Raw genomic sequence first — 57,671 nt, 5'->3', positions numbered from 1 at the left:
CGTGGCCGTGATCTGGGTTGCCGCACGCACGCGCATGGTGCCCGCCGTCATCACCGCCCTGCTCTGCTTTCTGGCTTATGATTTTTTCTTTATCGAACCTCGATTCACGCTGTTGATCGGCGCACATCGCGGTGTGGCGACCGTCATGCTGTTCCTCGCCGCGGCACTCATAGCGGGTCGCCTCGCATCCCGATTGAGGGCCCAGGTTATCGCACTGCGCGCCGCCAACATCCATGCCACAGCCATGCAAATGCTGGGACGCCGGCTCACCAAAGCAGCCGATCTCGGAGAAGTGATCACCGCAGGCACGGCAGCACTGCAATCGACATTACGAGCCGACATATGGATGCAAATCAACGGAGAGACGGGCCCTGCCTCTCCCGCCAGTCAACTGACGGAAAAGGATAGGATCGCCGCCGACTGGGCTCGGCAACATGGGCAACCTAGCGGCCGCTACACCGACACGCTGAGCCACTGCCCATGGTGGTTTCTGCCGATACGCTCTGACCAGGAAACTTTCGGCGTGGTGGGCCTGAGATTTCCCTCGAATGAAAAACGCCTTTCTTTCGAACAACGGCGACTCGTCGAAAGCATGGTGGAAGACATCGGCCAGGCAGCTCTGCGTACGAATCTGGTATCCGCACTGGAATCCGCGCGCGTCACCGGAGAAACCGAGCGGTTACGATCAGCATTGTTATCGTCGGTATCACACGATCTGAGATCACCGCTGTCGTCCATGATTGGCGCCGCAGACAGCCTGATGCGCTATGGCAGCAATATGGATCAGAACGATCAAAAGGCCTTGCTCGAGACCATACAGGTGGAAGGCGAACGCCTGGACCGCTATATCCAGAACCTGCTCGACATGACCCGATTGGGACACCAGGGCCTGAGTCTGAAAAGAGACTGGATCGGCATTGACGAGCTGGTGGGCTCAGCCTGTCAGCGTTTACAACGATATAGCCCGGCAGTACGCATCGAGCACGACATCCCGTCCGATTTGCCTCCTATCCACGTACACCCGGCACTCATTGAACAAGCCCTATTTAATGTCATGGAGAACGCGGCCAAATTCTCCCCTCCCGGAGAACCGATACGGGTTCACGTCCAACGCCTGGATAATGATCACGCGCAGATCGACATCTCTGATCGGGGTCCCGGCATTCCGGAAGCAGAGCGAAAATCCATTTTCGACATGTTTTATAGCGTCGAACGCGGGGATCGAGGCAAACAGGGCACGGGCTTGGGGTTGACGATCGTTCAGGGTATCGTAGGCGCACACATGGGCAGCGTTCAGGCTCTGCCGGGTCCGCAACATCGCGGCACAACGATCCGATTGATCTTGCCTTGGGGTGAGCCCCCTGGCCAGGAAGCCAAAGAAAATGCAACAACCTAATGAAGGGAACACAGGAGCCTCCCCCGCCCGCATTCTCGTCATCGACGATGAGCCGCAAATTCGCAAGTTTGTCGATATCAGTCTGCGGGCCCAGGGCTACCAGACATTATTGGCAGAGGCCGGCCATGAAGGATTGACATTACTGGCCAGCAAAGGTGCAGACCTCATTGTCCTAGACCTGGGCCTGCCCGACATGGACGGCAGCGAAGTGCTCAGAGAACTGCGCCAATGGTCCAAAGTCCCCGTCATCGTGCTGACAGTACGATCCAGCGAAGACCAGAAAGTATCCCTGCTGGATGCAGGCGCCAACGACTACGTCACCAAGCCCTTTGGCATCGAAGAACTGATGGCTCGCATTCGCGCGTTTCTGCGCATGGCGGGAACAAACACGGATGACAGCACGGCATACGACGATGGCCATCTGCGCATCGATTGGGCCCGACGGGAAGTCCATCTCAACGAGCAAAGTGTCACCCTCACACGCAAGGAATTTTCACTCCTGTCCCTGCTCGCCCAGCAGCCCGGGCGGCTAATCACCCAGACCCAAATCCTGCGAGAAATATGGGGCCCGACGCACACCGACGACACCCACTACCTGCGCATCCTCGTCGGCAAACTCCGGCACAAACTTGGCGACAACGCCCTGGCCCCCCGCTACATCATCACCGAGCCCGGCGTAGGCCTGAGATTCATCGATCAGCAAAAATCATAATCATGGCGGCAAACCAGCGCCCCTGCTTCGCCCTCACCATGCCCTGCTTTTTTCTCGCCGCATGCCACGATTGCGAGTCCTGGTTGCGCGCTGGACGGGTCGCGCCGGCCTTTTGAGGAACGGGCAGTCCGCGCAGCGGACCTCGGCGCCTGGTCTTGCGCCGAGCCGTTCCGATTAGGCCGGTGCGGCCCGTCCAGCGCGCAACCAGGACGCCTAAACAGAGACAATCCCCACCAGCCAAACGCCCCAAACCCATAAAAAAAGCCCCCACGCTGCGCCTTCGGCTTGCTGCCCCCCAAGGGGGCATTTTTGTTTTGGGACGGCCCGGCAACAAAAAAAGCCAAGCATCCAAAGACGCATGGCTTTCCCTCATCACCAGCAAACCGCCCCAAAAAGAGGCGGCGCCACATGACGAATTAACGCTTGTCCATCGACGGCACGTCGCGCGTGACCGAACCGGTGAACAGCTGACGCGGACGGCCGATCTTGTAATCGGGATCCGACAACATTTCGTTCCACTGAGCGATCCAGCCCACCGTACGTGCCAACGCAAAGATGGCCGTGAACAGCGAAGTCGGAATGCCGATGGCGCGTTGCACGATACCCGAGTAGAAGTCCACGTTCGGGTAGAGCTTGCGCTGCACGAAGTAGTCGTCTTCCAGAGCGATACGTTCGAGTTCCATGGCCAGCTTGAACAGCGGATCATTTTCCAGACCCAACGACTGCAGCACCTCTTTGCAAGTTTCTTGCATCAGCTTGGCGCGCGGATCGTAGTTCTTGTAGACACGGTGGCCAAAGCCCATCAGGCGCACGCCCGAGTTCTTGTCCTTGACCTTTTCCATGAACTCGCCGACCTTGGCCACGCCACCGTTGGCTTGCAATTCCTCAAGCATTTGCAGGCAAGCTTCGTTGGCGCCGCCGTGAGCCGGGCCCCACAAGCAAGCCACGCCAGCAGAAATGGCAGCGAACGGGTTCGTGCCCGACGAACCGCACAGACGCACGGTCGAGGTCGAAGCATTTTGCTCGTGGTCAGCGTGCAGGATAAAGATACGATCCAGGGCGCGTTCGACAACGTCGTTGACCTTGTACTCTTCGCACGGGGTGGCGAACATCATGCGCAGGAAATTGCCGGTGTACGACAGATTGTTCTGCGGATAGATGAACGGTTGGCCAACCGAGTATTTGTACGCCATCGCGACCAGCGTCGGCATCTTGGCGATCAAGCGGATAGCCGAAATGTGACGGTGCTGGGGATTCGTGATGTCGGTCGAGTCGTGGTAGAACGCCGACAACGCGCCCACCAGGCCGGTCAACACAGCCATCGGGTGTGCATCGCGACGGAAACCGCGCAGGAAGAAATGCAGCTGTTCGTTTACCAGCGTGTGGTTCGTGACCTGCGAATCAAAATCGGTTTTTTGGCCCTGGTTGGGCAGCTCGCCGTTCAAGATCAGATAGCAAATGTCGAGGAAATCGCAATTCACCGCCAACTGTTCGATGGGATAACCGCGATACAGCAATTCGCCCTTGTCACCGTCGATATAGGTGATACCGGACTCGCACGCCGCCGTCGACATAAAGCCGGGGTCGAACGTGAACATGCCCGTTTGGCCGTACAGCTTGCGGATGTCGATGACGTCCGGGCCAACCGTGCCCTTGTAGACAGGGAACTCGATCGGCGCGGCGCCGTCCGAGAACGATAGAGTGGCTTTTTTGTCAGACAGATTCATCGCTAATTTCCTCACAATTAATCAAAGCTCACGCATCTTCGCGACGATGGTGCGTAATCTCGGCGTGTCCAGGGCTCCTTCGAGCTCTTTGCGTGCCAGCAGCAGATCGAGCAGGTCGTTGTCGCCCATCTCGAACAGCTGCGTCAACGCACCGACGTCCTCGTCCGTGAGCTGCGTTTCGTACGCATCCAGATAACGGGTAATGATCAAGTCATTTTCGAGCAGCCCGCGGCGTGCCCGCCACCGCAGGCGTGCCCTTTCAAGTTCAGTCAGGGTGCTCATATCGATCTCTATACCGTGTTAACTAGACCGTGCGGCGAACCATCAGTTCCTTGATCTTGCCGATTGCCTTGGTCGGGTTCAGACCCTTGGGACAGACATCGACACAGTTCATGATGGTGTGGCAACGGAACAGGCGGTACGGATCCTCGAGGTTGTCCAGACGGGAACCCGTGGCTTCGTCGCGGCTATCGGCGATAAAGCGGTAGGCTTGCAGCAGGCCGGCGGGACCGACGAACTTGTCGGGGTTCCACCAGAACGACGGGCAGGACGTCGAGCAGCAAGCGCACAGAATGCACTCGTACAGGCCGTCGAGCTCTTCGCGCGCCTCGGGCGACTGCAGGCGCTCGCGCTCGGGCGGCGGCGTATCGTTGATCAGATACGGACGCACCGAGTGGTACTGATTGAAGAAGTGCGTCATGTCCACGATCAGGTCGCGGATCACGGGCAGGCCTGGCAGCGGCTTCAGAACGATGGGTTCCTTTAGCTCGAGCAGGTTGGTCGTGCAGGACAGGCCGTTCTTGCCATTGATGTTCATGGCGTCGGAACCGCACACGCCTTCGCGGCACGAGCGGCGCAGCGACAGGCTGTCGTCCACGTCGTTCTTGATGCGCACGAGTGCATCGAGCAGCATCTTGTCGGTGGGCTGGAGCTCGACTTCCAGCTTTTGCATGTACGGGCGCTCGTCCTTGTCCGGATCGTAGCGGTAAATCTCGAATTTGACGATTCTCTTGGTGCTCATCACAGCATCCTGCTTAGAAAGTACGCGCTTTGGGCGGGAAGGACTCGACGGTCATGGGCTTCATCTGGACGGGTTTGTAGTCCAGGCGGCTGCCTTCGGAGTACCAAAGGGTATGCTTCAGCCAGTTTTCGTCGTCGCGGGTCGGGTGGTCGTCCAGCGCATGTGCGCCACGGCTTTCGGTACGATTGGCCGCCGACTTGATGGTGGCGCGTGCCACCTCGGTCATGTTCGCGACCTCGAGGGCCTCGACGCGAGCCATGTTGAAGACCTTGGACTTGTCCTTGTAGTAGATGTGCTCGGCTTGCTTGGCGAGGTCTTCGATCTGACCCACACCCTCGTTGAGCAATTCCAGCGTACGGAACACGCCGCAGTGACGCTGCATCGACACGCGGATGGCGTTGGCGACGTCTTGCGTCTTTTCGCCGGAGGTACGGCTCTCGAGCTTGGCCAGACGGTCCATCGAGAAATCGACGGCTTCTTTGGGCACAGGCTGGTGCGCGTGCTGGCGCTCGGGATGCGAATTCACGATGTGATTACCCGTGGCGCGGCCGAACACGATCAGGTCGAGCAGCGAGTTGGTGCCCAGGCGGTTGGCGCCGTGCACCGACACGGCAGCGCATTCACCGATGGCGTACAGGCCGTTGATGACCTTGTTTTCACCATTGACGCGGCTCAGCACCTGGCCGTGGTAGTTGGCCGGAATACCGCCCATCTGATAGTGGATGGTCGGCACGACCGGGATCGGTTCTTTGATCGGATCGACGTTGCCGAACTTGATCGCGATTTCGCGGATCGAGGGCAGACGCTTGTTGATGACGTCGGCGCCGAGGTGATCGAGCTTGAGCACCACGTAGCTGCCGTCGGGACCGCAACCACGGCCTTCTTTGATTTCCTGGTCCATCGAGCGCGACACGAAGTCACGCGGGGCCAAGTCTTTCAGCGTGGGCGCGTAGCGCTCCATGAAGCGCTCGCCATCCTTGTTCAAGAGGATGCCGCCTTCGCCGCGTACGCCTTCGGTAATCAGCACGCCCGCGCCAGCCACGCCGGTCGGGTGGAATTGCCAGAATTCCATGTCTTGCAGCGGGATGCCGGCACGAGCCGCCATGCCCAGGCCGTCACCGGTGTTGATGAAGGCGTTGGTGGAAGCCGCCCAGATACGGCCAGCGCCACCGGTGGCCAGCACCGTGGTCTTGGCTTCGAGGATGTAGACCTCGCCCGTTTCCATTTCGAGCGCGGTCACACCGACGACATCGCCCGCCTCGTTACGCAGCAGGTCCAGCGCCATCCATTCGACGAAGAACTGCGTACGGGCCGCCACGTTGCGCTGATACAGCGTGTGCAACAAGGCGTGGCCGGTACGGTCGGCAGCGGCACAGGCGCGCTGCACGGGTTTTTCACCAAAATTCGCAGTGTGTCCACCGAATGGACGTTGGTAGATCGTACCGTCGGCATTCCGGTCAAACGGCATGCCGAAATGCTCGAGTTCGTAGACCGCGTTGGGGGCTTCGCGGCACATGAATTCGATGGCGTCCTGGTCACCCAGCCAGTCCGAACCTTTGACGGTGTCGTACATGTGCCAGTACCAGTTGTCTTCGCTCATGTTGCCCAGCGAGGCGCTCACGCCGCCTTGGGCTGCCACGGTGTGCGAACGGGTCGGGAATACTTTGGACAGAACAGCTACGGACAGGCCAGCCTGGGCCAGTTGCAGCGAACAACGCATGCCGGCTCCGCCGGCGCCGACGACCACCACATCAAATTGGCGGCGTGGCAGGGAATTCATGACAGAGACCACGGCTTAGATACTCCAGAGGATTTTCGCGAAATAGACGACCGAGGCAACCAGCCAGAGGATCGTCAGCACTTGCAACAGCAGGCGCACGCCCGTGGGCTTGACGTAGTCCATCCAGATGTCGCGCACGCCGATCCAGGCGTGCCAGGCCAACGCAAAGAAGAACAAGCTGGCCAGCATCTGACCAGCCGGAATCGGGCCTGCGTGGAAGGTAAACAGGGCCTTCCAGTTTTCGTAGGAGAACGACGGCATCACCAGGAAGCCGACGATCAATACCAGGGTGTACACGGCCATGATGACAGCCGTGATGCGTTGTGCGATGAAATCGATGACGCCGTAGTGGGCTCCCACAACCAGGCGCTTGGGGCCGTAGTTTTTGGTATCAGCCATTACAGAACTCCGAACAATTTGAGAGCGAAGACCAGCGTCAGCGCCAGGCTGACACCAAAAGCCACACCGGCGCTTTTCTGGGCCGAGACTTTATCCAGACCGATGTGCAGGTCCAGCATCAGGTAGCGGATACCGGCGCAGAAATGGTGCAGATACCCCCACACCAACACCAGGAACACCAGTTTCACCAACGGGTTACCCGCGTATTCGGCAATCTGAGCGTAGCTTTCGGGCGAGGCCACGCTGGCCGCGAAGAGCGGCAGAATGACCAAGGGAAGACAGACAAACAGCAGCGCGCCGCTAACGCGGTGCAAGATGGACAGTTTTCCTGCCAGGGGCAGGCGGTATTTGGCGATTTGTGCAATGCCAATATTGCGAAACTGCGGACGTGGCTTGGCAGCGGTGTCGGACATGACGGCCTCGGTGTTACGGTGCTAGGGATTCGTGACAACGAAATTTGGAGTTGCCCTTGCGGACAAACACGCTATTTTCGCCTAGAGAACGGTTGGTATCAAATGGTGGGAAAAAAGCTCATCAATTCAAACTATTGCGGTAATGGTAGTGATCAGTCAGATAGAGACCGCGGCGGATTTCCACCGGACGGTCTCCGTAGGTATATGACACGCGGTCGACTTGTAACAACGGCGCGCCGGGCTCGACGCCCAGCAAGCCCGCAATTTCAGCCGGCGCCGCGACGGCGCGTAATTTTTCATCGGCACGCACCATGCTGACCCCGAACTCGGTTTCAAACAGGCCGTAGAGCGGGGCCTTGTTTGCCGTCAGCAACTCCAGGCTCAGGCCACGGAATACCGAGCCTGGCAACCAGATGTCGTCGATGACGGTGGGACGGAGGTTCATGGACAATTGGCGGCGAATCATCACGACGGTCTCGCCGGCGCGTAACTCAAGCGCGCGGGCAACCTCGGCAGGCGCACGCAGGCGCCGGCATTCGAGGATACAGCTCTCGGCGCGACCGCCCTCGCCTTCCTCGTCGGCAGCGAGCCGCAGAAAGCGATAGCGCACGCGCGCCTCGTGATGTGTCGCGACAAAGGTGCCTTTGCCTTGGCGTCGTAATAGGAGATGTTCGGCAGCCAGCTCGTCAACGGCCTTGCGTACCGTGCCCTGGCTGACCTGAAAGCGCGAAGCCAGATCGATCTCGCTGGGGATCAACTCGCCGGGCTTCCATTCGCCGCGTTCGAGGCTCTGCACCAGTAATTCTTTGATCTGGCGATATAGCGGACTGAAAGCGGCCCCCTCGCTCGCCGGACGAGCGGTGCGATGTCGTAGCGGAGGTTCGGGCCTAGGGTCTGCCATAGTGGTTTTATCAGCGTTGTCTGTCGGCCTGTCGACCCCTGCGAAGGCAGGATCAAAGTGCCGGGCAAACGCAGTATTGTGGCATAACAGGCGCGGCACTGTCCAACGTCTTATGTCTTATATAAGATATAAGAGCAATTGACGCAAACGTAAATTCGATCTAGGATTTGCAGTTACCTGAGACATAGATGGCGACGCACGCAGCGGCGCCCAGCGATTACACTGATTGCGAGATTTTTTCTCGTCGAACTCATCACGGAGAACGTTCATGTCCAAGCCCGCCTTGCGTGTCGCCGTCACCGGCGCCGCCGGCCAAATCGGCTACGCCCTGCTATTTCGCATCGCCTCGGGCGAAATGCTGGGAAAAGACCAACCGGTCATTCTGCAACTGCTGGAAATCCCTGACGAAAAAGCGCAAAAGGCCCTGAAGGGCGTCATCATGGAATTGGATGACTGCGCCTTCCCGTTGCTGCAGGAAATCACCGCTCACAGCGACCCCCGCACCGCCTTCAAAGACGCTGACGTGGCCCTGCTGGTCGGCGCCCGCCCCCGCGGCCCCGGCATGGAGCGCAAAGACCTGCTGAGCGTCAACGCCCAGATCTTCACGGCACAGGGCAAGGCCCTGAACGATGTCGCCAGCCGCAACGTCAAGGTCCTGGTCGTGGGCAACCCGGCCAACACCAACGCCTACATCGCCATGAAGTCCGCGCCGGATCTGCCCGCAAAGAACTTCACCGCCATGCTGCGCCTGGACCACAACCGTGCCCTGTCGCAACTGGCCGCCAAGTCGGGCAAAGCCGTCGCCGATATCGAAAAACTGGTCGTGTGGGGCAACCACTCGCCCACCATGTACCCCGACTTCCGCTTTGCCACCGTTGGCGGCGAGAGCCTGACCAAGCTGATCAATGACGACGCTTGGAATCGTGACACCTTCATCCCCACCGTGGGCAAGCGTGGCGCCGCCATCATCGATGCGCGCGGCCTGTCGTCGGCAGCGTCGGCTGCCAACGCCGCCATCGATCACGTGCGTGACTGGGTGCTGGGCAGCAACGGCAAATGGGTCACCATGGGTGTTCCGTCCGATGGTTCCTATGGCATCCCCGAAGGCATCATCTACGGCGTGCCGGTCACGACCGAAAACGGCGAATACAAGCGTGTCGAAGGCCTGGAAATCGACGCCTTCTCGCGCGAGCGCATGGACTTCACGCTGAAAGAGTTGCTCGAAGAGCGCGACGGCGTGAAAGACTTGCTGAAGTAATCTCCGCAAGCTGCCAGGCCGCAGGCCTGGCGGGCGGCGCGGCGACACTGCCGCGCCGTAATAAATCTGTTGCTTCCCCGTCCACGCAGTGGTCACTCGTCCGAAAAAAATGACTTTCCTCACCGGAAGCCATCCGCGACTGTCGGACAAAAAGACCCGCTGGAACACCCGATCAGGCCTCGATGCAGCCTGGCACGAGGAAACAGATTTATTGCGCAGCCCATTGCTGCTCATTTGATCCGTATGCGGTATGCGCCGCCGGCCTTTCATTGGCATCAGACCACGGACGGCGTTTCTGCATCATCAATCAGGCCCTGGCGCCAGACTGAGCGCCCAGCCATTCACGGAGACTCGCTCATGACCCGTCCTACCTCTCCTGGCGCCCTCTTTCGCCAGGCGCTGGCAGAAGAAAGCCCGCTGCAAATCATCGGCGCCATCAACGCCAATCACGCATTACTGGCCAAGCGTGCCGGATACCGCGCCATTTATCTGTCTGGCGGCGGCGTCGCTGCCGGTTCGCTCGGCCTGCCCGACCTGGGCATCAACACGCTGGACGATGTGCTGACGGATGTACGGCGCATCACCGATGTGTGCGACGTGCCATTGCTGGTCGACATCGACACGGGCTTCGGTCCGTCCGCATTCAACATTGCCCGTACCGTCAAGAGCCTGATCAAATTCGGCGCTGCAGCCTGCCATATCGAAGACCAGGTCGGCGCCAAACGCTGCGGCCATCGTCCCGGCAAGGAAATCGTCAGCACCGAGGAAATGGCCGATCGCGTCAAAGCCGCTGCCGACGCTCGCACGGATTCGGATTTTTATCTGATCGCTCGCACCGATGCGATTGCCTCGCACGGCGTAGATGCAGCGATCGAACGCGCATTGGCATGTGTCGAAGCAGGCGCTGACGCGATCTTTGCCGAAGCCGCCTACGATCTGCCGACCTATGATCGATTCGTCAAAGCCGTCAACGTACCGGTGTTGGCCAACATCACCGAGTTCGGCAAGACACCGTTATTCACCGTGGAAGAGCTCGCCAGCGTCAATGTGGCTATGGTGCTGTACCCCTTGTCCGCCTTCCGCGCCATGAACAAGGCTGCTGAAAACGTGTACCAGGCGATCCGCCGCGACGGCCACCAAAAGAACGTGCTGGACACGATGCAGACGCGCGACGAGTTGTACGATCGCATCGGCTATCACGCATTCGAATCGCAATTGGACGCGCTATTCCAGCAAGGCAAAAACAAGTAATTCCCGTACTGGCCGGCCTGGATTTTCCACCGGCCAGTACTGCAAGTCCTACTTTCGCCCCATTTGACGCCAACAAAGGAAAGGAGTCAGAGACATGAGCACATCGAAGAAACAAGCCGCTACGGCCGAGACCACCAAAACGGGGGCTCCGACAGAAGAAAAGGCGGGCTTCAAACCTAAAAAATCCGTCGCGTTGTCGGGTGTCGTGGCCGGTAATACGGCGCTGTGTACTGTCGGCCGCACGGGTAACGATTTGCACTATCGCGGCTACGACATCCTGGATTTTGCCGGCGAGGCCGAGTTCGAAGAAATCGCGCATTTGCTGGTGCATGGCAAACTGCCGAACAAGGCTGAGCTAAAAGCCTACAAGGAAAAACTGCGTGCGCTGCGTGGCCTGCCGGTGCAACTGCAAAACGTGCTGGAAAGCCTGCCCGCCGCTAGCCATCCGATGGACGTAATGCGTACCGCCGTCTCAGTGCTGGGCTGCGTATTGCCTGAAAAGGACGATCACAACATCCCCGATGCGCGTGACATCGCCGATCGTTTGATGGCTAATCTGGGTTCCTCGTTGCTGTACTGGTATCACTACAGCCACAACGGCCGCGTCATCGATGTGCAAACGGATGATGACAGCATCGGCGGCCATTTCCTGCATCTGCTGCATGGCAAGAAGCCGTCCGACGAATGGGTCCGCGCCATGCATACGTCGCTGATCCTGTACGCCGAGCATGAGTTCAACGCCTCGACGTTCACCAGCCGCGTCATTGCCGGCACCGGCTCGGATATTTATTCGGCGATTACCGGCGGGATCGGCGCGCTGCGCGGCCCGAAACACGGTGGCGCCAACGAGGTGGCTTTCGAAATCCAGAAGCGCTATGACAGCCCGGAGGAGGCAGAGGCCGACATCCGCCGCCGCGTCGAAGCCAAGGAAGTCGTCATCGGTTTTGGTCACCCTGTCTATACGGTTTCGGATCCGCGCAACAAGGTCATCAAGGAAGTGGCACACAAGCTTTCCAAGAAGGCCGGCAGCACCAAGATGTTCGACATCGCCGAGCGTCTGGAAACGGTGATGTGGGAAGTCAAAAAGATGTTCCCGAACCTGGATTGGTTCTCGGCGGTCAGCTATCACATGATGGGCGTGCCTACGGCCATGTTCACGCCGCTGTTCGTGATTGCGCGTACGGCGGGGTGGTCGGCTCACATCATTGAGCAGCGGGTCGATAACAAGATCATTCGTCCTACGGCTAACTATATCGGGCCGGATGATCTGAAGTATGTGCCGTTGGAAAAGCGTAAATAACGGGTAGGTGTTGATCATGCGAGCGTTGGGGTAGTAGTTGCTCGCGGATCGATGAGTTCTTTAGACGCCGGGGGCCGTCGCCTATAAGCCCCACCGGCCCTATCACCGCGGCTCGGCCCATTAGCAGGGGCCGAGGTCCCCTTCGGGGACTGCCCGCGGTTCAACGGGCCGGTGGGGCTTATAGGCGACGGCCCCCGGCTTGCAACTGCATTTATTGACGAGAGTTATCGCGCGACGCCCTCCTGCTTGCGGTTGCTCTGATTGAGAACGGCGATGCGCGTTAATTTTGGTTTGAGGCGTACTGGGCGTGGCCGTGGCCGAAGGACCAGTTTTCTTTGACGACTTCGACGAGGTTGATGAATACGTCCTCAGGACGGATGCCTGGATCCTCGCCAAGTAATTTCACGAGTCGCTGGAACAGCGCTTTTTTCTGGTCCAGGTCTCGTGTATTGCTGACAGTCATCTGGATGTAGACCAGGTCGTCGCTGCGGGCGACATTCATATACGAGGGACTGTAGCGAAAGTTCGCCGCCTCGTGCTCGGTCAAGATCATGAATTGATCGTCTTCAGGGACGTTGAACGTCTCTCGCAATGCGCGGTACACATTGTTGAAAATTGCCTGCCGATAGGCTTCTGGCTTTCCCGTGCGCAATGAAACATGAACGAATGGCATAGCAGTGCTCCTGGTGATGGACGCACTCATCGTATCTATTCTGATAAGCTATTTATACTTATTTCATTAATAAATATTTGAAATGATAGCGACCTCTCTAGACCTAGACGCAGTGCGGGCGTTCGTGCAAATCGTCGAGCTGGGCAGCTTCACGCGTGCCGCCGAAGCGCTGCAGATAACTCAGGCTGCGGTCAGCCTGAAACTCAAGCGGCTTGAGGACAGAGTGGGATTCCGACTGGTGGAGCGCACGCCCCGATATGTGGAGCTATCTGCACAAGGCAATGCGTTCTTGGAGCATGCACGCGCATTGCTGGACGCCCACGATCGCGCGCTATCGGTTTTTTCTGGAACCCGGCAACGTCTGACCATCGGCATCAGCGACCATGTCGCCGGGCCGGAGCTGCCTGCCTTGATCTCGCGCATGAATGCGCAAGACCCCGATTTGGTGATCGAAATTCGCATCGGTTCATCCGGCGATTTGATTCAGCGGTACGAACGACGAGAGTTTGATACCGTGATCGTCCGGCAACATTTGGGACGCACTGACGGGCAGGTGCTCGCGGAAGAAACGCTAGGCTGGTTTGCAGCACCTGGTTGGCAGCCGCGAGCAAATGAGCCACTACCGCTAGCCACCCTCGCCGAGCCGTGCGGCGTAAGAGCGCTAGCCGGCAAGCTGCTGGATGAAGCCGCAGTGCCCTGGACCGAAGTGTTTGTTGGCGGTGGCGTAGCGGCCGTCGCCGCAGCGGTCATGGCGGGGTTAGGCATCGCGGCATTGGCCCCCCGGATGTTGCCTTTCGGCGCTGTCGACATAGGTTCCAAACTGGGCCTGCCTGCACTGCCCAGCCTGCCGATCTTGTTGCATACCCGAGTCAAATCGCCGCGAGCGACCGATACGCTGATTGCGCTGTCCGCAGCATTCAAGGCCGCGGCGCGGGGATAAGCTGTCGCGAGCTTATTTCAGGCGTATTCCCAACTCTTTAATGAGAGGCGCCATCTCGGCACGATCCGTCTTGATCGTTGACGCGAGCACCTCCGGCGTACTGCCGATGGGGATCATTCCGAGTGTTTGCATTTGCGCTTTCATCGCCGGCTCTTGCAGGATGGTGGAGACCGCGAGCTGAATCGCAGTGACGCGCTCGGCAGGAATACCCGTTGGCGCCATCAGGCCGATCCAGGGTTGCGGCGCATAACCGCTCATACCGGACTCTTGCAACGTCGGCGTATCAGGCATACCGGCAAAACGCTGCGGGCTAGTGATGGCCAAACCACGCAATCTCCCGCTGTCCACTAAACCTTTGGCGCTCGAAGGGGCATCCAACGCCACATCCAACTGCCCTCCGATCAAGTCGTTGAGAGTAGTACCGGACGAGGAGGATGGCGCATAAAGTGCTTTGATGCCCGCCCTGCGCGCCGTTTGCTCCCAAACCAAATGAAAGGCAGTGCCGATGGAAAACGAACCGACATTGAGTTCGCGTTTTTTGCTCTCACGGACGAAATCGTCCCATGTTTTTAATGGACTGTCTGCGGCGACGACAAAAAGAAACGGCGTGCGCGCAACCAGCGAGATAGGCTGTAGGTCATCGATGGGATCGAAATCGTCAACCGCAAAGGGAACGATAGTGATGGCCGATGCCACCACCATGCCCAAGGTATAACCGTCGGGTGGCGCCTTCAGTAGCGCGCCTGTACTGATGATGCCCGATGCGCCCGGACGATTCTCGACAATAACGGGTTGTCTCCATGTTTCGGACAGCCTGGTGGCCAACACCCGCAGCATGACGTCTACTGGGCCGCCTGCCGGGTTGGACACGATGATACGTACAGGACGATCAGGATATTCCGCATGGGCTGCGTTCGCCAACAGCACGGCAGCCAACATGACTAAGACACGTCGCAACATGAGTTCCCCTTTGAAGTTTTCGTCATCGTTTTAGTGCGCAGTCAACGCTTGTTGATGCGGCGCTGGCGGCCAGCCGGGCGACTGGCCTCGGATAAAAGCAATCCAGGCGCGCTGCGTTTGTTGCGAGAGTGATGCGGCTGCGCCGGCGCTGAGTCCCTGCAACATAGGCGCATGGGCGAACACATCCAGATTGCCGAAGACGAACGGCAACTCGATACAATGGCACGCGCCGAAACGAGCCGTCGGTGCAACGTCAAAGCGAGCCAGCCAGGACTGTCGGCCATGCCTGGCCGCATTGGCAGCCCAGGCCCGAGCGGGTTGATCAAAAAATTCGTCACCCAGCGCAGCACTCGCTGCATTGACACCCTGCCCCGGAAACGCTGCCATTTCGTCTCGGGTATAAGAGACCAGGACGTCTGCGCGCGCTACCGCACGCGCCAACGCGGCGTCCATGTCCTCGGGCAGAATGGCGCCGTCGCGCACTGGAGCAAACAGCGAGCGGCCACTGCCCTCGTCTTGCAATGCCTGTAATACGACAGGATGCTGCTGTGCGGCCAACAATGTGCTGACAGGTAATTCCCGGGCCTCGTCCAGTGAACGCACGCCACAAGCATTCATGTAGGCTTGCGCCAGTCTCTCGCCTTGAGCGGCACTGCGCCAACCTCGGCCCAACGCCGCGCTTTGCAAGATCGCGCGAGAAAACCGCGGTTGCCGAGCAAGCATCGCGCAAATAGACGAAGCCCCTGCCGACTGCCCCATCAATGTCAATGCCGCAGGATCTCCACCAAATGCTGCGATGTGCTTAATGACCCAATCCACGGCCAATTCCTGGTCAAGCAAACCGGCGTTGGGCATCCCTCCCGGCAACGCCAACCATCCCAACGCAGCGAGGCGATAGCTGACAGCCACGACCACCACATCCCCTTGCGCCGCCAATCGCGCGCCGTCATACCAAGGCAAGATGCCTCCGCTTTGCCATGCACCGCCATGCAGCCAAATCACGACCGGACGGCGCGCGGCATCAGTGCCGGGCGTCCATATCGTCAAGCGTAGACAGTCTTCGTCTTGCGTGGCGATGAAGTCGCCCATTGCATCGCGCAATCGAGATGGCAACTGCGGGGCAATCGGCGCGGGGCCTGTCACATTCAGCTGTCCGCTCCAACACGCGGGCTCAGGGGCGGCAAAGCGCAATGGGCCAATGGGCGCTTGGCCATAAGGGATTCCGCAAAAACGACTGATACCCGCTGCGCGCAAGCCGCGCAGCGTACCTTGAGGCAAACCAACTTCGACTGCGTCACTCATCGCCCGCTCTCTTCATCAACGAGAGACTATGGTAGGGGCGATTCGTCTAGCTAAGACATGCAACTTTCGACAAATGTCATGCGTATTACGCATGCCCTAGAACACTTCGTATTGCTGGCGCTGCAGAACATCCCTGTCTGCGCGGATGGCTTGCGCCAGCACAGAAGAAAACGCGCGCACAGGCCTGGTGCTAGGGCGATCCCGCCGCCAGATAGCCGATAGCGGCGAACGCTGTACGGGCGGCAGCACCGGCAGCATGATGAGCTCACCCCGCGCCTGCCTGATCGCCGCCACACTGCCTGGCATGAGCCACAGATAATGACCACCTTGCAGCATTTCCATACTGAACTCTGGTGACAGCGCGCCCACCATGTCCGGCACCGAAAATCCATCTTGGATCAAACGGCGCTCAAGTTCGCCCCGAATGCGGCTGCCAGGCAATGCCGTAATCCATGGATAGCGGACATAGTCCTCAAGCGTACTTTGTGGTTGATCGACCAGAGGGTGCCGATTCGAACACGCCAATATCACGGCATCATGCACGAGCGCTATCGAACGATAGATCTGAGGATTCACGGCGGCGCTATATCGGCTGATCAGTACGTCAATGGCACCGGCATCCAACTGTTCTATGAGTTGCTCATGTGACCCAACTTCAATCGTCAGCATGACACGTGGATACTTTGCTTGAAAACGACGAGCTGCAGGCGCAATAGGCCAGCCAGCAAACATCGAAAAGCCCCCAACGGTCAAGCTGCCTTCATCGCCACGGGATATCGCAGCCAACTCGATCTCTGCGCGCCGGAAGTCCACGAGCAGTTGCCGCGCGTGACGGCACATCGCCATTCCCAAGGGCGTACATGACGTTCCTTTTGCAGCCCGTTCAAACAGCCTGGCGCCGACGAGCTCTTCGATCTCCGCGATTGCCCGGGACAGGCCCGATTGCGTCGTGTTGAGTTGCGCGGCCGCTTTGGACAAATTGCCCAACTCGGCGACTATCAACACAATTTCCAAATGGCGTACCCGCAATTTGCCTTTGAAGGGAATCATACGAGACCTTAGAAAACAGTGGCCTGATTATTCCCTTGGAACGACGTGCTGACAATGAGGGCTGATACTGGTCAATGTCTTTCGATTATCATGACTTTCACAGCCTCGACAGGGGGCGTCAGACTTGAGTCATCGTAACGTCCGGCACCGCGGCGGTAACGATGATTTCGACGAGTACATCTTCGGCCCCCATCAGACATTGCGCCGTGGCACGTGTAGGAGCAGCATCCGGCGCGGTCCAACTGTCCCAGACTTCATTCATGCCTTGAAAGTCGTTTTTGATATCTTTGAGCCATATTTGTGCTGTGAGAAGGTGATGCTTGCTTGTCCCAGCCCTTGCGAGAAATGAGTCTATCTTCGCCAGAGTCTGCTGCGTCTGCCCTCGGATATCCTGGCTGCGATCATCGGCAGCCTGGCCGCTCACAAACGCTATACCGTTGTAGATCACGACTCGACTGCGACGTTTGTCCGTTGCAATGCGCACGATGTTTGACATTTGAATCCTTCGTTAAGCGCTCAGTTCGCCAAGCGTCACGGGTTTGATGGGAGGACGTATACGGTAATAGCCCACTGTTTCTGGAGAGACTCCCCGTACACTCGCAATAAGCTCAGACACCGTCAACCCACACAAGCGTCCCTGACACGGCCCCATCCCACAACGTCCGAACGCTTTGGTCTGGTTCGGGCCCACGCAACCCAGTGCGGCGTACTGCTTGATCTGTCCTGCTGTGATCTCTTCACAGCGACAGACGACCACGGAATCGTCCTCAGGTATTCGATGCGAATCCGGTGGTCTGTATAGTGCATCAAGGAACGGCCTGATATGAAGTTGACGGCGCATTTCCTTGCGTATTTCTGCCTCCTTCAGGCGGTAATCCGTCATGCTTACCCCATGCCGCTTCGCGGCAATAGCGATGGCGGCTATACGCCCCTGACAAGCCGACGCCTTCGCGCCAACGATTCCACGACTGTCGCCAGCGATATAAATGCCGGAATCTTCGATCTGTCCATAAGCGTCCGTCTCAGGCACCCAGCAAAGCTGCCGGGCGTTCCAGGAGTGTTTGGCTCGAAGCGCCCAACTGAACTGCGTGTTGGGCACAACTCCCTGATGCAATAGCACCAACGGCGTATCGATGCGATGTTCACGATTGTCGTGAGTGAAGCAGAATGCCTCCGCTCGCGCCGAGCCAACAATCGAGAAGTCTTGCGCACCGGCATAAACGGGAATGCGATGGTGACGCAAGTTGGCCAGCATACGTAGTCCCTTGCTTAGATCACGCCATCCCTTGAACGCGCTGGACAGATGGCGTGCCGATCTCATATAGTCGCCGTGTTGCGTGCAATGCACGACAGCCTTCAGCGTCACACCGGCACGCAAATATTGATCGGCTAACAAGTACAGCAATGGTCCGCACCCTGCGAGCACAACTGGTTCGCGAGGGACAGCACCCGCTGTCTTATATAAAATCTGTGCTGCGCCCGCGCCCATCACCCCAGGCAGCGTCCAGCCCGGCACAGGGAATGGGCGCTCCATAGCACCGGTGGCTAGCACAATATTGCGCGCCTGCAGCGCCATACTGGCCCCCTGCCGAAGATAGTTGACCCGCAGGTCCCGCCCAATATTCCAAACGGAAGCGCCAGCAATGTGGTCCGCGCCACTGCGGGCGAATGCCTCGGCAAGTGCAGCCCCTGCCGCGTAGTCATCACCCAGTACTGTGCGACGCCCTGCACCGGCCGATTCGACACTACGGTAAATCTGCCCTCCCACTGCCGGTTGCTCGTCAAGCAATGCAACGCTAAGCCCTTCTTTTCGTGCTTGAATCGCTGCAGCGAGGCCTGCAGGACCAGCGCCTACGATCACCACGTCCATGACATTAATCTCCATGCCGTACGTCCTCTTGCAGAGTGGGGAGTGCCGAGGCACCGTGCTGACGCCTAATGATCATTCCGTCACGAACCAATGTCAGGCAGGCCTGGCGACTGGGTTTACCGTCGATCTCGACCAAACAGTCGAAGCAGACACCCATCATGCAATACGGCGCGCGCGAGGCGGCGGAAATCGAAGTCGTTCGAAAATGATCCACGCCGCTCATGAGCAGCGCTGCCGCTACCGTAATGCCCGCGGGTACCACGAGGACCTCGTGGTCGAATCGCAATGTGACAGTGCCCAACTCATCAGAAGGAGTGGAAGTAAACAGCGCATGCGTGAGCAAGGACGTATCAATGCGCATTTGCATGGCTCCTGCTGCTATCGAGATATCGATCTCCCGCAAACGCATTGATGTCATCCGGCGCGGTTATGCGACCTGCCATCCACGGCCCCACCACGTAGGCATGCATACCTGCTAACGAGATGCCACTGTGGCTGGTGGCAACGAACACACCGGGGTACATCGCAGACTCCTGATAGATAGGCGTGCCGTCAGGGGTCATTACGCGCAACGCGCCCCAGGCCCGAACGAGACGAGCATCACCAAGAATGGGAAAGGTAGTCACAGCCCGCTTGGCGATGGCTTCAGTGGCCAATACTGTCGTGCCATCATCCAATCCGACGTCCTCCACCGAGAAACCCAGTTGCACCGTACCTTCGCTGGTCTGCCTTGCCTTGTTCGTGGGATAGGACAGGAATGGCTTGAGCCGTTCGGTAATAAGCACCTGTCCCCGATTCGGGGTTACCGGAGCATGCAGACCCACCTGTCTTGCGAGTTCGCAGTTTCCCAGTCCGGCCGCCAGCACCACACGCGATGCATGCCAGGTTCTGCCACAGGCACTCTCGACTTCAAAGCGTCCAACATCCTGATGTCTTATCCGAGCGACGTCGACATTGGATATGACGCGCGCGTGCAGAGCGTGCAGTCCCGCGTGTAGTGCATGCAGAAGCTTGAGTGGATTGACGTGGCCATCCAATGGGCAGTAACTACCGCCTGCGACTTTCGAGCCAATCGCCGGCAGGCGATTTTTAAGTTCTGCATGGCTTAGCATTTCATATGGGACATCCGTACCGGCATCCTTGATTCTTGCCAACATGCTCGCGCGTGCCTGCAATTCGGCATCGTTAAAGCCGATCCAGAAACCACCTGGTTGCTTGAGATCCACATCAACGCCCGTGAGTTCGCGCAGATCATTGGCCAGCGCGGGCCATAAATCAACGGCATCACGGCACCAGCGTGCATATCGCGGAAACCCATCCCCTTTACTGTGTACCCAGACCAACCCGAAGTTGCCCCTCGATGCGCGATGGGCGATGTCACCCTGGTCAAGGAGGGTGATAGACATACCAGCTCGGGCGGCGCCAAAGGCTATTGCAGCGCCGACCACACCACCACCCACAACAATCATTTCTTCTTTGCTCATGTGTGTGCCGTTATTCCAGAACGATGTTGTTATCTTTGATAACCTTGCCCCACTTGGCGTTATCCGCGCTGATCCGCTGGGCAAACTGCTTCGCCGATCCTGGTGCTACAGCGACGCCGAGGTCTTCATGCTGTTTCACGACACTCGCGTCTGCCAAGACGGCGTTGATTTCACGATTGAGCTTATCCACCACGCTGGCAGGCAAACCGGCAGGGCCGATCACTCCGCTCCACGTCTCCATCTCCACAATGGGAAAGCCCGCTTCGGCGATCGTCGGCACATCGGGTAAAACGGCTGAGCGCTTTGGACCCGTGATGGCCAGCGCACGAAGGCGCCCTGCTTTGACTTGAGGCTGCATGGACGTGAGATTGCCGATCATCATTTGGATCTGTCCTCCGGCTAAATCAGACTCAGCAGCTGGCGCGCTTTTATAGGGAACGTGTTCGATTTGTATGTCGGCGCTAGTCCGAAACAGCTCTGTCACCACATGCAATGAAGTGCCATAACCGGTCGACCCATAGAAAACCTTTTTAGGGTGAGCCTTGGCGTATTCAACCAGTTCCTTCACAGAGTGAACAGGAAGGCTCGGTGTGACCGCAAGCAGGTTGGGAGCCGTCATTTGCATCGCGATCGGAGTGAAGTCTTCCAAAGGCTTGTAGGGGAGATTCTTGGCAGACAGTGCGGCGACGACGTAGGTGGCGAGATTTGCGCCTCCTATGGTGTAGCCATCGGCGGGCGCCTTGGCGATCTCATTGAGGGCTATAGCGCCCGATGCTCCTGGTTTATTCTCGATAATGATGGACTGACCAAGCCGTTGCGACAGAGACGCCGCGAGAACACGAGCGGTCGAGTCTGCCGCACCGCCCGGTGCAGCGGGCACGATGAATCGAATCGCCCGCTCAGGGTATTCCGCAAGTGCCACCTGTGTGGTGGCTAAGGACGCGAGTAGCGCGAAAAGTGTGGCGCTGCAAGCACTAGGTAGTACATGTGTCATCACCATCCCTTTTTCTAATTGATGTTCAGGAGATGGTATGGAGTCACGCATAATTAATCCATGCGTGAAGTTTGGTCTATCTATTCGGAAATGCTATGTATCTCGGCGTTTTCGATGGCTGCTCGCATGCACTGCACCAGATCGCGTGCAGGTTCACTCAGTCTTGTGTCACTCATCGCCGCCGCATAGACCGTGTAACGCAACGGCGGATGCAATGGCAACGTAATTCCGCCACGGCGTCTGTGGTGTACGCCTGACAGCGGATCAACCACGGAAATACCCATACCTCGAAGGACAAGTTCACTGACAGAGTGTGCCAGTGACGCCTCCACCATGCTGTCTAATTGTTTCCCTTCAGTCGTTAGCCATGCGTCCAGCCGCTTTTCGAAGGTACCGGTGAAACCAATGAATGGTTTATCGAGAAGGTCCTCAGGGCCTACAGAACCTATGTCCGGAGACAGATACTTGGCGCTGCCAATACACACACAGTCGCCCGTGAATGTCGCGACAGTTTCCAGCCCACCCATCGAAAGTGTGTCGGCTGTGAATCCGATATCGGCTTGACGATTTCGCACATTTCGCGCGACTTCCGCGTACGACGCCACAGTCAGGCTGATAATGACATCAGGATATTTCGCATGCAAATGCTCGATAATCTCAGGCATAACAGAATGCCCGATTGACGGAATCGCACAGATGGAAAGTCGCCCCATCTTTTGCTTGCGAAGTTGATCGGAAAATCGCGTGATGTCCTCGAGTCCAACGAACGACTGCTGAACCTTCATCATTATTGCCAGGGCTTCATCCGTCGGCTTCATTGTTCGTCCGACCTTCATGAAAAGCGGAAAGCCCACGACATTTTGAAAGTCGGCCAACAATCGACTCATGGACGGCTGTGAAATCTCCATAGCGTCAGCACCGGCGCTGATGCCACCATGCATGATCGTCGCGCGAAAGGCTTCAATCATTCTATGCGTCATTACTTTTTTTGCCATATTGGAATATTGCAGAGGTAAGTCGTGGCTTGACGCTAGTTCAGCTTGAGTGCGCTACATCACCTCGGCAATCTCAGCGAGCCTCCCAAGGCACGCGCACCCACCCTTCCATCAACACACGAGCACTACGCGACATCACGGCTTTCGTAACGGTCCATTCACCATCAACCGAGCGTGCCTCTGCTCCCACCCGCAATGTCCCGGACGGATGCCCGAACCGCACCGCATCGCGTTCGCCGCCGCCTGCCGCCAAGTTCACCAGCGTCCCTGGCACCGCTGCCGCCGTCGCAATAGCCACCGACGCTGTGCCCATCATCGCATGGTGCAACTTACCCATCGACAAGGCACGCACCAACACATCGATATCCCCGGCACCGATGGATTTGCCGCTGGATGCGGTGTACGCCTTGGGCTTGGACACGAATGCAACTTTGGGCGTGTGTTGACGGCCGGCGGCCTGATCTGGCGACGCAATCAAGCCCATACGTACCGCACCATGAGCGCGGATCGTTTCAAAGCGTGCCAACGCAGCCGGATCGCTATTAATGTCGTCCTGCAGTTCGGTACCGGTGTAGCCCAGCGCCTCGGCATCCAGAAAAATCGTGGGAATACCGGAATTGATGAACGTCGCCTTGAATTTCCCGACACCCGGCACATCCAGCTCGTCGACCACATTCCCCGTCGGGAACATCGAACCGCCATCACCGTCGCCTTCGTCCGCAGGGTCTAAAAACTCGATCTGAACCTCGGCCGCCGGAAACGTGACGCCATCGAGCTCGAAGTCTCCGGTCTCCTGCACCTGACCATTGGTTATCGGCACATGAGCGACGATGGTCTTGCCGATGTTGGCCTGCCAGATCCGCACGATCGCGATTCCGTTCTCGGGCACGCGTGCGGCATCCACCAGACCATTCGCAATCGCAAACGGCCCTACCGCCGCGGACAAATTGCCGCAATTACCGCTCCAGTCCACGAACGGCTGGTCAATCGACACTTGGCCAAACAGGTAGTCCACATCATGCTCAGGACGAGTACTCTTGGACAAGATCACGGTCTTGCTCGTGCTGGACGTGGCGCCTCCCATACCGTCGGTCTGCTTGCCGTAGGGATCGGGGCTGCCAATCACGCGCAGCAACAGCGAATCGCGATTGGGCCCCGGTACCTGAGCCGCTTCGGGCAAATCCGTCAGTTTGAAAAACACGCCTTTGCTGGTGCCTCCGCGCATATATGTCGCGGGTATCTTGATTTGTGGTGCGTGAGTCATCGACCAGTCCTGAAAATAGATAGCGCCATCTGCGCAATAGGATTCAGGCTTGGCCACCACGCTAACGGGCAAACCAAGCCGGTGTTGTGTCTCAAATGCTCTGCTCGATACATGCAGCAGGCACTTTAACCCGCCTTGCTGGCAGCATCCGTGGACGACGCCTCAAGAAAATCTTGTGCAAAGCGTTGCAGCACGCCGCCTGCCTCGTAAATCGAGACCTCCTCTGCCGTATCGAGCCGGCACGTCACGGGCACCTCGATGGTTTCGCCATCGCGACGATGCACGATCAACGTCAAATCAGCGCGCGGCTTGCGTTCGCCCACGACGTCATACGTTTCCGTGCCATCCAACGCGAGTGTCTTGCGATCCGTGCCCGGCTTGAACTCCAGCGGCAACACGCCCATGCCGAGCAGGTTGGTACGGTGGATACGCTCAAAGCCCTCGGCCACGATGGCCTCGACGCCCGCCAGACGCACGCCTTTGGCGGCCCAGTCGCGCGACGAGCCCTGGCCGTAATCAGCGCCAGCCACGATGATGAGCGGCTGCTTGCGCTGCATATAGGTTTCGATGGCTTCCCACATGCGCATCGTCTGGCCTTCGGGCTCGACACGAGCCAGCGAGCCTTGTTTTACGCTGCCATCGTCGTTGCGCACCATCTCGTTGAACAGCTTGGGATTGGCAAACGTCGCGCGTTGCGCCGTCAGGTGGTCGCCGCGGTGAGTCGCATAGGAATTGAAATCTTCCTCGGGCAATCCCATTTTCGCCAGATACTCACCCGCCGCACTATTGAGCAGAATGGCGTTCGAAGGCGACAGGTGATCCGTCGTGATGTTGTCGCCCAGCACGGCCAACGGACGCATGCCGCGCAGGGTACGCTCGCCGGCCAATGCGCCCTCCCAGTACGGCGGACGGCGGATGTACGTGCTTTGCTCGCGCCATGCATACAACGGGCTCACCGCCTCGCGGCGCTGATCGCGAATACCGAACATCGGCGCATAGACCTTGCGGAATTGTTCGGGTTTGACCGCCGCCTGGACCACGGCGTCGATTTCCTCGTCGCTGGGCCAGATGTCCTTCAGGCGAATGTCTTTGCCGTCAGCGTCCTGACCCAACACGTCTTGCTCGATATCAAAGCGGATAGTCCCAGCGACGGCATACGCGACTACCAATGGTGGCGAGGCCAGAAAGGCCTGCTTGGCATAGGGATGGATGCGGCCATCGAAATTGCGGTTGCCTGACAACACGGCGGTGGCGTACAGATCGCGGTCGATGATCTCTTGCTGAATCTTGGGATCCAATGCGCCCGACATGCCATTGCACGTCGTACAGGCAAACGCGACGACGCCAAAACCCAGTTTTTCCAGTTCGGTCGTCAAGCCGGCTTCGTCCAAGTACAACTCGACAGCCTTCGATCCAGGCGCAAGCGACGTTTTGACCCAGGGCTTGCGTGTGAGGCCGGCACGGTTGGCGTTGCGCGCCAACAGCCCCGCCGCGATGACGTTGCGTGGATTGCTGGTGTTGGTACAGCTGGTGATCGCGGCAATGATGACGGCGCCATCCGGCATCAGGCCGGGCTCGTTTTCCACCACGCCGGCAATGCCGCGTTCGGCCAGATCAGACACAGGCAGGCGGCGATGCGGATTCGAGGGACCAGCCAAGGTGCGCACCACGCTCGACAGATCGAAGCGCAGCACACGCTCGTACTGGACCTGTTTCAAGCTGTCTGACCACAGGCCTGCTACCTTGGCGTACGTTTCCACCAAGCGTACCTGCGCGTCTTCTCGGCCCGTGAGCTTCAGATAGTCGATCGTCTGCTGATCAATGGAGAACATGGCCGCCGTCGCGCCATACTCGGGCGCCATATTGGAAATCGTCGCGCGATCGCCCAACGTCAGGCTCGCAGCGCCCTCGCCATAGAACTCCAGATACGCGCCCACGACTTTTTCCTTGCGCAGGAATTCAGTCAAGGTCAGCACGATATCCGTGGCCGTAATGCCGGGCTGACGACGTCCCGTCAACTCTACCCCGACGATATCGGGCAGACGCATCCAGGACGCGCGTCCCAGCATGACGTTCTCGGCCTCCAGGCCGCCGACGCCGATTGCGATCACGCCCAAGGCATCCACATGCGGCGTATGACTGTCCGTACCCACCAGGGTATCCGGATACGCCACGCCATCCTGAGCATGAATTACCGGAGACATGCGCTCCAGGTTGATCTGGTGCATGATCCCGTTGCCCGGCGGCACCACGTCGACGTTGTGAAAGGCCTCGCGCGTCCAGTCGATGAAATGGAAACGGTCTTCGTTGCGACGGTCTTCGACAGCGCGATTCTTTGCAAACGCATCGGGCTCGAAACCGCCGTGCTCGACCGCCAACGAGTGATCCACGATCAACTGCACCGGCACCACGGGATTGACCTTGGCGGGGTCGCCGCCCATATCGGCGATCGCATCACGCAGACCCGCCAGATCGACCAGCGCGGTCTGCCCCAGAATGTCATGACAGACCACGCGAGCCGGAAACCACGGAAAATCCAGATCCCGGCGGCGCTCGATCAATTGGCGCAAGGCATCGTTCAACAAAGCGGGATCACAACGCCGCACCAGGTTTTCCCCCAGCACACGAGAGGTGTACGGCAGTTGATCATAGGCGCCCGGCGCGATCGCCTCGACCGCAGCGCGCACGTCGAAATAGTCGAGATTAGTGCCCGGCAAGGGCTTGCGGAATTGAGTGTTCAAGATGCCTCCGTTTGCGGCAGGTTGCTCTGCGCGATCTGATGTTCGATATTGAGACGGGATGCGCGTATGTGTCTGCGCATCAGCAATTCAGCCAACTCGCCATCGCCGTCAGCGATAGCGTCGAGAATGCGGTGATGCTCGGTAAATGCCTGACGAGGCCGATTGGGCGTCGTCGAATATTGAATACGATACATGCGGGCCAGCTGATAGAGTTCGTCGCAAAGCATGCGAATCAGCATCTGGTTGCCGCTGGCCTGGACGATACGGTAGTGAAAGTCGTAATCGCCCTCTTGTTGATAGTAACCACGGCCTGCCTGGAATGCCTCATCGCGCTCGTGAGCCTCGAGCACGCGACGCAGCTCATCCGCGGCCGCCGGCGTCATCCGCTCGGCAGCCAGGCGACAGGCCATGCCCTCGAGCGACTCGCGGATCTGGTAGAGCTCGCAGAGTTCTTGTTGGCTCAGCGACACGACGCGGGCCCCCACGTGCGGGACGCGCACCAGCAGGCGCTGTCCCTCTAGCCGGTGTATAGCCTCGCGCAGCGGTCCGCGGCTGATGCCATAGGTGCGCGCCAATTCCGGCTCGGAAATCTTGCTGCCGGGAGAGATGTCGCCTTTGACGATGGCGGACTGAATCTTGCGGAACACATGCTCGGAGAGCGTTTCCGATTCGCTCGCGGCAGGTACGGGCAACGTGAGGACTTTTTCCACCATGTCGACAATTCATAGGTTATTTCGGATTAAATTATAGCCATGAGGGGATTTATTGGCTAGATTGTCAACAATCATTGAAATTCGCGCCCGACATTTCCCATCCGCCATGTGCTGGACTCGCCAGTCTTGACGTTGGCGTGTTGACACACTGCCCTGCCACCGTGATTTCATGTGGATTGCCATGCCTTTGATTCGACCCATCGTCTCCTGTCCCCGATAACGGGGCTTCGGCGTACGCCCTGGCCCCACCCGCGCACATAGCGCGGATTGCACAGAAGGAGCCCACATGTCCACTCATATCTCCAATGTCCGCCCCGAACCCGATCAGGTCCTCATAGACATTGTCGATTATGTTCTCGACTATCAAATCCAGAGCAGCCTGGCCTATGAAACGGCCCGCAATTGCCTGATCGATACGCTGGGCTGCGGCTTGGAGGCCCTGGAATACCCGGCGTGCCGCAAACTGCTCGGCCCGATCGTGCCGGGCACGGTCGTCCCGTATGGTGCCAAGGTCCCGGGTACCCAATTCCAGCTCGACCCGGTCCAGGCCGCTTTCAACATCGGCGCCATGATCCGCTGGCTGGACTTCAACGACACCTGGCTCGCAGCGGAATGGGGGCACCCTTCGGACAATCTGGGCGGCATCCTGGCCACCGCGGACTGGCTGTCGCGCAATGCCGTTGCCGTGGGCAAATCCCCGCTCACCATGCGCGATGTGCTGACAGGCATGATCAAGGCCCATGAAATCCAGGGGTGCATTGCCCTGGAGAACTCATTCAACAAAGTCGGCCTCGATCATGTCGTCCTCGTCAAAGTCGCCTCCACTGCCGTCGTCGCGCAAATGCTCGGCCTGAGCCGCGAGGAAACCATCAACGCGGTTTCGCTGGCCTGGGTCGACGGCCAGAGCCTGCGCACCTATCGTCATGCGCCGAATACGGGCAGCCGCAAAAGCTGGGCCGCGGGCGACGCCACCAGCCGCGCAGTACGACTGGCGTTGATCGCAAAGACAGGCGAGATGGGCTACCCCTCGGTGCTCAGCGCAAAAACTTGGGGGTTTTACGACGTCCTATTCAAAGGCCAGCCCTTCAAGTTTCAGCGCCCGTATGGCAGCTACGTCATGGAAAACGTGCTGTTCAAAATCTCGTTTCCAGCCGAGTTTCATGCGCAAACCGCAGTGGAATGCGCCATGACGATTCATGATCAGCTCGGCGCTGCTGGCAAATCAGTGGGCGACATCAAGCAGATCATCATCCGCACCCACGAGGCATGCATTCGCATCATCGACAAGAAGGGCCCGCTCAATAACCCGGCCGACCGCGATCACTGCATCCAATACATGGTGGCGATCCCCATTCTGTTCGGCCGCCTCACCGCCGCGGACTACGAGGATGACATCGCGCACGATCCGCGCATTGACCTCCTGCGCGACAAGATCATCTGCGTGGAGGATCCCGCCTATACCCGCGACTATCACGACCCGGACAAGCGATCGATCGCTAATGCGCTGACGGTGATTTTTAACGACGGCACGCAGTTGGACGAGGTGGTATGCGAATACCCGATCGGGCACAAACGGCGGCGCGGCGATGGGATTCCGTTGCTCGAAGCGAAGTTCAGGACGAATCTGGCTCGGGTCTTTCCAGCGAAACAGCAGACGCGGATTCTGGAGGTCTCGTTAGATCAGAGGGTGTTGGAGGAAATGCCGGTGCATGAATACGTGGATTTGTATGTGATTTAGAGCTCTTGGTCGGTTGCTGCGTTGCTGCGTTGCTGCGCTTTGGGTTGCCGCGAAATTGTGTTCGTGACTTGCCTCGGACTGAGTTCTGCTGTTCGAGGATGCTCCTGCAGGGAAGATCATCTGTGATGGGCATGCCATCACTATCGTAGGCGGCCTGAATGACGGTACTTTCGTATTAATCGTACGATCCGTAATGACCTGAGCGTGACAAATCCTCGGTCGTGCCGAGGCATTCCATACCGCCACGAGCAAGCTCAACACATGGCAATCAGCCTTCGACGCATGCCACCATTGTGAGTCGCTGCTGCGTGCCGGAGTGTTGCGCCGGCCCGTTGAGCGGCGATTTAGCCTCGCGCAGCGAGGCCGAGGCCCCTGCTGACGGGCCGAGTCGCCGCGATAGGGCCGGCGTAACACTCCGGCACGCGGCAGCGACGCCTCCATTGAGACACCCGTTGCATGGCGATACCCACACCCATCCCTGCCCCCAGATCCCCACAGAGACGACTACAATCAAACCATCCACCTATTTCAAGTAGCCACCCACCATGCTGTACCTCTGGGTCAAAGCCTTCCACATCGTATTCATCGCCTCCTGGTTCGCAGGTCTCTTTTACCTGCCCAGGATCTACGTGAATCTGGCCCAGACCTCCGACCCCTCGGTACAAGCCTGTCTGATCGGCATGGCGCGTCGACTGTTCAGATTCACCACCATCCTGGCCATCGTCACCATCGCACTGGGCCTATGGCTGTATATCGGCTTTGGCGTCGGCATGGGCCCCGGCAACGGCTGGATGCACGCCAAATTGCTCTTCGTCCTGCTTATCATCGGCTACCATCACGCCTGTAGCGTCATGTTGCGCAAGTTCGAACAAGGCCGCAACACTCGCTCGCACAAGTTCTACCGCTGGTTCAACGAAGTTCCCGTCTTACTGCTCGTGGTGGTGGTACTACTGGTGGTGCTCAAACCCTTCTGACCACACTGCCCGGCCCTAGGCCAGGATTCGAATGTCTTCTGATGATCAAGACCGCCGTAAAACACTGACGGTCAAAAAAACGGCGCGTGACGCCCATGCCGCCGCTGGCGATACCAAACGCAAGCGCAGCGGCGCGCGTGCACGCACGGCTGCCCTGATTGAACGATCGAAAGATCAAGTACAACGTCTACGGCGAGACGCCGACGACACGCCTGCCGCGCCACGGGGCGACGCGTCGGCCGAACGCGGCAAACCCGCGTCGCGTTCACGTGCGCCCGGCGGATTCGACGCCCCGAGACCTGAATCGTCGCGGACAAATTCTGGCCCGCGACGCGGATCGGCAACGGGCGATCGTGGGGAGTCCCCGCGCCGTTCGCCTGGTGCCTCGCGTGCACCCGGGTATGCTCGCCGTGGTGCGAGTGAATCGGACACGTTCGATGCTCCACGGCGGCCGCGGACACCGCGTGCTCGTGATGAGGACAGATGGTCTGATTCAGCATCGACGGCTTCCGCGCGCGATGAGGCTACCTGGGCCGATTCAACGCCAGCCACCGCTGACGATCATGATGCCTTCCCCTCAGATATCGAGTGGGCGGCAGAACCCGAGGTTCGCCACTACGCACCGCGTGCACTGCGAGACGCAGAAACGTTCGAGGTCTTTGCGCCTTGCCCCCAAGGGCTGGAAGAAGCCCTGACCGCAGAAATGCAGGCGCTGGGGTTCGAGGATGCTCAGGTAGGACGTGCAGGCTGCCATTTCAGCGCCGATTGGCCGGGCATACAGCGCGCCAATTTGTATTCCCGTCTGGCCACGCGCATTCTGGTGCAGGTCGCGCACGAGGAAATCTCGCACGAGGACGATATCCTCGATCTCGCCTACAGCGTGCCCTGGGAACGCTGGTTTGGCGCGGAACACACATTGCGCGTGGACACTTCGGCGATCAAGAGCCCGGTGCAAAGCCTGCAATACTGCAATTTGCGTGCGAAAGACGGGATCTGCGACCGCCTGCGCGATCGCGAGGGCGCGCGTCCCAGCATCGATACGGTGCGGCCTGATGCTCGCGTTCATCTGTTCCTGACGGGACACACCGCGACGCTGTATCTGGACACCTCGGGCGAATCGCTATTCAAGCGCGGTTGGCGCCTGGATAAAGGAGATGCCCCCCTGCGCGAGAACCTCGCTGCCGGGATGTTGGCCCTGGCAGGCTGGGATCCTGCCGCACCGCTGCTGGATCCGTTCTGCGGGAGCGGCACGATTTTGATCGAGGCGGCCTGGATTGCGCTGGGCGTGCCTGCCGGGATTTCGCGGCCACTGGGATTTGAGCGCTTGCGCGGCCACGATCCGCGGCGCTGGCGCGATCTGAAAGAAGACGCGCGCGCTCGGATTTTGCCCAAGCTGGACGCACCCCTGGTCGGCTATGACCTGGACCCTCAGGTGGTGGAGTATGCCCGCAATAACGCCGAACGCGCCTGGCTCACAGCCGACACGATTCGATTCGAGGTCGGCGACGCCCGTGAGGTACCGCCTCCCGCCGAACAGGGCTGGATCGTCACGAACCCTCCCTACGGCGAACGCCTGCCGACGGATGATACCGAGCTATGGCGAGCCTGGTCGGCAAATCTGAAGCGCGCCTATTCGGGCTGGCAGCTACACGTGATCTCCAGCGACCTGGACCTGCCGCAACGCCTGCGGCTCAAACCCCTGCGCCGGATTCCTTTACACAATGGCTCGCTGGATTGCCGCCTGTTCGGGTTTGAACTGGTGGCGGCCGGATACCGGGATCCCAAGTGATAGTTGTTGTAAAAACACCGCAACAATGCGCCATTATTGTGGCAATAGGATCACAAGGCTCAAAACTGGCGCATTATCAGCACCAAGAGCACGCATGATGCACTAGACGCTTGCGTAAATTCAGGGTTAACCCTAAAATAGGGGTTATCCCCAGGTTGCTAGGTAGACACTCACCTCACCGTGATGATGACGCCAGGTAGCCGGGATGCAATGACTGCATACGAATACACGCAAGTTCTGGATTTATCGTGCCCTACATTAACCCTCATATCCGGCTGACTGACGAACTCGAACGCCAGCTGATGTTGCAAGCGATTGAAGAGCAGTTCCGCCCCCGTCCATTTCGCGCTCTGGCTCGTAGCCTGGGCAAACTGGGCAAAGGCGTCAAGACACTGATTACCCGCCAAGCTGAGACAAAGACCGCTCACTCGGCCGCCTGAAGTAAACAGCAGGCAAGCAACGATTTTCCCCTTGGGGGCTGCTACAGCCCCTTTTAAGACCCACCGTTAACTCGGTGGGTTTTTTTTGTCTGGTCGCTGGACTGCCTTCTACTACCATCGACGCAGCTGGAGAATTTTCGCTGCCCTAGCCGGGCTAGCCCGTAATCGGTATCCAAGACGGCATGTTCCCCATTTGGTTTGAATCCGAATTGGGGACATTTCTATAGCCAAGGACCGGGATGCCCGGGATAATAGCGCCCCTTGGCCAGTCCACATTCTGAAGTATGTGGATTCCCTCTTTGTGCAGCCTATGGTGTTGTGCGTACCCGTAGGCTTCCCGGAGTTCTGATGACCGATGCGCTCTCGCTGACGCCCAGCCGGCTACGCCGGTTTGCCTGCATGATGTATGAAGCCGTCCTGTTGTTCGGTGTCGTATTTCTGGCGGGCTATTTGTTTGACACGCTGACGCAGAGTAAACATGCGCTGATGCTCAGACACGCGCGTCAGGCATGGCTGTTCGTCGTCATCGGCATTTATTTTGTGTTGTGCTGGCGCCGCAATGGGCAGACGCTGCCGATGAAAACCTGGAATATCCGGCTGGTGGATCGCGATGGTCGGCCGCCCTCGGTCCCCCGGCTGATGTTGCGCTACATCCTGGCCTGGCCGCTCGTATTGGCCGCCGCAGGACTGGTCGCCGCAGCATCGTCAGCGACGGGCTGGAAATCCGTGGACATGTTCATTGTCGTAGCGCCATTCGCGATTTTCATCTGGTCGTGGTTCGATCCGGACGGGCAGTTCCTGCATGATCGGCTGTTAGGCACACGCTTGCGCAATGCGCCGCCGCGCAACAAGCGGCGATAGAAAAGGCCCGAGACTGGGGCTTTTTTATGGCTGCTGGTGTTGGGCGTTTGCTGTTCTTGATTGTCTCTCTGAAGGCGTCCCTGTCGCGTGCCTGGGCGTGGCGCCGGGCCTATCGCACGGACTCGGCCCGTGACCAGGGGCCTCGGTCCGCTGCGCGGACTAAATCCGTGCTCAACGGCCCGGCACCACGCCCAGGCACGCGACAGGGACTCATGATGAGGGAATGCAACGAGGGCTGATTGCCATCAGCTGTTTTTTGAAGCTGTCTTTGCTAATGCGATAGGCAGGTTCATGTCATGTGCCCAAACTGGACACAAACCAACGGAGTCTACTCAACAACGAGAAGCATACGAACATCCGTCAATGGCAGACATTGCGAGCAGGAGGTCGGCGTGTAAAAGCCCCGCCGGGCCGTTGAGCCGCGATTTAGCCCGCGAAGCGGGCCGAGGCCCCTGCTCATGGGCCGAGTCGCGGCGATAGGCCCGGCGGGGCTTTTACACGCCGACCTCCTGCGCCAAAAGAACTCCACACTACGCATGCCACCGTCACAACTGCGTCATGTTTTGGTCACGTAGGCGTCACGGCGTCATGGTTACATTCTGGGCATCTTCACAGCCAGAGGGATGCTCACGTGAACGAGACCCGACCGACGCATTGGCGCACACTTTGGATTTCCGATCTTCACCTGGGTACGGCCGGGTGCAAGGCGGATTTTCTATTGGATTTCCTCGATCAAAACGAATCCGATACGCTGTATTTGGTAGGTGACATTGTTGACGGCTGGCAATTACGCAAACACTGGCACTGGCCTCGCGCTCACAATGATGTGATTCAACGCATCCTGCGCAAGGCGCGCAATGGTACGCGCGTGGTGTTCGTGCCGGGCAATCATGACGAATTTGCCCGGGAATTCGTGGGCTATGCCTTTGGGGATATCGAAGTCCTGGACGAAGACGTGCATGTCACGGCCAACGGGAAACGGTTGCTGGTACTGCATGGCGACCGATTCGATGGCGTCATTCAGCACGGCAAATGGCTGGCTCGCCTGGGCGACACGCTGTACCAGAGCGCCCTCTGGCTGAATCACCACTTCAATCGCCTGCGTCATCGCATGGGCCTGCATTACTGGTCGCTGTCGCAATACCTGAAGCACAAAGTGAAGAACGCGGTGTCTTTTATTACCGACTTCGAAGAGACGCTCGCAGGCGAAGCCCGGCGCCGGGGACTGGACGGCGTGGTGTGCGGCCACATCCACAAACCGGAAATGCGCGAGGTCGATGGCATCCTGTACTGCAATGACGGCGACTGGGTGGAAAGCCTGTCAGCGTTGGCAGAAAACCACGATGGCAATCTCGTGCTGCTGGACTGGGCAGAACAATACGCACGGCGGGAGTCCGGCTCTCCCCCGACACGCCCCCGTCGCCCCCTGTCTTTGCCTGCCCTGCCCTCGGCCCTGCGCCGGCAAAGTAAGCATCCGTAATAACCCGTATACGTCCCCTTTAGCGACACAGGGATATTGCAGTTCGCGGCCCTCTAGGTCATGCTTGCACCTGTTGGGGGCATTCCGGCCCCCGGGCGGCATCCCTCGGGATGATCGCCAGCGCGCTTACAAAATAGGGCCATGAACGACCAATATCAGTCGCTCTACCAATCATTCCGCTGGCTGGTTCCGACCCAATTCAATATTGCGGAAGCCTGCTGCCACCGCTGGGCGGCGAGTTCGTCGGACGCCCGGCGTATTGCCATTTACTACGAAGACGAAGCGGGCAATCGCGAAGTCTGGACGTATGCACGATTAGGCGAAGCTGCCAATCAGTTGGCAAATGGCCTGATCAAGATGGGTGTCGAGCGCGGCGATCGGGTTGGTGTGGTTTTAGGACAACGGCCGGAAACCGTGGTGGCCCATATGGCCATCTATAGTGTCGGGGCGATCGTCGTACCGCTGTCGCCGTTGTTCGGTCCGGAGGCTCTGGAAACCCGGCTGCGCGATTCCGATGCCCGGGTCGCTATCGTCGACTATGCTTCCAGCGCCAACTTGCTGGCTATTAGCGACAATTGCCCGAATTTGAATCAAATCATCGGGATCGGTTTTGTCGATGAGCGCGTCCTGCCCTGGCGCAGCCTGCTGGCACGCCAGCCAGGTGAATTCAAGCAAGTGATGACCCGTGCCGCCGACCCTGCCATCCTGTTGTACACCTCAGGAACCACGGGTGCCCCAAAGGGCGCATTGCTGCCGCATAGCGTCCTGATCGGCAATCTGCCGGGTTTTGTCGCCTCGCAAAACTGGTTCCCCAAAGCCAACGACGTATTCTGGTCGCCAGCGGACTGGGCCTGGACGGGCGGCATGATGGACGCTCTGTTGCCCACGCTGTATTTCGGCCACCCCATTGTCGGCACGCGCGGACGGTTCTCGCCCGAACGCGCCTTTGAGCTGATGGAGCGCTATCAGGTTACGAACACATTCCTGTTCCCCACCGCGCTCAAAATGATGATGAAGACGGTACCCGAGCCGGCCAGCCAATACCGGCTGGCGTTGCGCGCCATCATGAGTGCTGGGGAAAGCGTGGGCGAAACGGTCTTCGAATGGTGCCAGACCGCGCTGGGTATCACGCCGAACGAGATGTTCGGTCAGACTGAGCTGAATTATGTGGTGGGCAACAGCCATCTGCGCTGGCCGGCCAAACCAGGCAGCATGGGACGCCCCTACCCGGGCCACCAGGTCGCGGTGATCGATGATGACGGTCAACCCGTGGCTGCCGGCGAAACCGGTGAGATCGCGTTGAATCGCTACGATATCAGCGGTTTTCCCGACCCTATCCTGTTTTTGGGCTACTGGCGCAACGAGGCGGCCACCCAGGCAAAATTCACGGGCGACTGGTGCCGCACCGGCGATCTGGCGCGCGTCGATGACGACGGCTACCTCTGGTATGCCGGCCGGGCCGACGATGTGTTCAAGTCAGCTGGCTACCGTATCGGTCCGGGCGAAATCGAGAACTGCCTGCTGGGTCACGACGCCGTGGCGAACGCCGCCGTCGTTCCCAAGCCCGATGCCGAACGAGGGGCGCTGGTGAAAGCCTATGTCGTCCTGACGCCGGAATATGCCGAGCGCGATCCCGCCGAGTTGATTCAGGCTCTGCAAGAACATGTACGGGACCGTTTGGCGCCCTACGAATATCCGAAAGAAATCGAGTTCATTGATGAACTCCCTATGACGACAACAGGCAAGATTCAACGCCGCGTGCTGCGCCTGCGCGAGGAAACCCGCGCCGCCAATCCTGCCTGACACTGCCAGAGACAACTGCTGTATGCCTATTTACCAACTTGATGACCTGATCCCGACCATTGATCCGAGTGTTTATGTTGCAGAGAGCGCCGATATCATCGGCAACGTCACGCTGCAAGCCGGTGTCAGTATCTGGTCGCACGTCTCGATCCGCGGCGACAATGCCCCCATCGTGATCGAGACCGGCAGCAACATCCAGGAATCCTCCGTCTTGCACGTCGACGAGGGCTGCCCGATGACGATAGGCCCAGGCGTGACCGTAGGCCACCAGGCCATGTTGCACGGCTGTACCATCCACGAGGGTGCTCTGATCGGCATGCAGGCCATTGTGTTGAATAACGCTGTGGTAGGACGTAATTGCCTGATCGGCGCGGGCGCGATCATCCCCGAGGGCAAAATCATTCCCGACAATTCCCTCGTGATCGGCGTGGGCAAGGTCGTCCGAGAGCTGTCCGCGGACGAAATTGCCAACATGCACAAAAATAACGTCCACTATCAGACGCGAGCCCAGCATTACAAGCAGGCGCTCAAGCGGATCGGCTGACCGGCCTGACCTCGGCACATGCCGGGGTAATAGCTCTGAGTCGAGTTGATCGGCTAACATTCATGCATGACTGATCAACTCAAGAAATACCTCCTCGAAGACCGCTCGGTGCGCATCCAGGCCGTGCGGTTACACGATACGTGGCTGCAGGCCCAGGAACATCATCAGTACCCTCCCTCCGTACAGCGGCTGCTGGGAGAACTGATGGCGGCTGCGGCATTGCTGGCGGCGAATATCAAGTTCGAGGGATCGCTGGTGCTGCAGATCCAGGGATCGGGACCCATTGCGCTGCTGGTGGTCGAATGTCAGTCGGATTTGAGCCTGCGCGCCACGGTCAAGATCCGCGAAGGCCACGAGGTCCCCGAGGATGGCACCATGCAAAGCCTGCTCAATACGCATGACGAAGGGCGATTCATCGTGGTGCTGGACCCACGGCGCAAGGTGCCGGGCCAGCAGACGTATCAAGGCATTGTGCCGCTGGAAGGCGACACGGTAGCCGAGGCGTTGCAGCACTATATGAAAGCCTCGGAGCAACTGGACACCCGGTTGTGGCTGCAGGCCGATGGGCAATATGCAGCAGGGCTGCTGGTGCAAAGCCTGCCTGGCGAGGGCGGCAAGGCGCATGAATCTGATACCTCAGATTCGCTGACGCGTGCGATTGTGCTGGCCGAAACGCTGGAGCCCGGTGAGCTGCTGGCCGCGGATATTGATACCGTCATTCATCGGCTGTATTGGGAAGAAACGCTGATTGCCTTCGACCCGTCGACGGTGCGCTGGCATTGCCCGTGCACGCGCGAACGCGTGGCAAATATGCTGCGGTCGCTCGGTGAAACCGAGCTCAACGACGTCCTGGCAGAACGTGGACAGGTCGAGGTGACCTGTGATTTCTGCGGCAAACCTTATACGTTCGATGCCGTGGATTGCTCGGGGCTATTTGCCGCGGCAAAGCCGATGCCGGAACAGGATCCGCCTACGGTACATTGATCGAACGTTGGCGTCAGCGAATGATGGGCTGGACACTGCCTCGCCTCGACTAGCCAGGATAGTCGTAGTTACCGCAGTCGTAGTTCCCACAATCGACGTTGCAGCCTGAGCCAGGCACACTGCTGGCCATGCCCCAGTGTTCTTCTTTTTCCCCGTACGCAGCGCTATTTGCCCATGTCTGCACGACATCGGGCAGGTATGCCGCACATCGAGCCGCGCCGTCACGTCAAGCCGGGGCAGCAATGGTTGAATTCAGCATTGTTGCCGTCCCGTTACTGTTATTGAGCCTGCTGATTATCGAAGCTGCCCATTGGCAGATCGTGCGGCAACTGGCGTATGTGGCGTTGCTGGACAGCGCCCGGGCTGGCGCGACTCAGCATGGCCGCCGGGACGTGATGGAGCAGGCATTTACGCAATCGTTTTTGCCGCGGTTCGTTTATGCCGGCAGCAACGCACGCACAGCGCAGGACCGTACCTGGCATCGCGTACAGCAGACGACCGGCCTGCCGGCATGGCGGATCGAAATACTGCCGCCGGACCACACCCCGACGCTGCATGCGCGTCTGACGTATCTGCATGAACCTTTTACGACATTGACACGTACGCTATTGCGCCGTGTTGCGCGGTTCACAGACGATTGTTCTACGCGTGCCGCGCTGGCACACGGATTCCTGGCAATCCGATTGAATTTGCGCATTGAAATGCACTCGCACCCGATGCAATGGGAAACCACACCGCCCGCGCGCCACGACAGAGTCGTCTACGGCGCATGGAATTGCGATGGTTAGCAATTGGCACAACGCTCGGGGAATGCCATCGTCAGCCGATCACATCGAGACGGCACTTGAAAAACGACGGCAAGCCGATCATTGACGCGGAGTATTGGCTCGCGCAGGATTCGATGCAGGACGATTAGCCGTTGCGCCAGCAGGCGCAGGCGAATTCGCGGTGGTACCGCTTGGCGTGGGATTATTTACAGCCGGACTGCCCGGCGGCACGATCTGCACAAAGACCTCGCCATCGCGCATCATGCCCAGCTCGTTGCGGGCGCGCTCTTCGATGGCCCCGACCCCAGTCTCCAGGTCACGCACCTCGGCTTCCAGCGCCGCATTGCGCGCGCGCAGGCCCTCATTGGTTTCGTGTTGCGCGGCGATCTGTTTCTGCGAGTCCCAGACCGTGAACCAGCCGCCCTTGCCCAACCAGAGCGGATACTGGATCAAGGCCAGTAGAACTAGCAGCACCAGGAACAACAGGCGCATATGCAAAAACCCTTATGGGAATACCGTGACGAAGGTCAACTCAGCGAAAGGGCCAGACACCCGGGATAGCAATGTCCGGCCCACATCAGATCAACGCAGGTTGTAGAACGCATCCAGGCCGGGATACGAAGCGACCTCGGCGAGTTCTTCTTCGATACGCAGCAACTGGTTGTACTTGGCCATGCGATCCGAGCGCGACAGCGAGCCCGTCTTGATTTGCATGGCGTTGGTGGCCACCGCAATGTCGGCGATGGTGGAATCCTCGGTTTCGCCCGAGCGGTGGGACACGACGGCGGTGTAGCCAGCGCGCTTGGCCATCTCGATGGCGGCAAAGGTCTCGGTCAACGTACCGATCTGGTTGATCTTGATCAGGATCGAGTTGGCGATGCCCTTCTGGATGCCTTCGCGCAGGATGCGGGTGTTGGTGACGAACAGGTCATCGCCCACCAATTGCACTTTCTTGCCCAATTGCTCGGTCAGCAGCTTCCAGCCGTCCCAGTCGTTTTCGGCCATGCCGTCTTCGATGCTGATGATCGGGTACTTGTCGCACCAGGTGGCCAACAGGTTGGCGAACTCTTGCGAGGACAGCGACAGGCCGCCTTCGCCCTGCAGCGTGTACTTGCCGTCGCGGAAAAATTCCGAGCTGGCGCAATCCAGGCCCAATGCGATCTGCGAACCCGGCTCGTAGCCGGCTTCGGTGATGGCCTTGAGGATCAACTGAATGGCAGCCTCGTGGTTGGGCACGTTGGGAGCAAAACCACCCTCATCGCCCACGGCGGTGGACATGCCTTGGCCGTGAATGATTTTCTTCAGGCTGTGGAACACCTCGGCGCCCCAGCGCAGGGCCTCGCGGAAGCTCGTCGCGCCCACCGGCAGGATCATCAGTTCTTGCAGGTCGAGCGTGTTGTTGGCGTGCGCGCCGCCGTTGATGACGTTCATCATCGGCACGGGCATGCTCATTGGGCCGCTGCCACCGAAGTAACGGTACAGCGACAGGCCCGACTCGTCGGCTGCGGCGCGAGCCACTGCCATACTGGCCGCCAGCAACGCATTGGCGCCCAGGCGCTCTTTGCTGTCGGTGCCGTCCAGCTCGATCAGAGTGCGATCGACAAAGGTCTGTTCTTGGGCATCCAACCCCATCAAGGCCTCGGAAATCTCGGTATTGAGGTTTTCCACGGCGCGCAGCACGCCTTTGCCCAGATAGCGGGACTTGTCACCGTCGCGCAGCTCGATGGCTTCGCGTTGGCCAGTGGACGCGCCCGACGGAACGGCAGCGCGGCCCATGGCGCCGGACTCCAGTAACACGTCGCATTCGACCGTGGGGTTGCCACGCGAATCGAGAATTTCGCGACCGATGATATCGACGATTGCACTCATGATTTTTTGATTCCCTGAACGATAAACAAATTCATGCCGGCTGCATCGGCTCAGTTCATATGAACTGATCTTCGATGAAGCCGTTGCGTTTGGTCACGCGATCGAGCTCGACCAGCGACGTGAGCAGCGCAGACATCAAGTCCAGCGGCACCGCATTCGGGCCATCGGACAATGCGCAAGCCGGGTTGGGGTGAGTCTCCATAAAGAGGCCCGATATCCCGACAGACACTGCTGCACGCGCCAGCACAGGCACGAACTCGCGTTGCCCGCCCGAAGACGTGCCCTGCCCGCCCGGCAACTGTACCGAATGGGTGGCATCGAAAACGACGGGACAACCGGTTTCTCGCATGATAGCCAGCGAACGCATGTCGGACACTAAGTTGTTGTATCCGAAAGAAGCACCGCGTTCACAGACCAGGATGTTGCTGCCGTCGCCACCGGCCTCGATGGCGGCTTCACGCGCCTTTTGTGCGACCTGCACCATATCGTGCGGCGCCAGGAACTGGCCCTTTTTGATATTGACAGGCTTGAGCGAGGCCGCGCAGGCGCGGATGAAATCCGTTTGCCGGCACAGAAAGGCCGGCGTTTGCAACATATCCACCACCGCGGCCACTGGCTCGACCTGCTCGGTCTCGTGGACGTCGGTCAGGATGGGCACGCCCACCTGATCCCGCACATCAGCCAGGATCTTGAGTCCCTCGTCCATCCCCAGGCCGCGAAACGACTTGCCGGAACTGCGATTGGCCTTGTCGAAGGAGCTTTTATAGATAAACGGGATACCCAGCGCCGAGGTGATTTCCTTCAATCGCCCCGCGGTGTCGAAGGCCAGTTCGCGCGACTCGATGACGCACGGGCCCGCAATGAGAAAAAACGGGTGATCCAGACCAATATCGAAACCGCAGGCTTTCATCAGACTTCCTTGCGTGCGCCGTGGTGAGCAATGGCTGCTTCGATGAAGCTCGAGAACAGCGGATGGCCATCACGCGGCGTGGAGGTGAACTCCGGGTGGAACTGTACGCCGACGAACCACGGATGATTCGGCAACTCCATGATTTCCGGCAGGTTTTCGGTGGGCGTACGCGCACTGATCACCATACCGGCTTCTTCGAGGCGCGGCACGTAGACATTGTTGACCTCGTAACGGTGACGGTGGCGTTCGTTGACGTCGTCGCCGTAGATGGCCTGGGCGCGAGTGCCCGGCTTGATGGGGCAACGCTGTGCGCCTTTGCGCATGGTGCCGCCCAGATCCGAGCTGTTGTCGCGCTTTTCGACCTTGCCTTCGCGGTCCATCCATTCGGTGATCAGCGCCACGACGGGATGCGGCGCCGAGGGATCGAACTCGGTGCTGTTGGCGCCGCCCAGGCCCGCGACATGGCGCGCGAACTCGATGACTGCCAATTGCATGCCCAGACAGATCCCCAGGTACGGTACGCCGTTTTCGCGGGCGTAGCGGATCGCGGCGATCTTGCCTTCGGTGCCGCGCTTGCCAAAACCGCCCGGCACCAGGATGGCATCCAGATGCTTGAGCTGATCGGTGCCGCGCGTTTCCAGATCCTCGGAATCGATATATTCGATGTTGATCTTGGAACGCGTGTGAATGCCGGCGTGGACCAGCGCCTCGGACAGCGATTTGTACGATTCGGTCAGGTCGACGTATTTACCGACCATGCCAACAGTGATTTCGTGCCGCGGGTGTTCCAGCGCATCGACCAGGTTGTCCCACATGGACAGGTCGGCAGGCGGCGGGGTCAGGCCCAGGGCCTCGCACACGATGTTGTCCACGCCCTGCTTGTGCAGCATGGCAGGGATCTTGTAAATGGAGTCGGCATCCCATACCGAAATGACCGCGTCCAGCGGCACATTCGAGAACATAGAGATCTTGGCGCGCTCGTCGTCGGGAATGCGGCGATCGGCGCGGCACAGCAGCACGTTGGGATAGATACCGATCTCACGCAGTTTCTGCACCGAGTGCTGGGTGGGCTTGGTCTTGAGCTCGCCGGCCGAGGCGATGAACGGCACCAGCGTCAGGTGCACAAAGGCCGCGTTATTGCGGCCCAGGCGCAGGCTCATCTGGCGGGCGGCCTCGAGGAACGGCAGCGACTCGATATCACCGACCGTGCCACCGATCTCGACGATCGCCACATCGGTGGCGCCTTTCCAGGCGGCATCGGCGCCACGGGCGACAAAGTCCTGGATCTCGTTGGTGATGTGAGGGATCACCTGCACGGTCTTGCCCAGATAGTCGCCGCGGCGCTCTTTGCGCAGCACGGACTCGTAAATCTGGCCGGTGGTGAAGTTGTTCACCTTGTGCATCTTGGCCGAGATGAAGCGCTCGTAGTGGCCTAGATCCAGATCGGTTTCGGCGCCGTCTTCAGTGACGAACACCTCGCCGTGCTGGAACGGGCTCATCGTGCCGGGGTCGACGTTGATGTAGGGGTCAAGCTTGAGCAGAGTGACTTGCAGGCCGCGCGATTCTAGGATCGCGGCGAGGGACGCGGCGGCGATCCCTTTGCCCAGGGATGACACCACACCGCCGGTGACAAATACGTATTTGGTCATCGTAATAGGCGCCCGGGCGAAGGGGCGCATGCGGGAAATTTGGATTATAGCCGGGCGCGGACCAGATCAGGGGTTTTCCCTGACCGTTGTCACGTAACAACTCGAAAAAACACCTTGCCCGGCACGGCCTTCCCCTCATGGTATTACGGTGTGCGCTTGTGGCGCCGCCCTACACTGATTGACAAAACCGCAAGATGCGCCGGGCAACAGCCTGCGCCGCCTCCCGCTGCGGGAAATGACCCACACCCTCGAGTACCTGCCGCTCGTAGGCGCCTCGAAAAAATGCCTCCCGCCCATCCGAGCTGTCGGGATGGTTGCAAGTATCAGCCCCGCCGTGCAGGACCAGGGTAGGCACCGACAATACAGGTGCCGGATGCAGGCGGGCCTCGTCTTGCGCATAGGCTGGATCCCCGTCGGCAAAGCCCCAGCGGTGACGATATGAGTGCAGCACGACCTCGGGCCAGTCCTCCCCCCGGAATGCGCGCGCTGCCTCGCTGAAATCCGCGGGCTCGTACCAGCCAGGGGGTGCCCAGGTGTCCCACATCATGCGGGCGAACGTGTCACGTTCCTCTCGGACCACGCGCGCGCCGCGCGGCGTCGCCATATACCAGTGATACCAGTAGTTGCGCGCCTGAGGCAGCGCCAGTGACTGGTTCGGGTCATTGGTACCGTAGCCGACCGATAGCAGAACCAGGTGTGAGGCCACGCCATCGTGCAGGCCGCACGCGTTGGCCGCAGCACGCGCGCCCCAATCATGGCCGATCAATACTGGACGTTCGAGGCCGAGAACATCGATAAAGTCCAGCAGATCACGGCCCAGCGCCGACAACTGGCCGCTGCGCGGCGTGGCAGGGTCACGGAATCGCGTGGGGGCAAAGCCACGTAATGCTGGCGCCAGCACACGGTAGCCGGCATCGGCCAGGACGGGAGCCACGTCCCGCCAGCACTCGAGGCTGTCCGGCCATCCATGCAGCAGGATGGCCGTTGGGCTGCCCTGCGGGTTCCACTCGAGATAGCCTATGTCGAGCCGTTCGGTAGAGACATAAAGATAGGGATTCATGGCGTGGTCTCGCATCAGGAAAGAAAAGCCAGCGTAGCTGGACTATTCAACTCGATTAACAAATAATCATCCTTAATTGATGATTTTTTATACCGAATTCGAATGGACTACCCTCTCCTGGCTGACGGCCCGCCGCTGGACACTGTGTTGCTGCGCACCTTTCTCGAGATCGTGGACAGCGGCAGCTTCGCCGCGGCAGCCGAACGTCTGGCGTTGACACCATCGGCCGTCAGCGGACACATGCGGCGGCTGGAACAGATCGCGGGCGCGAGCCTGCTGGCCCGCACAACGCGCCGCATGGAACTGACCCAAGCAGGCAACACCCTATATGCCTACGGTCGCAATATTCTCGATCTGGAACGCGAGGCGCGTGCCAAGCTGCGGGGCGCACCGCTGCGCGGACGGCTGCGGGTCGGCGCCTCCGAGGATTTTGCCGGAGCCTGGTTGCCCCACGTATTGCAGCGCTTTCGCCAATGGCATCCCGACGCCACGATCGAGTTGAAAGTCGGCATCACCGCTGATCTGTTGCGCCAGCAGGAGCGTGGCCGCCTGGATCTCGTCTTCGGCAAGCAATGCAGCCGCGTCGAGGGCCACGGCACCTTGTTGTGGGAAGAACCGCTAGTCTGGGTATTTGCGGCGGATCAGCCCTTGTCGATGGCCGAACCACTGCCACTGGCCGTCTTTCCGGAGCCATGCGTCTATCGAGAGGCAGCCGTCACCGCGCTGGGCAACACGGATCGTACCTGGCGTATCGTTTTTGAAAGCAGCAGTATGGCTGGGTGCTTGTCCGCGGCACGCTCGGGCTTTGCCGTGACCGTGGTCGCCGATAGCCAGCGCAGCGCTAGCTTGCGTGTGCTGGGCGTCGAAGAGGGGCTGCCGGAACTGCCCGAAGCGCGCTTCTATGCCTTTGCCGGCGAAAGCACCCCCGACAGCACGGCGCTGATCGAAGCGGCCCGCCGCATTGGGCAGCAAGGACGCTTCGGCCAGCAGGGATTTCGCTCACGCAGCTGATAACGGCTGCGTGCTGGACTGCAACCAGGCCAAGGCGGCGCCCTCGACCAGCGGAGCCAGGCGTTCACGGACGGTGCGATGATAATCGTCCAGCCAGGCGATTTCGTCCTCGCGCAGCAGCGAGACCTCGATGCAACGGGTATCGATGGGGCACAGCGTCAAGGTTTCAAAACACAAGAACTCACCGAACTCGCCCTCCAGCCAACTGCGATTGGCGACGAGGTTCTCGATGCGCACGCCCCAACGGCCTGCCCGATAGAGACCGGGCTCATTGGAGGTGATCATCCCAGGCTCCATCGCCGTGTGCAGCCCCGGCGCTGCTCGATAGGAAATGACCTGCGGCCCCTCGTGCACGTTCAGGAAATACCCCACACCGTGACCGGTGCCGTGGCCATATTCCACGCCCCCTTGCCAGATCGGCGCCCGGGCAATGGCATCCAGCATAGGCGACGGCGTGCCGCGCGGGAATGCTGCGCGCGAGAGCGCAATCATGCCCTTGAGTACCAGCGTGAAATCGACTTTCTGGTCGGCGCTGGGCGTGCCCACCGCCACCACGCGGGTGATGTCTGTGGTGCCGCCGAGGTATTGGCCCCCCGAGTCGATCAACAACAGGCCGTCGCCTTCGATGACGGCGTGCGACTCGGGCGTGGCGCGGTAATGCGGCATGGCGCCGTTGGCATTGAAACCCGCAATCGTGCCAAAGCTGGGGCAGACGTATCCCGGCCGGCGCGCGCGCGCCGCCGTGATTTGCTCATCGATAGTCAATTCGGTAACAGGCTCTGCGGCAGTGCCTTGAGTCACGGAGACATCACGATCGTCGGCCGCAGAAACGGCCGACGCATCTCCCCTGTCCTGTTGGCCGGCCTGACGAGCCGAGCCGTCGCCGTCCTGTTGATCGGCCAGAGGAACGGCGTCGCCGCCATTGACCGCCTGCTCGAACCACGCAAAAAACTCGCACAGCGCCGCGCCGTCCTGTTCCATGGCCTGGCGGACTTGGGCCAGCTCGGCCTCGGTCTTGCGCGACTTGAACAAGGTCGACGGATTGATCGCCTCGACGCGCGGCACCGCAGGGTCCATCGCGTGAAACACGCCGCAGGTCACGCGTGCGGGATCGATCAGCAGGGTTTGATCGAGCGCGATAGATCCCAAGGCCTCTGCCGTTTGGTCGTAGGGAGCAACATCCACGCCGTCGGCAGCCAATACGGCGCGCAGGGATTCGTCGATTTTGCCGTCGGCCACAAACAACGTGGCATAGTCGGCGCCGATCAATGCGTGCGCCAGGAACACGGGGTTATACGATACATCTGCGCCACGCAGATTAAACAGCCAGGCGATATCATCCAGCGTGCATAACAGATGCACGTCGGCCCCCTTGGCTTGCATGACGCTGCGGACCTGGGCCAGTTTGTCGGCGCGCGTGACACATGCCTGCGGCGCCGTGTGTTCATAGACCAGTGCGTCAGGCAGGCCGGGGCGATCCCGCCAAATCTCACCAAGCGGATCGGCCTGGATGTCCAGATGCACACCCACTGGCGACAAGGCGGCAGACAAGGCCCGGAACGACGCCAGGCCTAATACGTGGCCGTCTACACCGACGCATTGCCCCGCCGTCAGATTGCTGGCCAACCAGTCGATATGACTCGGCGTCGATGCCGTAGCAATTTTCATCAGCTGTACACACGTGCCAGCCAATTGCGTTTCTGCCTGCACCCAATAGCGGCTGTCGACCCACAGCCCCGCGAAATCTGCCGTCACCACGAGCGTCGCCACCGAGCCCGTAAAACCACTGAGCCATTGACGGCCTTGCCAACGCGCAGGCAGGTATTCAGACAGATGTGGATCGGCAGACGGTACGATGCAAGCATCCAGGCCTAGGCGGCGCATGGCCTGCCGCAACTGGGCAATGCGGGTATCAGTGAAAGACATGAGATTCCTTAACGCAACGTGAATGAGTTTCTGCCTGCATTTTATCGAGCCGGTGATGCGACGGCGATCGTATCGCCGTAGCCATAAAGGCAACCGATACTACGCTTGTCTCAATGTGCGTCAACGCCTCAAGACGAGATAGGCGAGCCGGACACGGGCCTCAATCGGAAAATTCTTGTTTGCCAGGATGACGACCCCCTTCTGCTGAGCAGGTAGAAACGCGACGTAAGCCCCAAACCCGTTGGTCGACCCGGTTTTGTTGACCCAAGCCGCTTGCATGGGGGGACGAGGCGGCACGATGGCCTCGACGGGATGGGTTTCATACGCAATCCTGGCGGAGTTTCCGTCGAGCAAGTCTTTCAAGTCGACGAATTCCTCGTATTGCTCCCAGACGAGGTCCTGTGTCATGGCGCCAAGCGTGAAGTACCCGACACGGGTGTTGCGCAACGCCTTGTCGAGATCGCTCCCGCCTTGGGACGAATCGATATTCAACTGCACGAAACGGATCAGATCTCTGGCGGTTGTTTTGATGCCGTAGGCTTCATCCGCGAGGATGCCCGGATTCACGCGTACAGGCGCGTCGGCTTTGTTGTAACCCTGGGCATAGTTCTCCAGCTTTGCCCGTGGCACGTCGATATAGGTGTCATGCAGCCCCAACAGCGGAAAGAGCTGTCGTTCCATAGCAGTCTTGAACGGCAGACCTAAGGCCTTGGCGGCGACTACGCCCAGCAAACCGATACTGGGATTGGCATAGGTCCGCGCGGAGCCGGCCCCGTACTGCGGCGTCCAATCTGCGAAATAACGCATCAACTGTTTTTCGTTGGTGATGGCGTCCGGCACCTGTAGTGGAAAGCCTCCGGCAGTGTGAGTACCGAGGTGAACGAGGCTGACGTTATCCAGATTGCTGCCGCGCAGATAAGGCAGATGCTGGGCAGGACTATCTTCTAAAGAAAGGCGTCCTAGCGTCTGGGCGTATGTTGCAAGTGTCGCGGTGAACGTCTTGCTGACAGAACCGATCTCGAAGAGCGTATCGCTGGTGACCGGCTGGCGCGTCGTCTTTGACGCAACCCCGAAGTTATAAAACGTTTGTTTCCCATGGTCGGTCACGGAAATCGCCATGCCCGGCACGTTGTACTCTCGCATGACTTGCTCGGCCGCCTGACTGATATTGACAGGAGATTCGGGCACCGCTGCGCCAGCCGACGCGGGATTCACGATTGCGGCCAGGCATGCGCACCAAAAGGTTTGAAACCATCGTTTATTGACGGAATACATAGGCGATTCAATCTCGAAAGCACTTCGTGGGGACGAACGATTTGCAGTCCGTCCGGACGACCAAGACTCCTTAACGGAGCATGGACGACATGGCCGACAAGCTATTGAGCGTGCGTACCGCTGCTTGCATGCTATCGACCGTAAAACGCAGCGTCACGCCGTCCACGCGCTCGAGCGTGGGCCACATGCAGAACAGATCGGCCAACGCCGTGGTCTGGGTCTGCAACCGGCATTCTATAGGGGCCGCGATCTGCAGGGGAGCCGTACCGCCCTTGTGTTCCACTACGGCGCGCACCGCCGTTTCCGCCGCGGCCGCAATTGCCTGGCGAGCCGCCTCGGGCGACAGGGTCACCCCACTGCCCTGTCCGTGTGCGACTTTGGTTTGCACCCATTGGGCATTCGGATACAGCGGCCGCGTTTCTTCGATGAAAACATCGTCGCCGCTGGCCATGATGACCGGCACGCCCAGCTCGCCCGCCAATGCCCCATACAAACCAGCCTCGCCGAGTTCCAGCCCATTGATCAGAACGCGGGCAAACGCAAAACTGTTGATGGTATGCGCGAGGATCCCGCGCCCCTGTGCACGCGAGTGATAGCCGATCATGATCACGGCATCGCATGGTTCCTCCAGCCCGCCCATCATGCCCAGATAGCGAGGTTTACCCAGCACCAGACGCGCACGCGGGTCCAGCAGGTCGGGCAACAGATTACGAAAACCGCCGTGCGAATCATTGACCAGCACTTCTGTCGCGCCGCCCGCAAACGCGCCGATCACGGCGGCGTTGGCCTCTTTGGTCATCCAGGCACGCGCCCGCTCGTATTCGCCATTGCCGGCACGAACCTGTTCGTGATGAAAGACGCCTGCGACGCCTTCGATATCGGTGGAAATCAAAATCTTCATAAAATGTTCAAAAGAATTCGGTCAAAAAAATGCGATACGCCTGACGCTTGGTGTCCATCTCGCTGGCAGCTAGCGGCTCGGATTCGGGACCACACCATACGATCAGAAATCCCGCGCCATCAGCCATTGCTGCCAATCAGGGATGGCGTCGGTGATGGCTTGCCGTACATGCCCATCACGGCCGTGAACGGTTTCAGCACGCCACAAGGCGGCCACTATAGCTTGCTCGCATGCCTCGGCGGCAGCCTCGAACAGCTTGTCGATACGTGCCTCGTGCAACATGGCGCCCGCGGGCATGGCGCGCTCGGCTTGATGCGGCACGGTATAGGCGGTGGAGAACGCCATCGCGATATCGCCGCTGCCGTGGCCGTACACCGAACCGGTGCGCGCCAATCCTGCCGCGGCCCGCAGTGACAAGCGACCGAGTTGGCGCGCATCCAACGGCGCATCCGTGGCCAGCAATAAAATAATCGAACCCTTTTCAGGCCCCGTTTCACTCGCTTGTTGTTCGGCAAAGCGCTTGCCAAACGGCCGCCCTGCAATCGTCAACAGTGGCAGACGCCCGAAGTTCGACAGCACTAGCGCGCCGACGGTATAACGTTGGCCGGGCTGGATCTCGGCAACGCGAGATGCCGAGCCGATGCCGCCCTTGAAAGAAAAACTCGACATGCCGCGCCCCGCGCCTACCGCTCCTTGCGCGAAATCGACGTTGGCCGCCTCGTATGCTGCGAGGTAGTCGGCCTCCGATACCGCCAGTGCCTGGATGTCATTCAAGTAGCCGTCATTGCACTCGAATACCAACGGGTTCACCGTCGCCCATTCGCGGCCGATCTGGGGATTGGCTGCGACCGCCTGACGGATCTGCGCATTGGCCACGGTGCCGACGCCAAACGTATTGGTCAATGCAATCGGGGTTTCCAATACGCCCAATTCGCTAACTTGCACAAGGCCTATGCTCTTGCCAAAGCCATTGATGACGCTGGCGGCTGCCGGCACTTTGTCGGTATAGACGTTACCGGCATGCGGGCGCACCACCGTCACGCCGGTCTGGCAATCGCCATCCGCGAGCGTCAGGTGCCCTACGGTCACACCCGCGACATCGCTGATCGCATCACGTGCGCCGCTGGGCAATCGGCCGACACGCGGCATCGGAAAAGCCGAATCAATGTTCGTCATGGCATTACCGCTGCAAGGCGGCCTCCTTATTCCTTGTTCGTACCTGCGTTGCGCGGGCAACGCGGAAGCACACAATAGTCCTGGTGGTTCGCCCACCAGGAAAAAAGGGCACAGCCTGCGCCGCGCCCTTTTTTGTCGCCGGGCCGTCCCAAGACAAAAAAGCCCCCTTGGGGGGCAGCAAGCCGAAGGCGCGGCGTGGGGGCTTTTTCGATTCACTGTGGATCACACACACGGTTCAACGACGATCGATTTTCGGATCCAACGCATCGCGCAAGCCATCGCCCAACAGGTTGAACGCCAACACCGTCAGGAAAATCGCCAACGCCGGGAAAATCGCCACGTGCGGGGCCAGCACCATATCGGCACGCGCCTCGTTGAGCATGGCGCCCCATTCCGGCGTGGGCGGCTGCGCGCCCATGCCCAGGAATGACAAGCTCGCAGCCGTGATGATCGACGTACCAATACGCATCGTGCCGTAGACCACGATCGGTGAAATCGTGCCAGGCAAAATATGGCGCATGATGATGGTCCAGTCAGACGCGCCGATACTGCGCACGGCCTCAACGTATGTCATTTGCTTGATAGCGAGCGTATTGCCTCGTACCAGGCGCGCAAAGGCCGGTACGCTGAACACAGCCACGGCGACAATCACGTTGACCATGCTCGAACCCAGAATGGCCACCACACCGATCGCCAGCAACATCCCGGGAAACGCCAACAGCACGTCCGAAATACGCATGGTGATGCGTTCCCACCAGCCTTCGTAGTAGCCGGCCATCAGCCCCATCAACGTACCAACCACGGCACCCATGGCGACTGACAGGAAACCCGCGGCCAATGAGATCTGCGCGCCCGCAATGATGCGGCTGAAGATATCCCGGCCGAGTGAATCCACACCCAGCCAATGCGTCGCGGATGGCCCTGCATTCAGCGCGTCATAATCAAAGAAATTTTCCGGATCGAAAGGAACAATCCAACGCGCAAAAATCGCCACCACGACCAGCAGCAGGACGAAAAGCCCTGCGCCTACGGCGAGTTTCTGCTTTTTGAATTTGCGCCAGAACTCGGTCAGCGGTGTGCGCACCGCATTCTGTTTGGCGGCCTGCGCACTCGTGGCGGTAGTCGTATTGCTCATGCCCGCCTCACTTATAACGGATACTGGGATTGATGACGCCATACAGCACGTCGACAATCAAGTTGATCAAAATGAATTCCAGCGAGAACAGCAGCACCAGGCCCTGAATCACGGGATAGTCGCGCTGCGTCACGGCATCGACGAGCAGCCGGCCCAGGCCCGGCCAGTTGAACACGGTCTCGACCACGATCGAGCCGCCCAGCAGAAAGCCGAACTGCAAGCCCATCATGGTGACCACGGGAATCAGCGCATTACGCAGCGTGTGCTTGATAACCACGCGGTTTTCCGTCAAGCCCTTGGCCCGTGCCGTACGCACGAAATCCTCTTGAATGACTTCAACGAACGACGCCCGCGTGAATCGCGCCATCACTGCCGCCACCGCAGCGCCCAGCGTGATGGACGGCAGAATATAGTGTTTCCAGCTCGAGGCACCCACCGTGGGCAGCCACCCCAGATTCACTGAGAAGACTTGCATCAGCATCATGCCCAATGCAAAGGCCGGGAACGAAATCCCCGACACGGCCAGCGTCATGAGGACGCGATCGGGCCAACGATTGCGCCAGACGGCTGAGACGATCCCAAAGACCATCCCGAATCCGACTGACCAGATCATGCTGGCAATCGTCAACCACATCGTGGGCATGAAGCGCTCGGCGATCTCGGTGGCCACGGGCCGCTTGGTACGCAGCGAGTTCCCCAGATCACCCTGCAGCATATGGCTGAAGTAGCGCACAAATTGCTGCGGCAAGGGCAGATCCAGCCCGAGCTCCTGGCGCACGAGCTCAACCGTGGCCTGGTCGGCATCCTGGCCAGCGGCCAGGCGCGCCGGATCCCCCGGGAGCATGTGCACAAACAAGAACACGACCACCGAGACCAACAACAGGGTCGGGATCATGCCCAATAAACGTTTGACGATATAGGTCAGCATTGAAATTCCTGAGACGTCGGCGGATGCCCCATGCACCCGCCGAGCCTTGCTTGCGATTACTGCTTGAGATCGATGTCACCGAACCAGAACGAGGTGTCGGGTTCGACATACACACCGCTCAGGTTCTTCGATTTCACGTACACGTTGTTCTGGGTCACCAGGAAGGCCCAGGGGGCGTCATTCCAGATGGTTTCCTGAACCTTGTTGTAGATCTCGGTCTTTTTCGTACGGTCTGTCGTGGCCAGGGCTTCTTGGATGCCGTCGTCCACAGACTTGTTGGAGTAGTACGACACGTTGTTCAGCACGGGCGGGAACGCGCCGGTGCTCAACAAGGGACGCAGGCCCCAGTCTGCTTCGCCGGTCGAGGACGACCAGCCCGCGTAGTAAAGGCGAACCTTGGCGTCTTCAGGCTTTTGCACTTGCTGCACGCGTTGCACGCGTTGGCCCGACTCCAAGACTTCTACCGAGGTCTTGATGCCGACCTGAGCGAGCTGTTGCTGCAGGAACTGGACCACCTTGACCGACGTGCCATCGTTATAAGCCGACCACAACTGCGTCTCGAAGCCCTTTTCGTAGCCGGCTTCCTTCAGCAATTGACGCGCCTTGGCGGGATCATAGGGCCACGGACCAGTCTTGTGGGCGAAATCCACGCCAGTGGGCACAACGCCATCGACGATGGTGGCATAGCCGTTGAATGCCACTTTCGCCAACGCTTGTTTGTTGATGGCGTAGTTGATGGCCTGGCGAACCTTGGGATCATTGAAAGGCTTGACCTGCGTGTTCATCGACAGGTAGCGGGCCATGATCGAGTTCTTGTGATCGACCACGTCCAGCTTGTCGTTCTTGGCCAGGATTGCGGCTTGCTCGAACGGCACGGGGAACGCGAAGTGGGCTTCGCCCGTCTGCACCACGGCAGCACGCGTGTTGTTGTCGGTCACGGTGCGGAAAGTGATCGAATCCACTTTCGGCTTGCCCTGGTTCCAATAGCCGTCGAACTTCTTGACCTTCAGGTATTCGGCGGGCTTCCACTCGACGAATTCGAACGGGCCAGTGCCCACGGGATGAAAACCGATTTCCTTGCCGTACTTTTTCAAAGCGGCAGGCGAGATCATCATGGCGGCCGGGTGAGCCAAGGCGTTCAAGAAAGCCGAGAACGGCTTTTTCAACGTGATCTTGACCGTCAAGGGATCCACCACATCAATGTGATCGATCACGCTGAACTGGATGTAGCGCGACAGGCGATTGTCCGGATTGGCAGGGCGATCAAAGTTGATTTTGACGGCTTCGGCGTTGAAATCGGTGCCGTCCTGGAATTTCACACCAGGACGCAGTTTGAAGGTATAGACCAGACCGTCTTCGCTGACAGAGTAGTCAGTGGCCAGGACTTTCTGGATCTTCAGGTCCTTGTCGAACTCGAACAGACCCTCGTAATAGGCCTTGCCGACAGCCTGGTTCAGGGTGCTGTTCGTGTTGTACGGATCGAGCGTTTCGAGCGCGATCGATACCGCGAAGGTAACGTCCTTGCTGGCATGGGCCAGCGGCGAAGCGAGCACGCCAAAGGCCAGCGCGGCGGCGGCCATCAGCTTAGTGGGGCGCAGTACTTTCATCATTGCAGCTCCTGAAATCAAAAAGGAGAGACGGTTTAGTGAACAAAACAGACCGGCGGCATGCCGCCGCCGGCAACATCAATACGCGCCACCCACTGCATGACGCGCAACAAAATGCCCCGGGCCGACCTGCACCAGCGACTCGACGACGGGCTCGTCGCCAACCTTGCGGATCGGGCTCGGGATTTCATCGGACAACAAGGTGCGTTTGAGATGGCGACGCGCCGGATCAGCGATCGGCACGGCCGACATCAGCTTCTTGGTGTAGGGATGTTGGGGATTTTCGAAAATGGCGCGGCGCGGACCGATCTCGACGATCTGCCCCAGATACATCACCGCGACACGATGGCTGATGCGTTCGACCACGGCCATATCGTGCGAAATGAACAGGAACGACACGCCCAGGTCGCGCTGCAAATCGATCAGCAGGTTGACGATTTGCGCCTGGATAGACACGTCCAACGCCGACACGGATTCGTCGGCAATCACGACCTTGGGGTTCAATGCCAGCGCCCGTGCGATACACACGCGTTGACGTTGGCCGCCGGAGAATTCATGCGGATAGCGCTGCGCCACCTCTGCCGGCAGGCCAACACGCTCAAGCAGCTCGGCCACGCGTGCCTCGGCCTCGCGGCCCGAGGCCACGCCATGGACCAACAGCGGCTCCATGATGGAAAAGCCGACCGTCACACGCGGGTCCAGCGAGGCGAACGGATCCTGGAATACGAACTGAATATCGCGGCGCAATGCCTGCAGTTCGGTATTTTTCAGTTTGACAATATCGCGGCCGCCAAACAGGATCTGGCCACTCTGGCTCTGGACCAGGCGCAACAGCGAACGGCCAGTCGTAGATTTCCCGCAACCGGACTCGCCCACCAGCGACAGCGTCTCGCCCGGATACAGATCAAAACTCACTTTCTCAACAGCGTGCACGCGACGCTGCACACGGCTGAAAATACCGCCACGCAGATCGAAACGCGTTATCAGATCGCGCACGCTGAGAACGGGATCCTGCTTTGCACGAGGCACCTCCTGCGTGCTCGTATCGCCGTCCTTCGCCACGGGTTGTGCGCGGCCATCGACTTGCAACAGCGGAAAACGCGCCGGCAGATCGGTGCCTTGCATCGCGCCCAATCGTGGCACAGCAGAGAGCAAAGCTTTGGTGTACTGATGCTGAGGTGCCGCAAATACCTGGTCGGCGGGACCTTCTTCGACCTTGTCGCCGCGGAACATGACCAACACGCGATCGGCCACCTCGGCCACGACGCCCATATCGTGCGTGATGAACACCACGCCCATGTGCATTTCGTCTTGCAACTGACGGATGAGTTGCAGAATCTGTGCCTGGATGGTCACATCCAGCGCCGTGGTCGGCTCGTCGGCGATCAACAATGCAGGCTTGCAGGCCAACGCCATCGCGATCATCACGCGCTGGCGCATGCCGCCGGACAATTGATGCGGGTGACGATCCAGCACCGACTTGGCTTCGGGGATACGGACTTGCTCCAGCATGCGCAGGGCCTCGGCACGCGCCGCAGCAGCGTCCATGCCCTGGTGCAAACGAATCGTTTCCGCGATCTGGTCGCCCGCCGTGAACACCGGATTCAACGACGTCATCGGCTCTTGGAAAATCATCGCCATGTCGGCGCCGCGCACACTGCGCATCAAGCGCTGCGAGGCACCAGCCAGATTCACGATCTCGTTGTTGCGGCGGCGCAGCTCCATGCGGCCCTGCGCGATACGTCCGCCGCCATGCTCGACCAGACGCATCAACGACAGCGACGTCACGGATTTACCCGAGCCCGATTCGCCAACGATAGCCAAGGTCTCGCCACGATCGACATGGAACGACAGATTGCGCACCGCCTCTACCGTTCGTTCAGAGGTCACAAAACGCACCGTCAGGTCATCGACCTGGACCACGCGGTTTTCCGGCATCGCCAGCGTCTGAGCGCGATCAACCATATTGAATTCCGTTCCTAACTAAATGCTCGATGACGTCGGTGTCATCGGTAAATGGCGACGACAGCGTCCTCGCCCACTCGGCCGTAGCCGCGATACATGCCTTCGGTGTTGAACGGCAGAGTCACGTTGCCCTGACCATCCACAGCGATCAAACCGCCCTTGCCCTCGATCGTGGGCAATTTTTCGTGCACCACGCGGCTGGCCGCGGCCTCGAGCGAAGCACCCTGGTATTCCATCAGCGCCGACACGTCATAGGCCGCCACCATGCGGATGAACATCTCGCCCGTGCCGGTCGTAGACACTGCGCAGGTACGATTATTCGCGTAGCAGCCGGCGCCGATCAACGGCGCATCGCCAACACGGCCGACTTGCTTGTTGGTGATGCCACCCGTCGACGTTGCCGCAGCCACATTGCCCTGCGCATCGACAGCGACAGCGCCCACCGTGCCGAATTTCTTGTCGGCATCCAGCGGGTCGGCAGGGGCCGGTTGACCACGCGCGACCAGTGCCTGGCCGTCATGATCCAACACGGCGGCCTCGGGGTTTTCACGCTGCACACGCAACAGTTGCTCGCGACGCGCTTCGGTCGAGAAATACGACGGATCGACGATATCCAATCCCTCGCCGCGAGCCAAATCGACAGCGCCGTCACCGACAAAGAACACGTGCTTGCTGTTTTCCATGACTTTGCGCGCGGCCAACACCGGATTGCGCACACAATTGACGTTGGCGATCGCACCGGAGCGCAACGTAGCACCGTCCATGATCGAGGCGTCCAGCTCATGCGTACCGGCACTGGTGAACACCGCGCCGTGGCCCGCATTGAACAAGGGACAGTCCTCGAGCAAACGCACAGCCTCGGTCACGGCATCCAATGCGCTGCCGCCCTGAGCCAGCACGGCCTGCCCTGCCTGCACGATGCTGCGCAGCGCCTGCAGATACTCTTGCTCTTTCTCGGGGGACATCGCGGCCCGCGACATGGCCCCAGCCCCGCCATGAATGGCGATCACCGGCTGAATCATCTTTTTCCTGCTCCTGCACCATGAAATAGCCACGGCATGACGGACTGCGTCACGCCTGCGGCGGCCTGAATTGAATTTTTGGAACGATGAGCGACGGCAGCCGACAGCCCCTCTATCAGCCCCAACGCCGCGGCTTCGGAGTTGGACGACAACAGGCGCGAGGTATGGGCATATAACGCCACGGTCGCCAATGGCGCCAGCGGCGAAGTCGCTTTGTCCGTCAATACCAGCACCGGCACACCGGCCTGCTGCGCCGCCCGGCTCAAGGTCACGGTATCGGCCAGATAACGCGGAAACCCAATCGCGATGACCAGGTCACGCGCTGTCATACGGACCATCTGGCGGGCGGCATGCGACACCCCGCCGGGGCCAGCCAGCGACTCACAGGCATGCAAATGCATGTACAGGCCGCGTTGCAAAAGCCCCGCCAAGAAGCCGCTGGACCCAAAACCGATAATGAACACGCGCTCGGCAGCCAACACCATATCCACCGCATGCTCACAGGCCTGCGCGTCCAGCTCCTGCAGCGTGCGCTGCGCATTGCGGATGTCTTCTTCCAGCGCGGAGGCCATGACTTGCGCCGCCGTGGCGGAATGAGCCAGCTCAACACGCATTTTCTCTACCGGTTCGAGTGCGGACTCGAACCCGCGCGCCAGTTCAGCGCGAAATTGTGGATAGCCCGGCAAATCCAGCGCGCGGGCGAAACGGTTGGC

At 59.6% G+C, this 57,671-nt stretch carries 52 protein-coding genes (1 of these 52 running past the window's edge); 17 read left to right on the top strand and 35 right to left on the bottom strand.

What is annotated here, in order from left to right; genetic code table 11:
* Together ACYVI2_RS03015 and ACYVI2_RS03010 are read left to right on the top strand one after the other, a co-directional pair.
* On the top strand, positions 1 to 1,396 hold the 3' portion of the coding sequence (locus tag ACYVI2_RS03015; protein WP_415819069.1) for an ATP-binding protein. It extends 1,346 nt beyond the left edge of the window; only the last 1,396 of its 2,742 coding nucleotides appear in the window; the start codon falls outside the window, past its left edge; its stop codon occupies positions 1,394 to 1,396.
* On the top strand, positions 1,383 to 2,108 hold the full coding sequence (locus tag ACYVI2_RS03010; protein ID WP_415819070.1) for a response regulator: 726 nt from the start codon (positions 1,383 to 1,385) through the stop codon (positions 2,106 to 2,108). The genes ACYVI2_RS03015 and ACYVI2_RS03010 overlap by 14 nt, the downstream gene beginning before the upstream one ends.
* 416 nt (positions 2,109 to 2,524) lie before the next feature.
* On the opposite strand, the gene ACYVI2_RS03005 is transcribed toward ACYVI2_RS03010, so the two are convergent.
* The 7 genes from ACYVI2_RS03005 to ACYVI2_RS02975 all read right to left on the bottom strand — a co-directional run bounded on the left by ACYVI2_RS03005 (position 2,525) and on the right by ACYVI2_RS02975 (position 8,349).
* Positions 2,525 to 3,835, bottom strand: a complete 1,311-nt coding sequence (locus ACYVI2_RS03005) for a citrate synthase (protein ID WP_415819072.1) — start codon at positions 3,833 to 3,835, stop codon at positions 2,525 to 2,527.
* 21 nt (positions 3,836 to 3,856) lie between these two features.
* Positions 3,857 to 4,117 carry a succinate dehydrogenase assembly factor 2 gene (locus ACYVI2_RS03000; RefSeq protein WP_094820309.1) on the bottom strand — a complete coding sequence of 87 codons (261 nt, stop codon included), beginning with the start codon at positions 4,115 to 4,117 and terminating at the stop codon, positions 3,857 to 3,859.
* 22 nt (positions 4,118 to 4,139) lie between these two features.
* A complete protein-coding gene (locus ACYVI2_RS02995) occupies positions 4,140 to 4,856 on the bottom strand; it encodes a succinate dehydrogenase iron-sulfur subunit (protein ID WP_415819073.1) in 717 nt (238 codons plus the stop codon).
* Between the two features lie 13 nt (positions 4,857 to 4,869).
* On the bottom strand, positions 4,870 to 6,648 hold the full coding sequence (sdhA, locus tag ACYVI2_RS02990; RefSeq protein WP_415819074.1) for a succinate dehydrogenase flavoprotein subunit: 1,779 nt from the start codon (positions 6,646 to 6,648) through the stop codon (positions 4,870 to 4,872).
* 3 nt (positions 6,649 to 6,651) lie between these two features.
* Positions 6,652 to 7,035: a succinate dehydrogenase, hydrophobic membrane anchor protein gene (gene sdhD / locus ACYVI2_RS02985; protein WP_094820306.1), complete on the bottom strand. Its 384-nt coding sequence runs from the start codon at positions 7,033 to 7,035 to the stop codon at positions 6,652 to 6,654.
* Entirely contained in the window at positions 7,035 to 7,448 is a 414-nt protein-coding gene (sdhC, locus tag ACYVI2_RS02980; protein WP_415819075.1) for a succinate dehydrogenase, cytochrome b556 subunit, read from the bottom strand. Before sdhC ends, sdhD begins: the two co-directional genes overlap by 1 nt.
* Before the next feature lie 121 nt (positions 7,449 to 7,569).
* Positions 7,570 to 8,349, bottom strand: coding sequence for a GntR family transcriptional regulator (locus ACYVI2_RS02975; protein WP_415819076.1), 780 nt, complete (start codon positions 8,347 to 8,349; stop codon positions 7,570 to 7,572).
* 268 nt (positions 8,350 to 8,617) lie between these two features.
* Between ACYVI2_RS02975 and ACYVI2_RS02970 the strand changes: the two genes are divergently transcribed.
* From ACYVI2_RS02970 to prpC, 3 genes are all read left to right on the top strand, one after another.
* Positions 8,618 to 9,607, top strand: coding sequence for a malate dehydrogenase (locus tag ACYVI2_RS02970; protein ID WP_460490260.1), 990 nt, complete (start codon positions 8,618 to 8,620; stop codon positions 9,605 to 9,607).
* Positions 9,608 to 9,964: 357 nt separating this feature from the next.
* Positions 9,965 to 10,858, top strand: a complete 894-nt coding sequence (prpB, locus tag ACYVI2_RS02965) for a methylisocitrate lyase (protein WP_415806280.1) — start codon at positions 9,965 to 9,967, stop codon at positions 10,856 to 10,858.
* A gap of 94 nt (positions 10,859 to 10,952) precedes the next feature.
* The gene (prpC, locus tag ACYVI2_RS02960) at positions 10,953 to 12,158 is read left to right on the top strand and encodes a bifunctional 2-methylcitrate synthase/citrate synthase (protein ID WP_415819078.1); all 1,206 of its coding nucleotides are present in this window, start codon (positions 10,953 to 10,955) and stop codon (positions 12,156 to 12,158) included.
* Positions 12,159 to 12,438: 280 nt separating this feature from the next.
* On the opposite strand, the gene ACYVI2_RS02955 is transcribed toward prpC, so the two are convergent.
* Positions 12,439 to 12,831, bottom strand: a complete 393-nt coding sequence (locus ACYVI2_RS02955) for a tautomerase family protein (RefSeq protein ID WP_415819079.1) — start codon at positions 12,829 to 12,831, stop codon at positions 12,439 to 12,441.
* 82 nt (positions 12,832 to 12,913) lie between these two features.
* Here ACYVI2_RS02955 and ACYVI2_RS02950 point away from each other — a divergent pair, with 82 nt between their 5' ends.
* On the top strand, positions 12,914 to 13,771 hold the full coding sequence (locus tag ACYVI2_RS02950) for a LysR family transcriptional regulator (RefSeq protein WP_415819080.1): 858 nt from the start codon (positions 12,914 to 12,916) through the stop codon (positions 13,769 to 13,771).
* Between the two features lie 12 nt (positions 13,772 to 13,783).
* On the opposite strand, the gene ACYVI2_RS02945 is transcribed toward ACYVI2_RS02950, so the two are convergent.
* The 12 genes from ACYVI2_RS02945 to ACYVI2_RS02890 form a co-directional block, all read right to left on the bottom strand.
* Positions 13,784 to 14,731, bottom strand: coding sequence for a Bug family tripartite tricarboxylate transporter substrate binding protein (locus ACYVI2_RS02945; RefSeq protein WP_415819081.1), 948 nt, complete (start codon positions 14,729 to 14,731; stop codon positions 13,784 to 13,786).
* 30 nt (positions 14,732 to 14,761) lie between these two features.
* Complete coding sequence (locus tag ACYVI2_RS02940; RefSeq protein ID WP_415819082.1) at positions 14,762 to 16,033, bottom strand: carboxylesterase family protein; 1,272 nt, start codon at positions 16,031 to 16,033, stop codon at positions 14,762 to 14,764.
* A gap of 96 nt (positions 16,034 to 16,129) precedes the next feature.
* Complete coding sequence (locus tag ACYVI2_RS02935) at positions 16,130 to 17,083, bottom strand: LysR family transcriptional regulator (RefSeq protein WP_415819083.1); 954 nt, start codon at positions 17,081 to 17,083, stop codon at positions 16,130 to 16,132.
* A 118-nt stretch (positions 17,084 to 17,201) separates the two neighbouring features.
* A complete protein-coding gene (locus ACYVI2_RS02930; RefSeq protein ID WP_415819084.1) occupies positions 17,202 to 17,579 on the bottom strand; it encodes a RidA family protein in 378 nt (125 codons plus the stop codon).
* A gap of 12 nt (positions 17,580 to 17,591) precedes the next feature.
* Positions 17,592 to 18,968 (bottom strand): FAD/NAD(P)-dependent oxidoreductase, encoded by a 1,377-nt coding sequence (locus tag ACYVI2_RS02925; RefSeq protein WP_415819085.1) that lies wholly within the window; start codon positions 18,966 to 18,968, stop codon positions 17,592 to 17,594.
* Complete coding sequence (locus tag ACYVI2_RS02920; RefSeq protein WP_415819086.1) at positions 18,958 to 19,314, bottom strand: (2Fe-2S)-binding protein; 357 nt, start codon at positions 19,312 to 19,314, stop codon at positions 18,958 to 18,960. Before ACYVI2_RS02920 ends, ACYVI2_RS02925 begins: the two co-directional genes overlap by 11 nt.
* Entirely contained in the window at positions 19,304 to 20,437 is a 1,134-nt protein-coding gene (locus ACYVI2_RS02915; RefSeq protein WP_415819087.1) for an NAD(P)/FAD-dependent oxidoreductase, read from the bottom strand. The genes ACYVI2_RS02920 and ACYVI2_RS02915 overlap by 11 nt, the downstream gene beginning before the upstream one ends.
* A 10-nt stretch (positions 20,438 to 20,447) precedes the next feature.
* The gene (locus tag ACYVI2_RS02910) at positions 20,448 to 21,482 is read right to left on the bottom strand and encodes a Bug family tripartite tricarboxylate transporter substrate binding protein (protein WP_415819088.1); all 1,035 of its coding nucleotides are present in this window, start codon (positions 21,480 to 21,482) and stop codon (positions 20,448 to 20,450) included.
* Between the two features lie 29 nt (positions 21,483 to 21,511).
* Positions 21,512 to 22,426, bottom strand: coding sequence for a LysR substrate-binding domain-containing protein (locus ACYVI2_RS02905; protein WP_415819089.1), 915 nt, complete (start codon positions 22,424 to 22,426; stop codon positions 21,512 to 21,514).
* Between the two features lie 73 nt (positions 22,427 to 22,499).
* The gene (gene prpF, locus ACYVI2_RS02900; RefSeq protein WP_415819090.1) at positions 22,500 to 23,690 is read right to left on the bottom strand and encodes a 2-methylaconitate cis-trans isomerase PrpF; all 1,191 of its coding nucleotides are present in this window, start codon (positions 23,688 to 23,690) and stop codon (positions 22,500 to 22,502) included.
* 125 nt (positions 23,691 to 23,815) lie between these two features.
* Positions 23,816 to 26,431 (bottom strand): Fe/S-dependent 2-methylisocitrate dehydratase AcnD, encoded by a 2,616-nt coding sequence (gene acnD, locus ACYVI2_RS02895; protein ID WP_415819091.1) that lies wholly within the window; start codon positions 26,429 to 26,431, stop codon positions 23,816 to 23,818.
* Entirely contained in the window at positions 26,428 to 27,144 is a 717-nt protein-coding gene (locus ACYVI2_RS02890) for a GntR family transcriptional regulator (protein ID WP_094837794.1), read from the bottom strand. Before ACYVI2_RS02890 ends, acnD begins: the two co-directional genes overlap by 4 nt.
* A gap of 286 nt (positions 27,145 to 27,430) precedes the next feature.
* Between ACYVI2_RS02890 and ACYVI2_RS02885 the strand changes: the two genes are divergently transcribed.
* The 10 genes from ACYVI2_RS02885 (at position 27,431) to ACYVI2_RS02840 (ending at position 38,545) form a co-directional block, all read left to right on the top strand.
* A complete protein-coding gene (locus ACYVI2_RS02885; protein ID WP_415819092.1) occupies positions 27,431 to 28,882 on the top strand; it encodes a bifunctional 2-methylcitrate dehydratase/aconitate hydratase in 1,452 nt (483 codons plus the stop codon).
* A 545-nt stretch (positions 28,883 to 29,427) separates the two neighbouring features.
* Positions 29,428 to 29,856, top strand: coding sequence for a CopD family protein (locus tag ACYVI2_RS02880; protein WP_415819093.1), 429 nt, complete (start codon positions 29,428 to 29,430; stop codon positions 29,854 to 29,856).
* Positions 29,857 to 29,887: 31 nt separating this feature from the next.
* Complete coding sequence (locus ACYVI2_RS02875) at positions 29,888 to 31,645, top strand: THUMP domain-containing protein (protein ID WP_415819094.1); 1,758 nt, start codon at positions 29,888 to 29,890, stop codon at positions 31,643 to 31,645.
* Positions 31,646 to 31,893: 248 nt separating this feature from the next.
* Positions 31,894 to 32,085: a hypothetical protein gene (locus ACYVI2_RS02870; protein ID WP_415819137.1), complete on the top strand. Its 192-nt coding sequence runs from the start codon at positions 31,894 to 31,896 to the stop codon at positions 32,083 to 32,085.
* Positions 32,086 to 32,433: 348 nt separating this feature from the next.
* A complete protein-coding gene (locus ACYVI2_RS02865) occupies positions 32,434 to 32,946 on the top strand; it encodes an RDD family protein (RefSeq protein ID WP_415819095.1) in 513 nt (170 codons plus the stop codon).
* 631 nt (positions 32,947 to 33,577) lie between these two features.
* A complete protein-coding gene (locus tag ACYVI2_RS02860) occupies positions 33,578 to 34,426 on the top strand; it encodes a UDP-2,3-diacylglucosamine diphosphatase (RefSeq protein WP_415819096.1) in 849 nt (282 codons plus the stop codon).
* Positions 34,427 to 34,567: 141 nt separating this feature from the next.
* Complete coding sequence (locus ACYVI2_RS02855; protein WP_415819097.1) at positions 34,568 to 36,229, top strand: acyl-CoA synthetase; 1,662 nt, start codon at positions 34,568 to 34,570, stop codon at positions 36,227 to 36,229.
* Positions 36,230 to 36,251: 22 nt separating this feature from the next.
* On the top strand, positions 36,252 to 36,773 hold the full coding sequence (locus tag ACYVI2_RS02850) for a gamma carbonic anhydrase family protein (protein ID WP_415819098.1): 522 nt from the start codon (positions 36,252 to 36,254) through the stop codon (positions 36,771 to 36,773).
* A gap of 66 nt (positions 36,774 to 36,839) precedes the next feature.
* Positions 36,840 to 37,757 (top strand): Hsp33 family molecular chaperone HslO, encoded by a 918-nt coding sequence (gene hslO / locus ACYVI2_RS02845; RefSeq protein ID WP_415819099.1) that lies wholly within the window; start codon positions 36,840 to 36,842, stop codon positions 37,755 to 37,757.
* Positions 37,758 to 37,999: 242 nt separating this feature from the next.
* Positions 38,000 to 38,545: a hypothetical protein gene (locus ACYVI2_RS02840; protein ID WP_415819100.1), complete on the top strand. Its 546-nt coding sequence runs from the start codon at positions 38,000 to 38,002 to the stop codon at positions 38,543 to 38,545.
* A 78-nt stretch (positions 38,546 to 38,623) separates the two neighbouring features.
* On the opposite strand, the gene ftsB is transcribed toward ACYVI2_RS02840, so the two are convergent.
* The 5 genes from ftsB to ACYVI2_RS02815 all read right to left on the bottom strand — a co-directional run bounded on the left by ftsB (position 38,624) and on the right by ACYVI2_RS02815 (position 44,012).
* Positions 38,624 to 39,016, bottom strand: a complete 393-nt coding sequence (ftsB, locus tag ACYVI2_RS02835) for a cell division protein FtsB (RefSeq protein ID WP_415819101.1) — start codon at positions 39,014 to 39,016, stop codon at positions 38,624 to 38,626.
* Between the two features lie 90 nt (positions 39,017 to 39,106).
* Positions 39,107 to 40,393: a phosphopyruvate hydratase gene (gene eno, locus ACYVI2_RS02830; RefSeq protein ID WP_094820284.1), complete on the bottom strand. Its 1,287-nt coding sequence runs from the start codon at positions 40,391 to 40,393 to the stop codon at positions 39,107 to 39,109.
* A 55-nt stretch (positions 40,394 to 40,448) separates the two neighbouring features.
* Positions 40,449 to 41,306, bottom strand: coding sequence for a 3-deoxy-8-phosphooctulonate synthase (gene kdsA / locus ACYVI2_RS02825; protein WP_415819136.1), 858 nt, complete (start codon positions 41,304 to 41,306; stop codon positions 40,449 to 40,451).
* Entirely contained in the window at positions 41,303 to 42,952 is a 1,650-nt protein-coding gene (locus ACYVI2_RS02820) for a CTP synthase (RefSeq protein ID WP_415819102.1), read from the bottom strand. Before ACYVI2_RS02820 ends, kdsA begins: the two co-directional genes overlap by 4 nt.
* Positions 42,953 to 43,121: 169 nt before the next feature.
* Positions 43,122 to 44,012: an alpha/beta fold hydrolase gene (locus tag ACYVI2_RS02815; RefSeq protein ID WP_415819103.1), complete on the bottom strand. Its 891-nt coding sequence runs from the start codon at positions 44,010 to 44,012 to the stop codon at positions 43,122 to 43,124.
* Between the two features lie 102 nt (positions 44,013 to 44,114).
* Between ACYVI2_RS02815 and ACYVI2_RS02810 the strand changes: the two genes are divergently transcribed.
* Positions 44,115 to 45,023 carry a LysR substrate-binding domain-containing protein gene (locus ACYVI2_RS02810; protein WP_415819104.1) on the top strand — a complete coding sequence of 303 codons (909 nt, stop codon included), beginning with the start codon at positions 44,115 to 44,117 and terminating at the stop codon, positions 45,021 to 45,023.
* On the opposite strand, the gene ACYVI2_RS02805 is transcribed toward ACYVI2_RS02810, so the two are convergent.
* The 10 genes from ACYVI2_RS02805 to ACYVI2_RS02760 form a co-directional block, all read right to left on the bottom strand.
* Positions 45,012 to 46,949 carry an aminopeptidase P family protein gene (locus ACYVI2_RS02805; protein ID WP_460490259.1) on the bottom strand — a complete coding sequence of 646 codons (1,938 nt, stop codon included), beginning with the start codon at positions 46,947 to 46,949 and terminating at the stop codon, positions 45,012 to 45,014. The genes ACYVI2_RS02810 and ACYVI2_RS02805 overlap by 12 nt on opposite strands.
* 120 nt (positions 46,950 to 47,069) lie before the next feature.
* Entirely contained in the window at positions 47,070 to 48,224 is a 1,155-nt protein-coding gene (ampC, locus tag ACYVI2_RS02800; protein ID WP_415819106.1) for a class C beta-lactamase, read from the bottom strand.
* A gap of 70 nt (positions 48,225 to 48,294) precedes the next feature.
* The gene (locus ACYVI2_RS02795; protein WP_415819107.1) at positions 48,295 to 49,125 is read right to left on the bottom strand and encodes a M55 family metallopeptidase; all 831 of its coding nucleotides are present in this window, start codon (positions 49,123 to 49,125) and stop codon (positions 48,295 to 48,297) included.
* A gap of 102 nt (positions 49,126 to 49,227) precedes the next feature.
* Entirely contained in the window at positions 49,228 to 50,301 is a 1,074-nt protein-coding gene (locus tag ACYVI2_RS02790) for a DmpA family aminopeptidase (RefSeq protein ID WP_415819108.1), read from the bottom strand.
* A gap of 235 nt (positions 50,302 to 50,536) precedes the next feature.
* Complete coding sequence (gsiD, locus tag ACYVI2_RS02785) at positions 50,537 to 51,436, bottom strand: glutathione ABC transporter permease GsiD (protein WP_415819109.1); 900 nt, start codon at positions 51,434 to 51,436, stop codon at positions 50,537 to 50,539.
* Positions 51,437 to 51,443: 7 nt separating this feature from the next.
* Complete coding sequence (gene gsiC, locus ACYVI2_RS02780) at positions 51,444 to 52,364, bottom strand: glutathione ABC transporter permease GsiC (RefSeq protein WP_415819110.1); 921 nt, start codon at positions 52,362 to 52,364, stop codon at positions 51,444 to 51,446.
* 56 nt (positions 52,365 to 52,420) lie between these two features.
* Positions 52,421 to 53,974, bottom strand: a complete 1,554-nt coding sequence (gene gsiB, locus ACYVI2_RS02775) for a glutathione ABC transporter substrate-binding protein GsiB (RefSeq protein WP_415819111.1) — start codon at positions 53,972 to 53,974, stop codon at positions 52,421 to 52,423.
* Positions 53,975 to 54,049: 75 nt separating this feature from the next.
* A complete protein-coding gene (locus tag ACYVI2_RS02770) occupies positions 54,050 to 55,936 on the bottom strand; it encodes a dipeptide ABC transporter ATP-binding protein (RefSeq protein WP_415819112.1) in 1,887 nt (628 codons plus the stop codon).
* A gap of 41 nt (positions 55,937 to 55,977) precedes the next feature.
* Positions 55,978 to 56,958, bottom strand: a complete 981-nt coding sequence (locus ACYVI2_RS02765) for an isoaspartyl peptidase/L-asparaginase family protein (RefSeq protein WP_415819113.1) — start codon at positions 56,956 to 56,958, stop codon at positions 55,978 to 55,980.
* Positions 56,955 to 57,671 (bottom strand): MurR/RpiR family transcriptional regulator (locus ACYVI2_RS02760; RefSeq protein WP_460490258.1); only part of this gene is annotated, 717 nt, incomplete at its 5' end. The genes ACYVI2_RS02765 and ACYVI2_RS02760, both read right to left, overlap by 4 nt.

The sequence above is a fragment of the Bordetella tumbae genome, assembly GCF_054780995.1.
Note: the sequence above shows the minus strand (reverse complement) of the source record. Positions and strands in the feature narration are given on the sequence as shown.

Coding starts and splice junctions, on each gene's coding strand:
- ACYVI2_RS03010 (WP_415819070.1), top strand. CDS start 1,383: ATGCAACAACCTAATGAAGGGAACACAGGAGCCTCCCCCGCCCGCATT.
- ACYVI2_RS03005 (WP_415819072.1), bottom strand. CDS start 3,835: ATGAATCTGTCTGACAAAAAAGCCACTCTATCGTTCTCGGACGGCGCC.
- ACYVI2_RS03000 (WP_094820309.1), bottom strand. CDS start 4,117: ATGAGCACCCTGACTGAACTTGAAAGGGCACGCCTGCGGTGGCGGGCA.
- ACYVI2_RS02995 (WP_415819073.1), bottom strand. CDS start 4,856: ATGAGCACCAAGAGAATCGTCAAATTCGAGATTTACCGCTACGATCCG.
- sdhD (WP_094820306.1), bottom strand. CDS start 7,035: ATGGCTGATACCAAAAACTACGGCCCCAAGCGCCTGGTTGTGGGAGCC.
- sdhC (WP_415819075.1), bottom strand. CDS start 7,448: ATGTCCGACACCGCTGCCAAGCCACGTCCGCAGTTTCGCAATATTGGC.
- ACYVI2_RS02975 (WP_415819076.1), bottom strand. CDS start 8,349: ATGGCAGACCCTAGGCCCGAACCTCCGCTACGACATCGCACCGCTCGT.
- ACYVI2_RS02970 (WP_460490260.1), top strand. CDS start 8,618: ATGTCCAAGCCCGCCTTGCGTGTCGCCGTCACCGGCGCCGCCGGCCAA.
- prpB (WP_415806280.1), top strand. CDS start 9,965: ATGACCCGTCCTACCTCTCCTGGCGCCCTCTTTCGCCAGGCGCTGGCA.
- prpC (WP_415819078.1), top strand. CDS start 10,953: ATGAGCACATCGAAGAAACAAGCCGCTACGGCCGAGACCACCAAAACG.
- ACYVI2_RS02955 (WP_415819079.1), bottom strand. CDS start 12,831: ATGCCATTCGTTCATGTTTCATTGCGCACGGGAAAGCCAGAAGCCTAT.
- ACYVI2_RS02950 (WP_415819080.1), top strand. CDS start 12,914: ATGATAGCGACCTCTCTAGACCTAGACGCAGTGCGGGCGTTCGTGCAA.
- ACYVI2_RS02945 (WP_415819081.1), bottom strand. CDS start 14,731: ATGTTGCGACGTGTCTTAGTCATGTTGGCTGCCGTGCTGTTGGCGAAC.
- ACYVI2_RS02940 (WP_415819082.1), bottom strand. CDS start 16,033: ATGAGTGACGCAGTCGAAGTTGGTTTGCCTCAAGGTACGCTGCGCGGC.
- ACYVI2_RS02935 (WP_415819083.1), bottom strand. CDS start 17,083: ATGATTCCCTTCAAAGGCAAATTGCGGGTACGCCATTTGGAAATTGTG.
- ACYVI2_RS02930 (WP_415819084.1), bottom strand. CDS start 17,579: ATGTCAAACATCGTGCGCATTGCAACGGACAAACGTCGCAGTCGAGTC.
- ACYVI2_RS02925 (WP_415819085.1), bottom strand. CDS start 18,968: ATGGAGATTAATGTCATGGACGTGGTGATCGTAGGCGCTGGTCCTGCA.
- ACYVI2_RS02920 (WP_415819086.1), bottom strand. CDS start 19,314: ATGCGCATTGATACGTCCTTGCTCACGCATGCGCTGTTTACTTCCACT.
- ACYVI2_RS02915 (WP_415819087.1), bottom strand. CDS start 20,437: ATGAGCAAAGAAGAAATGATTGTTGTGGGTGGTGGTGTGGTCGGCGCT.
- ACYVI2_RS02910 (WP_415819088.1), bottom strand. CDS start 21,482: ATGCGTGACTCCATACCATCTCCTGAACATCAATTAGAAAAAGGGATG.
- ACYVI2_RS02905 (WP_415819089.1), bottom strand. CDS start 22,426: ATGGCAAAAAAAGTAATGACGCATAGAATGATTGAAGCCTTTCGCGCG.
- prpF (WP_415819090.1), bottom strand. CDS start 23,690: ATGACTCACGCACCACAAATCAAGATACCCGCGACATATATGCGCGGA.
- ACYVI2_RS02890 (WP_094837794.1), bottom strand. CDS start 27,144: ATGGTGGAAAAAGTCCTCACGTTGCCCGTACCTGCCGCGAGCGAATCG.
- ACYVI2_RS02885 (WP_415819092.1), top strand. CDS start 27,431: ATGTCCACTCATATCTCCAATGTCCGCCCCGAACCCGATCAGGTCCTC.
- ACYVI2_RS02880 (WP_415819093.1), top strand. CDS start 29,428: ATGCTGTACCTCTGGGTCAAAGCCTTCCACATCGTATTCATCGCCTCC.
- ACYVI2_RS02875 (WP_415819094.1), top strand. CDS start 29,888: ATGTCTTCTGATGATCAAGACCGCCGTAAAACACTGACGGTCAAAAAA.
- ACYVI2_RS02865 (WP_415819095.1), top strand. CDS start 32,434: ATGACCGATGCGCTCTCGCTGACGCCCAGCCGGCTACGCCGGTTTGCC.
- ACYVI2_RS02855 (WP_415819097.1), top strand. CDS start 34,568: ATGAACGACCAATATCAGTCGCTCTACCAATCATTCCGCTGGCTGGTT.
- ACYVI2_RS02850 (WP_415819098.1), top strand. CDS start 36,252: ATGCCTATTTACCAACTTGATGACCTGATCCCGACCATTGATCCGAGT.
- hslO (WP_415819099.1), top strand. CDS start 36,840: ATGACTGATCAACTCAAGAAATACCTCCTCGAAGACCGCTCGGTGCGC.
- ACYVI2_RS02840 (WP_415819100.1), top strand. CDS start 38,000: ATGGTTGAATTCAGCATTGTTGCCGTCCCGTTACTGTTATTGAGCCTG.
- ftsB (WP_415819101.1), bottom strand. CDS start 39,016: ATGCGCCTGTTGTTCCTGGTGCTGCTAGTTCTACTGGCCTTGATCCAG.
- eno (WP_094820284.1), bottom strand. CDS start 40,393: ATGAGTGCAATCGTCGATATCATCGGTCGCGAAATTCTCGATTCGCGT.
- ACYVI2_RS02820 (WP_415819102.1), bottom strand. CDS start 42,952: ATGACCAAATACGTATTTGTCACCGGCGGTGTGGTGTCATCCCTGGGC.
- ACYVI2_RS02815 (WP_415819103.1), bottom strand. CDS start 44,012: ATGAATCCCTATCTTTATGTCTCTACCGAACGGCTCGACATAGGCTAT.
- ACYVI2_RS02810 (WP_415819104.1), top strand. CDS start 44,115: ATGGACTACCCTCTCCTGGCTGACGGCCCGCCGCTGGACACTGTGTTG.
- ACYVI2_RS02805 (WP_460490259.1), bottom strand. CDS start 46,949: ATGTCTTTCACTGATACCCGCATTGCCCAGTTGCGGCAGGCCATGCGC.
- ampC (WP_415819106.1), bottom strand. CDS start 48,224: ATGTATTCCGTCAATAAACGATGGTTTCAAACCTTTTGGTGCGCATGC.
- ACYVI2_RS02795 (WP_415819107.1), bottom strand. CDS start 49,125: ATGAAGATTTTGATTTCCACCGATATCGAAGGCGTCGCAGGCGTCTTT.
- ACYVI2_RS02790 (WP_415819108.1), bottom strand. CDS start 50,301: ATGACGAACATTGATTCGGCTTTTCCGATGCCGCGTGTCGGCCGATTG.
- gsiD (WP_415819109.1), bottom strand. CDS start 51,436: ATGAGCAATACGACTACCGCCACGAGTGCGCAGGCCGCCAAACAGAAT.
- gsiC (WP_415819110.1), bottom strand. CDS start 52,364: ATGCTGACCTATATCGTCAAACGTTTATTGGGCATGATCCCGACCCTG.
- gsiB (WP_415819111.1), bottom strand. CDS start 53,974: ATGATGAAAGTACTGCGCCCCACTAAGCTGATGGCCGCCGCCGCGCTG.
- ACYVI2_RS02770 (WP_415819112.1), bottom strand. CDS start 55,936: ATGGTTGATCGCGCTCAGACGCTGGCGATGCCGGAAAACCGCGTGGTC.
- ACYVI2_RS02765 (WP_415819113.1), bottom strand. CDS start 56,958: ATGATTCAGCCGGTGATCGCCATTCATGGCGGGGCTGGGGCCATGTCG.